53 protein-coding genes (1 of these 53 running past the window's edge) are annotated in these 57,671 nt (G+C 60.8%); 3 read left to right on the plus strand and 50 right to left on the minus strand.

The genetic code is table 11. From position 1 onward, the window contains the following. The 6 genes from ACL9RI_RS09815 to ACL9RI_RS09840 form a co-directional block, all read right to left on the minus strand. Positions 1-102, minus strand: the 5' portion of a protein-coding gene (locus tag ACL9RI_RS09815) for an ATP-binding protein (protein WP_422726380.1). Its footprint begins 1,206 nt before the window's first position; 102 of the gene's 1,308 nt are visible here — the first part of the coding sequence; the start codon lies at positions 100-102; its stop codon lies beyond the left edge, outside the window. Next, positions 99-1,973, minus strand: coding sequence for a TerB N-terminal domain-containing protein (locus ACL9RI_RS09820; RefSeq protein ID WP_422726381.1), 1,875 nt, complete (start codon positions 1,971-1,973; stop codon positions 99-101). Before ACL9RI_RS09820 ends, ACL9RI_RS09815 begins: the two co-directional genes overlap by 4 nt. A gap of 506 nt (positions 1,974-2,479) precedes the next feature. Further along, positions 2,480-2,785, minus strand: a complete 306-nt coding sequence (locus ACL9RI_RS09825; RefSeq protein WP_183675996.1) for an NIPSNAP family protein — start codon at positions 2,783-2,785, stop codon at positions 2,480-2,482. Continuing rightward, complete coding sequence (locus tag ACL9RI_RS09830; protein WP_422726382.1) at positions 2,782-3,708, minus strand: WD40 repeat domain-containing protein; 927 nt, start codon at positions 3,706-3,708, stop codon at positions 2,782-2,784. Before ACL9RI_RS09830 ends, ACL9RI_RS09825 begins: the two co-directional genes overlap by 4 nt. Further along, positions 3,705-4,214, minus strand: coding sequence for a GNAT family N-acetyltransferase (locus tag ACL9RI_RS09835; protein ID WP_422726383.1), 510 nt, complete (start codon positions 4,212-4,214; stop codon positions 3,705-3,707). The genes ACL9RI_RS09830 and ACL9RI_RS09835 overlap by 4 nt, the downstream gene beginning before the upstream one ends. 103 nt (positions 4,215-4,317) lie before the next feature. Beyond that, entirely contained in the window at positions 4,318-4,932 is a 615-nt protein-coding gene (locus ACL9RI_RS09840; RefSeq protein ID WP_422726384.1) for an NAD(P)H oxidoreductase, read from the minus strand. 121 nt (positions 4,933-5,053) lie between these two features. Here ACL9RI_RS09840 and ACL9RI_RS09845 point away from each other — a divergent pair, with 121 nt between their 5' ends. Further along, a complete protein-coding gene (locus ACL9RI_RS09845; protein WP_422726385.1) occupies positions 5,054-5,947 on the plus strand; it encodes a LysR family transcriptional regulator in 894 nt (297 codons plus the stop codon). Positions 5,948-5,997: 50 nt separating this feature from the next. Here ACL9RI_RS09845 and ACL9RI_RS09850 read toward each other — a convergent pair whose 3' ends face one another. From ACL9RI_RS09850 to ndk, 16 genes are all read right to left on the minus strand, one after another. Beyond that, on the minus strand, positions 5,998-6,543 hold the full coding sequence (locus tag ACL9RI_RS09850; RefSeq protein WP_183675991.1) for a phosphoribosyltransferase: 546 nt from the start codon (positions 6,541-6,543) through the stop codon (positions 5,998-6,000). A gap of 78 nt (positions 6,544-6,621) precedes the next feature. Next, positions 6,622-7,935, minus strand: coding sequence for an adenylosuccinate synthase (locus tag ACL9RI_RS09855; RefSeq protein WP_183675990.1), 1,314 nt, complete (start codon positions 7,933-7,935; stop codon positions 6,622-6,624). A gap of 3 nt (positions 7,936-7,938) precedes the next feature. Next, positions 7,939-9,099, minus strand: coding sequence for an ATP phosphoribosyltransferase regulatory subunit (locus ACL9RI_RS09860; RefSeq protein WP_422726386.1), 1,161 nt, complete (start codon positions 9,097-9,099; stop codon positions 7,939-7,941). 248 nt (positions 9,100-9,347) lie between these two features. Next, positions 9,348-10,235 (minus strand): protease modulator HflC, encoded by an 888-nt coding sequence (gene hflC, locus ACL9RI_RS09865; RefSeq protein WP_422726387.1) that lies wholly within the window; start codon positions 10,233-10,235, stop codon positions 9,348-9,350. Beyond that, a complete protein-coding gene (hflK, locus tag ACL9RI_RS09870) occupies positions 10,235-11,524 on the minus strand; it encodes an FtsH protease activity modulator HflK (protein ID WP_422726388.1) in 1,290 nt (429 codons plus the stop codon). The genes hflC and hflK overlap by 1 nt, the downstream gene beginning before the upstream one ends. A gap of 2 nt (positions 11,525-11,526) precedes the next feature. Further along, the gene (hflX, locus tag ACL9RI_RS09875) at positions 11,527-12,756 is read right to left on the minus strand and encodes a GTPase HflX (RefSeq protein WP_422726389.1); all 1,230 of its coding nucleotides are present in this window, start codon (positions 12,754-12,756) and stop codon (positions 11,527-11,529) included. A 144-nt stretch (positions 12,757-12,900) separates the two neighbouring features. Continuing rightward, positions 12,901-13,137, minus strand: a complete 237-nt coding sequence (gene hfq, locus ACL9RI_RS09880) for an RNA chaperone Hfq (protein ID WP_008450615.1) — start codon at positions 13,135-13,137, stop codon at positions 12,901-12,903. Between the two features lie 274 nt (positions 13,138-13,411). After that, positions 13,412-14,755: a ribosome biogenesis GTPase Der gene (gene der / locus ACL9RI_RS09885; protein ID WP_422726390.1), complete on the minus strand. Its 1,344-nt coding sequence runs from the start codon at positions 14,753-14,755 to the stop codon at positions 13,412-13,414. A 4-nt stretch (positions 14,756-14,759) separates the two neighbouring features. Then, positions 14,760-15,905, minus strand: coding sequence for an outer membrane protein assembly factor BamB (gene bamB, locus ACL9RI_RS09890; RefSeq protein WP_422726391.1), 1,146 nt, complete (start codon positions 15,903-15,905; stop codon positions 14,760-14,762). Between the two features lie 96 nt (positions 15,906-16,001). Continuing rightward, the gene (locus tag ACL9RI_RS09895) at positions 16,002-16,670 is read right to left on the minus strand and encodes a YfgM family protein (RefSeq protein ID WP_422726392.1); all 669 of its coding nucleotides are present in this window, start codon (positions 16,668-16,670) and stop codon (positions 16,002-16,004) included. Positions 16,671-16,739: 69 nt separating this feature from the next. Continuing rightward, a complete protein-coding gene (hisS, locus tag ACL9RI_RS09900; protein WP_422726393.1) occupies positions 16,740-18,101 on the minus strand; it encodes a histidine--tRNA ligase in 1,362 nt (453 codons plus the stop codon). 33 nt (positions 18,102-18,134) lie between these two features. Beyond that, positions 18,135-19,403 carry a flavodoxin-dependent (E)-4-hydroxy-3-methylbut-2-enyl-diphosphate synthase gene (gene ispG, locus ACL9RI_RS09905; RefSeq protein ID WP_422726394.1) on the minus strand — a complete coding sequence of 423 codons (1,269 nt, stop codon included), beginning with the start codon at positions 19,401-19,403 and terminating at the stop codon, positions 18,135-18,137. A gap of 40 nt (positions 19,404-19,443) precedes the next feature. After that, positions 19,444-20,421, minus strand: coding sequence for a helix-turn-helix domain-containing protein (locus ACL9RI_RS09910; protein WP_422726395.1), 978 nt, complete (start codon positions 20,419-20,421; stop codon positions 19,444-19,446). A 13-nt stretch (positions 20,422-20,434) separates the two neighbouring features. Beyond that, positions 20,435-21,229, minus strand: a complete 795-nt coding sequence (gene pilW / locus ACL9RI_RS09915; RefSeq protein ID WP_422726396.1) for a type IV pilus biogenesis/stability protein PilW — start codon at positions 21,227-21,229, stop codon at positions 20,435-20,437. Positions 21,230-21,240: 11 nt separating this feature from the next. Then, complete coding sequence (rlmN, locus tag ACL9RI_RS09920; RefSeq protein ID WP_422726397.1) at positions 21,241-22,416, minus strand: 23S rRNA (adenine(2503)-C(2))-methyltransferase RlmN; 1,176 nt, start codon at positions 22,414-22,416, stop codon at positions 21,241-21,243. Between the two features lie 119 nt (positions 22,417-22,535). After that, positions 22,536-22,952: a nucleoside-diphosphate kinase gene (gene ndk / locus ACL9RI_RS09925; protein ID WP_183675977.1), complete on the minus strand. Its 417-nt coding sequence runs from the start codon at positions 22,950-22,952 to the stop codon at positions 22,536-22,538. Between the two features lie 232 nt (positions 22,953-23,184). Here ndk and ACL9RI_RS09930 point away from each other — a divergent pair, with 232 nt between their 5' ends. Continuing rightward, on the plus strand, positions 23,185-23,859 hold the full coding sequence (locus tag ACL9RI_RS09930; RefSeq protein ID WP_422726398.1) for a Bax inhibitor-1/YccA family protein: 675 nt from the start codon (positions 23,185-23,187) through the stop codon (positions 23,857-23,859). Positions 23,860-24,004: 145 nt separating this feature from the next. On the opposite strand, the gene ACL9RI_RS09935 is transcribed toward ACL9RI_RS09930, so the two are convergent. The 20 genes from ACL9RI_RS09935 to ACL9RI_RS10030 all read right to left on the minus strand — a co-directional run bounded on the left by ACL9RI_RS09935 (position 24,005) and on the right by ACL9RI_RS10030 (position 49,807). Then, a complete protein-coding gene (locus tag ACL9RI_RS09935) occupies positions 24,005-24,856 on the minus strand; it encodes a LysR family transcriptional regulator (protein ID WP_422726399.1) in 852 nt (283 codons plus the stop codon). Between the two features lie 40 nt (positions 24,857-24,896). Further along, positions 24,897-26,057 carry a cyclopropane fatty acyl phospholipid synthase gene (gene cfa, locus ACL9RI_RS09940; protein ID WP_422726400.1) on the minus strand — a complete coding sequence of 387 codons (1,161 nt, stop codon included), beginning with the start codon at positions 26,055-26,057 and terminating at the stop codon, positions 24,897-24,899. Between the two features lie 264 nt (positions 26,058-26,321). Beyond that, positions 26,322-27,353, minus strand: coding sequence for a cupin-like domain-containing protein (locus tag ACL9RI_RS09945; protein ID WP_422726401.1), 1,032 nt, complete (start codon positions 27,351-27,353; stop codon positions 26,322-26,324). Positions 27,354-27,446: 93 nt separating this feature from the next. Next, a complete protein-coding gene (locus ACL9RI_RS09950; RefSeq protein ID WP_422726402.1) occupies positions 27,447-29,387 on the minus strand; it encodes a glycosyl hydrolase family 18 protein in 1,941 nt (646 codons plus the stop codon). A gap of 397 nt (positions 29,388-29,784) precedes the next feature. Further along, complete coding sequence (gene rlmD, locus ACL9RI_RS09955) at positions 29,785-31,128, minus strand: 23S rRNA (uracil(1939)-C(5))-methyltransferase RlmD (RefSeq protein WP_422726403.1); 1,344 nt, start codon at positions 31,126-31,128, stop codon at positions 29,785-29,787. 133 nt (positions 31,129-31,261) lie between these two features. Next, positions 31,262-32,293 carry an RNA polymerase sigma factor RpoS gene (rpoS, locus tag ACL9RI_RS09960; RefSeq protein ID WP_422726404.1) on the minus strand — a complete coding sequence of 344 codons (1,032 nt, stop codon included), beginning with the start codon at positions 32,291-32,293 and terminating at the stop codon, positions 31,262-31,264. A gap of 8 nt (positions 32,294-32,301) precedes the next feature. Next, entirely contained in the window at positions 32,302-33,237 is a 936-nt protein-coding gene (locus tag ACL9RI_RS09965; RefSeq protein ID WP_422726405.1) for a peptidoglycan DD-metalloendopeptidase family protein, read from the minus strand. Positions 33,238-33,279: 42 nt separating this feature from the next. Continuing rightward, complete coding sequence (locus ACL9RI_RS09970; RefSeq protein WP_422726406.1) at positions 33,280-34,125, minus strand: protein-L-isoaspartate(D-aspartate) O-methyltransferase; 846 nt, start codon at positions 34,123-34,125, stop codon at positions 33,280-33,282. Beyond that, positions 34,122-34,859, minus strand: coding sequence for a 5'/3'-nucleotidase SurE (surE, locus tag ACL9RI_RS09975; protein ID WP_422726407.1), 738 nt, complete (start codon positions 34,857-34,859; stop codon positions 34,122-34,124). The genes ACL9RI_RS09970 and surE overlap by 4 nt, the downstream gene beginning before the upstream one ends. Before the next feature lie 72 nt (positions 34,860-34,931). Continuing rightward, positions 34,932-37,373, minus strand: coding sequence for a tetratricopeptide repeat protein (locus tag ACL9RI_RS09980; RefSeq protein WP_422726408.1), 2,442 nt, complete (start codon positions 37,371-37,373; stop codon positions 34,932-34,934). Between the two features lie 21 nt (positions 37,374-37,394). Continuing rightward, the gene (locus ACL9RI_RS09985; RefSeq protein ID WP_422726409.1) at positions 37,395-38,000 is read right to left on the minus strand and encodes a toll/interleukin-1 receptor domain-containing protein; all 606 of its coding nucleotides are present in this window, start codon (positions 37,998-38,000) and stop codon (positions 37,395-37,397) included. A gap of 144 nt (positions 38,001-38,144) precedes the next feature. After that, positions 38,145-40,196, minus strand: coding sequence for an ATP-dependent DNA helicase (locus ACL9RI_RS09990; protein ID WP_422726410.1), 2,052 nt, complete (start codon positions 40,194-40,196; stop codon positions 38,145-38,147). 45 nt (positions 40,197-40,241) lie between these two features. Then, positions 40,242-40,442 (minus strand): YdcH family protein, encoded by a 201-nt coding sequence (locus ACL9RI_RS09995; RefSeq protein WP_183675966.1) that lies wholly within the window; start codon positions 40,440-40,442, stop codon positions 40,242-40,244. A gap of 122 nt (positions 40,443-40,564) precedes the next feature. Further along, positions 40,565-41,275 (minus strand): hypothetical protein, encoded by a 711-nt coding sequence (locus ACL9RI_RS10000; protein ID WP_422726411.1) that lies wholly within the window; start codon positions 41,273-41,275, stop codon positions 40,565-40,567. Between the two features lie 19 nt (positions 41,276-41,294). Then, complete coding sequence (gene zapE / locus ACL9RI_RS10005; protein WP_422726412.1) at positions 41,295-42,392, minus strand: cell division protein ZapE; 1,098 nt, start codon at positions 42,390-42,392, stop codon at positions 41,295-41,297. A gap of 69 nt (positions 42,393-42,461) precedes the next feature. After that, positions 42,462-43,892 carry a dihydrolipoyl dehydrogenase gene (gene lpdA / locus ACL9RI_RS10010; RefSeq protein WP_422726413.1) on the minus strand — a complete coding sequence of 477 codons (1,431 nt, stop codon included), beginning with the start codon at positions 43,890-43,892 and terminating at the stop codon, positions 42,462-42,464. Beyond that, positions 43,882-44,265 carry a PspC domain-containing protein gene (locus tag ACL9RI_RS10015; protein WP_422726414.1) on the minus strand — a complete coding sequence of 128 codons (384 nt, stop codon included), beginning with the start codon at positions 44,263-44,265 and terminating at the stop codon, positions 43,882-43,884. The genes lpdA and ACL9RI_RS10015 overlap by 11 nt, the downstream gene beginning before the upstream one ends. A gap of 102 nt (positions 44,266-44,367) precedes the next feature. Then, positions 44,368-45,624, minus strand: a complete 1,257-nt coding sequence (odhB, locus tag ACL9RI_RS10020) for a 2-oxoglutarate dehydrogenase complex dihydrolipoyllysine-residue succinyltransferase (RefSeq protein ID WP_422726415.1) — start codon at positions 45,622-45,624, stop codon at positions 44,368-44,370. Between the two features lie 111 nt (positions 45,625-45,735). After that, the gene (locus ACL9RI_RS10025; protein ID WP_422726416.1) at positions 45,736-48,591 is read right to left on the minus strand and encodes a 2-oxoglutarate dehydrogenase E1 component; all 2,856 of its coding nucleotides are present in this window, start codon (positions 48,589-48,591) and stop codon (positions 45,736-45,738) included. 223 nt (positions 48,592-48,814) lie between these two features. Next, a complete protein-coding gene (locus ACL9RI_RS10030; protein ID WP_422726417.1) occupies positions 48,815-49,807 on the minus strand; it encodes a LysR family transcriptional regulator in 993 nt (330 codons plus the stop codon). Positions 49,808-49,960: 153 nt separating this feature from the next. On the opposite strand from ACL9RI_RS10030, the gene ACL9RI_RS10035 reads away from it, so the two are divergent. After that, positions 49,961-50,968: a sensor domain-containing diguanylate cyclase gene (locus ACL9RI_RS10035; RefSeq protein ID WP_422726418.1), complete on the plus strand. Its 1,008-nt coding sequence runs from the start codon at positions 49,961-49,963 to the stop codon at positions 50,966-50,968. Between the two features lie 22 nt (positions 50,969-50,990). Here ACL9RI_RS10035 and ACL9RI_RS10040 read toward each other — a convergent pair whose 3' ends face one another. The 8 genes from ACL9RI_RS10040 to sdhC all read right to left on the minus strand — a co-directional run bounded on the left by ACL9RI_RS10040 (position 50,991) and on the right by sdhC (position 57,366). Next, positions 50,991-51,530: an NAD(P)H-dependent oxidoreductase gene (locus ACL9RI_RS10040; protein WP_422726419.1), complete on the minus strand. Its 540-nt coding sequence runs from the start codon at positions 51,528-51,530 to the stop codon at positions 50,991-50,993. A 218-nt stretch (positions 51,531-51,748) separates the two neighbouring features. Continuing rightward, positions 51,749-52,090, minus strand: coding sequence for a winged helix-turn-helix transcriptional regulator (locus tag ACL9RI_RS10045; protein ID WP_422726420.1), 342 nt, complete (start codon positions 52,088-52,090; stop codon positions 51,749-51,751). Between the two features lie 153 nt (positions 52,091-52,243). Then, positions 52,244-53,548: a citrate synthase gene (gene gltA / locus ACL9RI_RS10050; RefSeq protein ID WP_422726421.1), complete on the minus strand. Its 1,305-nt coding sequence runs from the start codon at positions 53,546-53,548 to the stop codon at positions 52,244-52,246. A 123-nt stretch (positions 53,549-53,671) separates the two neighbouring features. Then, positions 53,672-53,953, minus strand: coding sequence for a succinate dehydrogenase assembly factor 2 (locus ACL9RI_RS10055; protein ID WP_422726422.1), 282 nt, complete (start codon positions 53,951-53,953; stop codon positions 53,672-53,674). A 118-nt stretch (positions 53,954-54,071) separates the two neighbouring features. Further along, positions 54,072-54,782, minus strand: coding sequence for a succinate dehydrogenase iron-sulfur subunit (locus ACL9RI_RS10060; RefSeq protein WP_422726423.1), 711 nt, complete (start codon positions 54,780-54,782; stop codon positions 54,072-54,074). Positions 54,783-54,791: 9 nt separating this feature from the next. Then, complete coding sequence (sdhA, locus tag ACL9RI_RS10065) at positions 54,792-56,573, minus strand: succinate dehydrogenase flavoprotein subunit (RefSeq protein WP_422726424.1); 1,782 nt, start codon at positions 56,571-56,573, stop codon at positions 54,792-54,794. Between the two features lie 2 nt (positions 56,574-56,575). Further along, entirely contained in the window at positions 56,576-56,941 is a 366-nt protein-coding gene (sdhD, locus tag ACL9RI_RS10070) for a succinate dehydrogenase, hydrophobic membrane anchor protein (protein WP_183675952.1), read from the minus strand. Between the two features lie 2 nt (positions 56,942-56,943). Beyond that, positions 56,944-57,366, minus strand: a complete 423-nt coding sequence (sdhC, locus tag ACL9RI_RS10075; RefSeq protein WP_183675951.1) for a succinate dehydrogenase, cytochrome b556 subunit — start codon at positions 57,364-57,366, stop codon at positions 56,944-56,946. Positions 57,367-57,671: the final 305 nt, after the last annotated feature.

The following is a 57,671-nucleotide window of genomic DNA, read 5'->3' on the forward strand; positions in this document are numbered from 1 at the left end:
GCCGACCTGTATCAAATGCTGGCCAGCGCGGGGAACCACGCCGGCGCGCAAGGATTGGATCACCGCGTCACGGTCGCGGGGACGAATAGCAGGAGCATTCATGCGCTAATTCTTTCATGGATTTCAGGATTGATTTCAATCGGATCGTCGCCTTCGGTGCAAGGCATGTCAAACGCATCCAGGCTCGCTTCATTGATGCGTTCCAGCGCGCCATCGAGCATGATGTCCAGTTGCCCCGCCATCGCTACCAGTTCAGCACGCGACCAGGTCACACGCGCCAGCAGCTTGCGGACGAATTGCGAGTGGGCCGCATCGAGGCCGGGCAAGGCACTCTCCTCCACCACAGGGGTGGACACCGCAGGCGCAGGATGCGCCGCTTCGTCGCTAAAGATATCGCCCAGCAGGGCAGCCACCCTGGCGCTGTCTTGCTGGAGTTCAGCGATACGCGCCAGGTCGAGCTTGATGCCGCTGGAGGCTGGCCGGTCCATCGGCTCGATAACAGGCGCGCCGAACATGGCGTGGACTTGCTGCTCCAGTTGCGCCATGTCGCAGTCCAGCAGGGCAAACAGACGCGCCAGTATCGACACCTCTTCCGGCATCAGGCTGGCTCCGGCCTGCGCCATCGCCACAAGATTGCTTGCGACGCCGTCACGGCCAGCCTGGTCCAGCGCTGCGATCCTGGGCTGCAGCGACGCCATCGGTACCGGCTCGCAGGACAACAAGCGGCTACGCGCCTTCAGCCGCTGTTGGCGGGCTGGCGTCAATTGGCCCCACGAGCCGATATGCCGGTCAAGCAAGGCCAGTTTATCGTCGCGCCATACGCCTTCGGCCTGGGCCAGCACGATCAGCAATTCCAGGCTGAACGAGGCGGTATCGCAGGATGGCGCCGACGATTCATCGTCCGTATCCGGTGGCGATGCATACAGTGCAACCGTAGTACCGGCCAGCGCGCCGGACAACACATCGTGCTGCAGCCGGTGATGGGCATCAAGCTCAGGGGTGCAGGCATCGATGATTTTTTGCAACGCCATCGCCGGCTCACTTAATACCGTGACGTCGGGAATATCGCCGATATCGAGGGATATGCCGGCTTCATCGCGCAAGGCATGCGAGGCGGGAAAATACGTGTATCCCAGCCTGCGGCGTCCTGCCGTTATGGTGAGTCCATCGCCGAATACGTGGCGATACTGCGCCAGGAACAGGGGACGGAATACATCGGGATAGCGCAGTGCCGCAGCGCCCAATTTCACACCGGGATCGCACCGTGCCCAGGCCAGCGCCAATTCGGCGGGGATCGGACGGTTATCGGCTATCGCCTGGCCTATCGCTATCCGCAAATACAGGGCAAAACCGGCTTCCGGCGGAAACTCGGGAATCGCCCGTTCGTATAATCTGGCAGGGGCGGGAGAAAAATCCAGGAAATTGAGCAAGGCATAACACTGCCTGGTGAAATCGCTGGAGCCGGCGCCGTAATGTTTCAGCAGTCTGTGCAATTCCTTGGCAATCTGACCAAATTCGGCAGCAATGGAATGGTCTGCGACAGCATCGATAACAACCCGCCGTTCCAGTCCATAAAAAAACAGCCAGATATTGCTGATATGGGCTTCCGGGCTACTGCGCCCGTCGGCCAGCCAGCGCAAATAAGCACCGCGCGCACGCGGCGAGGCATCGGAATAATTGGGCCAGTCCGTATGGAAATGGTCTTGTGTGTAATCAGCCTTCCATTCCACTGTTTTCCGTGGATCGATCAGGCATGCATCGGGCGTGCCATATTTCCCTGGCAGGCGCTCCCCCACATACAGCATGCCGGCAGCGATGGACAAGCCGGCAATATGAACGGATTCATTGCGCGGGTACCAGCGCGCCATGGTGGGCGACGACGGCGGCGGCGGGATCAGGTAATCGGCAGGCGCTTCGCCTGCTTTGTCCGGGCCGTCAGAAATTAATAACTTGCTGTCGTCGTCTGCATTCATGGGAACTGGCTCTGCTACGATCAATGGAGAGGTCTGGGCATCACGCACCGAAAGCAATGCTGGCGGCACAAGATAATCCGGCTTGTCAGTACGGGATTTATCGAGTTGATGGTAATAATACCGGACACCCACATACGCACACCCCGCAAACAGCGATAAGGTGCCGGCAATTCCTGATTCAGGTGCAATCAGGAATAACACCAACACCGCACAGAGGATCAACGGCCAGAATAATGAAGCACCCGGACTCTTTTTGCCCACTACTCTCCCCTCTTTTGAGCTTCGGCTAATCCGTACACCATAGCTCAAAAAATAGATGGCATAAAAACACCCGTACCCATCATATCCACAATAACAATAAAAAGAAACGCTTTAGCCGCATGTTGCTGCTCTTTACAACGGGAATCAGGGAAGCAAAATAAAAAAGACGATCCGTGGATCGTCTTTTTATCGGCCAAAACCAGAACTATCTGAATGGCTTGTCACGCCTTCGATGATTCAGCGACTCAGGCAAATACCGGCCTGAAAAAACTGCGCTCATAACTGACGATGCAGCGCGTTTCTTCGGCGTAGCGGAAGGCGGCCTGGCAGTCGGCGTCCTGCAGCGAATCGATGCGGTATTGTTCGTACAGGGCCAGGCTGGGGAACGAGAACATGGCCAGCGCCACGTTGCTGGCGCCTTCCGATGGCAGGAAGTAGCCGTGGTGCTGGCCGCCGAAGCGTTCGACCAGCGGGATCCACAGCTTGCCGTAGGCTTCGAATTCCTTCAACTTGTACGGGTCGATGATGTAGCGCAGGTAGCAGGTGATCATAGTAACTCCGGATTCAGATTCAAATTCATCAGCATACCGGTTTCCCAGGAACCGATGGCGGCCAGCGGCGTACCAGGCAGGAAGGCCAGCGCGCAGGGATACGTAAAATCGAGCTGCTGACGCACGGCCAGTCCGGGCCAGCCGTAGAACAGCAGCTTGCCCTTGCCGATGCGCCCCAGCGCGCTGCCGTCGGGCAGCCAGGTCAGTTCATCGCCCGTGCCACCGCCCGCCTCGACCGCCACGCTGGCCAGCAAGCTGCCATCAGCCAGCGCATACACTGAAACATATTCCGAGCCGCTAGCGTAGTGCAGCACGGCCAGCAGGGCGCCGTCCGGCGAGACCGCGCAGGACTTCATCCCGGGCAGCGATAACACGATGCGACCGCCCCCAGCCTGCAAAGGCCAGTCCCATACGGTGCAGTAATCAGGCGGCTGGCTTTCGCCCTCTGCCACCGATTTCACGCCATGCAGCACAAGCAGGCGCTGCCCGCCATCGATGGCTTGTACGGCGCGCAGCATCTCGCGCGGATAGTCTTTCGTAAAGACGACTGCTGCCGTGTGCGCCTCGCGCACCTGCAGGCGGCCATCCCAGCCGCCATCGGCAAGATAACGTCCGCACGGCGACCATGCGGGGCAGCTGCCCTCGCCATCCTTCCTGTTGGCGAAATTAAAGGCCAGCTGGCCCGACGCCACATCGATCACGGCGATCTGCCCGCTGGTGCTCTTGATGGCCAATTGCGCCCCATCGGGCGAGAAAACCATGCTGGAAGTGTGGGCGATGAATTTGCCGCGCCATAGTTTCTGGCGCGCCGCCACTTCCCACAAGGTCAGGCTGTGACCAGCGACGGCCAGGCGCGTGCCATCCGGCGAAAACGCCACCTTGTAGCTGCAACCGAGCTTCAGAGGTTTAACTGCTGCCGTCATGGACGTGGCAGGCGGTACACCACGGACTCAAGGCCATAATGCACGCCGCGGCCCACGTACTGCATGCCCAGGCGCGTCATGACCTTGATCGAGGCAGCGTTGTCAGGATGGGCCACGGCGACCACTTCCGGCGCTTTGACAACCTCGAAGGCATGCGCCACGATAGCCTGGGCCGCCTCGCTGGCGTACCCTTGCCCCCAGCCTGCACGCGCCAGGCGCCAGCCGACTTCATGCGGCTGGCTCTTGTCGCCATCGAGATGCTGCAGGCAGGCCATGCCAATCAGTTCGCCATCATCGAGGCGTATCAGGGCCCACCACGAATACCCCCATTCGGCCCAGCGCAGCTTGGTACGCTCCACGGCCATGCGGGTTTTCTCCTCCGCCTCGGGCTGGCCCGCGTTCAGGTAAGTCATCACTTCGGGGTCGCTGTTAAGCACACGCATGCGCTCGTAGTGGGCGTCGGTAATCGGCTCCAGGCGCAGGCGCGCCGTATGCAATATCGTCATTGACTGGTCTCCTGGTGTCAGTGATCTGCGATCACTTTGACAAGATCCATTCTAACCGCATGCACCGTGGCGCGACAGCCGCGCACCACAGTGCGGAGCACCATCAAACCAGAGCAGATACCAGTGCAGTCGCCTGGCTGATCAGCACCGCATGGTGCTGTTCAATATCATCGGCCGCTTCTTCGAAGGCGATCGTATTGTAGAGGAAGGTGATCGTCGAATCCGGCACACCGCAATACGCGGCAATGCCGTCACTGAGCAGCGCTTCCATGTGCTTGTCCCATCCATGTGCCTCGAATTTTGCCTGCGCCCCACCGACCAGCGCCACCCAGCGAATGGAGGACACGGGAATGCGCTTGCCGCCGCCATACACCAGGCCGTAATTCCACACGCGGTCGATATACCCCTTGAGCATGGCTGGAACGGCATACCACCAGACGGGGAAGACCACCACGATGTGATCAAAGGCGTCCAGCGACTGCGCCAGCGCCGTCGCCTCCGCCGAATGGAATTGCTGCTCACTGGCCCAATCCGGTTCATCCTCTTCCCGCAAGACGGGATCGAAACCCAAGCGGTACAGGTCAAGTTCTTCCACCACCAGGCCTTGCGCCTCGGCTTCTTGCCTGACGCCGGCCACCACGCGCGCAGTCAGCGAATCGCTGCGCGGGTGCGCCCAGATCAGCTGGATTTTTTTGCGCGTATCGGCGCCTGTGTTCATTGCTACTGCTGTTACCATTTTTTTCTCCAATTCAGGAAGTCATCGAGGCGGCCAGCTTACGCTGCGCCGATTGTCCTGATAAGAGCTAAGATATGACATCAGAACTGAGAAAAATTCATCAATGAAAGCCAGCCTCTCCGACCTTGCCACCTTTGCCGCGGTGGCCAAACACCGCAGCTTCCGCGCTGCCAGCATCGAGCTGGGCGTGTCCTCGTCGGCTGTCAGCCATGCGCTGCGCCAACTGGAAGAACGGCTGGCGCTACGCCTGGTCAACCGCACTACACGCAACGTCTCGCTGACGGAAGCAGGACAAAAGCTATATGAGAACCTGGCGCCCGCCATGTTCGACATCCACCGCGCCGTCGAAATGCTGTCGCCCCTGCGCGATACGCCCACCGGTACCTTGCGCATCACGGCAGCACGCCAGGCAGCACGGCTGGTGCTGCTGCCGCTGGCCACGGCCTTCGTTCAGCAGTATCCGGGCATGAAGGTGGAGATCGTCGCGGAAGACAAATTGTCGGATGTGATCAAGGAAGGCTTAGACGCAGGCGTGCGCCTGGGCGAGATCGTGGCGCACAACATGATCGCCGTGCGGCTGGGGCCAGCCGTGCGTTTTGCCGTCGCCGCCACACCCGATTATTTCAAAAGTGCCGCACCACCGCACCACCCGAAAGATCTGCTGACCCATAAATGCGTGGTGTTCCGCTTTCCAACCAAAGAGAGCGCTTATCGCTGGGAGTTCGAACAGGGAAGCTCGCGGCTGGCGATAGACGTCAACGGCGATATCGCCGTCAACGACATGGACCTGGCGCTCGACGCTGTACTACGCGGCGCCGGCATCGGTATCTTTCATGTCGAGCAGGTGAGGGAACTGGTGGCCGCTGGCAAGCTCGTAACGGTGCTGGACGACTGGCTGGTCGACCGGCCAGCATTTCATTTGTACTACCCGAGCCGGCGTCAGATGCCGCATGGCTTCCGCCTGTTCCTGGCGTTTATCCGCGACTTCACATGGTAAAAAGCCGCACCTGATTTCTCGGGTGCGGCTTCTTGTCGGGAACAGCGTTATTACTTGGCCGTTTCGCCTTTTTTAATCCACGCTGCCAGCTGGTGCGGGCGGATGCCGTCGTAGTCTTCGAACGGCTGGTGGATCCACGGGTTGTGCGGCAGTTCATCCAGGAAGTAGTCAGGACGCACGACGGAGCAGCCTTTCAGCCAGATCACGGCCGATTTGACTTCGGTCACGCCAGGGAAGTTGTCCTTCAGGTGACGCGTGACTTTATCGAGCGTGACGCCGGAATCGGCCAGGTCGTCTACCAGCAGGATGCGGCCAGCCAGCGGGCCCTTGGTCATGGTCATGTACTTGGCGATATCGAGGTCGCCCTGGGTGGTGCCCTTGTCTTCGCGGTAGGAGCTGGTCGACAGGATGGCCAGTGGCAAATCAAAGATGCGCGAGAAAACGTCGCCAGGACGCACGCCGCCGCGCGCCAGGCACAGCACCTGGTCAAATTTCCAGCCCGATTCGTACACCTTGAGCGCCAGGCGCTCGATCAGGCGGTGGTACTCTTCCCAGTTGACCCAAAGGTGTTGATCGTTCGATTGTGGGGTAGTCATGATCTTAAAGTCTTGTTATGAATGTGCAAATGCAGGGTTAAAAAAATCCGCCTTGCGGCGGATTGTGTCAAACACAGTTTATTCGAATGGGTGGCGCAGGACGATGGTTTCTTCGCGGTCCGGGCCGGTCGACACCATGTCTACCGGTACGCCGACCAGCTCTTCGATGCGCTTGATGTAGGCGCGCGCCGTTGCTGGCAAGGCGGCCAGCGATTTCGCGCCGACGGTGCTTTCCGTCCAGCCTGGCATCTCTTCATACACGGGCACGCAGCGGGCAGCTTCTTCCGCGCCCGATGGGAAGATATCGACGTACTCGCCGTCGATGGTGTAGCCGGTGCACAGCTTCAGCGTTTCGATACCGTCCAGCACGTCCAGCTTGGTCAAACACATGCCGGTCACGCCATTGATCTGTACCGAGCGGCGCAGCAAGGCAGCGTCGAACCAGCCGCAGCGGCGGGCACGGCCCGTCACGGTGCCGAATTCATGGCCGACTTGCGCCAGGTGATGGCCAACGCCTGCATCGGTAGGCAGTTCCGACGGGAACGGGCCGGAGCCGACGCGCGTCGTGTAGGCCTTGGTGATGCCCATGATGTAGTGCAGCATGCCTGGGCCCACGCCCGAACCGGCGGCGGCATTGCCGGCCACGCAGTTCGACGAGGTGACGAACGGGTAGGTGCCGTGGTCGACGTCGAGCAGCGAACCTTGCGCGCCTTCGAACAGCAGGTTGGCGCCAGCCTTGTGGGCCTTGTACAGCGCGCTCGAGACGTCGGTGACCATCGGACGCAGACGCGGCACGTAGGCCAGCGCGTCATCCAGGGTTTTCTGGTAATCGATGCGCGGCGCCTTCAGGTAGTGCTCCAGCACGAAGTTGTGGTAATCCAGGTTTTCGGCCAGTTTTTCAGCGAAACGGGTTTCGTTGAGCAGGTCGGCAACGCGGATGGCGCGGCGCGCCACCTTGTCTTCGTAGGCTGGGCCGATGCCCTTGCCGGTGGTGCCGATCTTGGCTGCGCCACGCGCCGCTTCACGGGCCAGGTCGAGTGCCGAGTGGTAAGGCAGGATCACCGGTGCGGCGTCCGACACTTTCAGGCGCGAGGCGACTTCGACGCCAACGGCTTCGAGCTTGTCGATTTCACGCAGCACGTCCGGCACGGAAACGACCACGCCGTTACCGATGTAGCAGGCCACGCCTGGACGCATGATGCCCGAAGGGATCAGTTGCAGCGCGGTTTTCACGCCGCCGATGACCAGCGTGTGGCCTGCATTGTGGCCGCCCTGGAAGCGCACCACACCCTGGGCGTGATCGGTCAACCAATCGACGATCTTGCCTTTACCTTCATCGCCCCATTGGGTGCCGATGACAACGACGTTCTTTGCCATAATTTTCTTTGACATCACTTAACCTAAGTTTTTAAGAATCCAGCTACTACCATTATCGGCAAGTACCAGCGCGCGATCGCACTCGAACTCGTCTTGTTCATTACTGTGACCCGGCAAACTCTGGATCACGACCTCGCCCGCCTTGCGCAACTCGGCGATTTTTTCCTTCAATTCTGGTGCGCTGCCCCATGGCGCACGGATCGAATGCTTACGTTCCGCCGTTGGGAGCAGGCGCGCCAGTTCGCGCAAATCGAGCGAGAAGCCGGTCGCGGGACGTGCCCGGCCGAACGCTTCGCCGACGTGGTCATAACGGCCGCCGCGCGCCACTGCGTTCGGCAAGCCAGGTACATACAGCGCAAACATCGCGCCACTTTCATATTGGTAGCCGCGCAGGTCGGCCAGGTCGATCGCCACTTCGGCGCGGCCAATCGCCGAGCCCGCCAGCGCGGCCAGTTCGGCCAGCGCTTTTGTCACGCCCGGCAGCGGCGGCAATGCTTCGCGCGCACGCGCCAGCACGTCGATATCGCCATACAGGCCGGGCAAGGCCAGCAGCGCATCGCGCGTGACCGGATCATAGGCTGCGGTCAACGCACGCAAGCCCGGCGCATCCTTGGCGCGCAGCAGGGTGTACAGCATCGCTTCGTCGCGCACGGCCTGGACATCTTGCGCAATGATAGCGCGCAGCAAGCCCACGTGCGACAAATCGAGGCGCACCGCATCGAAGCCGGCCAGGGCCAGCGACGCGAGCGCCAGTTCCTGGATCTCGGCATCGGCTTCCAGGCCGGCATGGCCATAAATCTCGGCGCCGATCTGCAGCGGTTCGCGGGTGGCGTGCAAGCCCGACGGACGGGTATGCAGCACGCTGCCGGCGTAGCACAAACGCGTCACGCTGGCGCGGTTCAGCAAGTGGGCGTCGATGCGCGCCACCTGGGTGGTCATGTCGGCGCGCAGGCCCAGCATGCGGCCCGACAGCTGGTCCACCAGTTTAAAGGTGCGCAGGTCGGTATCCTTGCCGGCGCCGGTCATCAGCGACTCCAGATACTCGAGCAGCGGCGGCATCACCAGTTCATATCCGTACAGACGGAAATTATCCAGCATGAGGCGGCGCAGCTCTTCAATCTTGCGCGCTTCCGACGGCAAAACATCGGCAATATTTTCGGGCAAAAGCCAATTCGGCATGAGGGAGCGAGATACGGAAGAAAGTTGAAAAATGCACCATGCGAGGCAGCGGCGAGCGCGCCAGGCAAGAGGCCGAACCTGATATTTTACGCGAAAACAGCGCCGTTTAGGGATAAGTTCTCGTCTTGCGTGGCATATCCGGTGAAAAAAACACCATTTTACGCCTTCTTGCAACGCCCTGGCCCGCACAAAAAAACGGGGCCGGCATCGCTGCCGGCCCCGCTTGCACCATGACTGGCGAGTGACGCTTACTTCTTCGCTGCGCCCGCCGAAGCGCCGCCCTTGAAGTACTTGAAGAATTCCGAGCTCGGATCGACCACCATCACGTCGTTCGGTCCCTTGAACGTGGCGCGGTAGGCTTCCAGGCTGCGGTAGAACTTGTAGAACTCGGGGTTCTTGCCAAACGCTTCCGCATAGATCTGCGATGCCTTGGCGTCGCCTTCACCGCGGATATTCTCGGCCTTGCTATACGCTTCGGCCAGGATCACGGTGCGCTGCTTGTCGGCGTCGGCGCGAATTTTTTCCGAGTCGGCCGAACCGGTCGAACGCAGCTCATTGGCCACGCGCACACGCTCGGACTTCATGCGGTCGTACACCGAGTTGTTGATCTGCTCGACGTAATCGACACGCTTCAGGCGCACGTCGACGATTTCAATGCCGATCACCTTGGCTTCGGCCGTGACCTTGGCGCGGATCGCCTCCATCACCTTGCCGCGCTGGCCAGAGATCACTTCGCGCACGGTGCGCTTGGTGATTTCATCGTTCAGCGCCGCCTTGACGATTTGCGACATGCGGTTGCGCGTGCTGCTGTCATCGCCGCCAAAGCTGCGGAAATACAGCTTCGGATCAGCGATGCGCCATTTGACGAAGGCATCGACCAGGATGTTCTTCTTCTCGGCCGTGATGAAACGTTCCGGCTCCGGCGTATCGATGGTCTGGATCCGCTTGTCCAGGTACAGCACGTTCTGGAACGGCGGCGGCAGCTTGAAATACAAGCCTGGCTCGCCGATCACTTCCTTGACCTCACCGAGGGCGAAGACGACGGCATATTTACGCTGGTCGACGATGAACACGGTCGAGGACAACAGCATGATCGCGATAAAGCCCGCGATCAGGGCGGCTACGATACGGTTCATTAGCGGCTCTCCCGTTCACGCGAAGAACGGCCGTCACGGCGCGAATTGACTTCGACTGTCTGCATGGTTTCCTGTGGCAAAACGGTGGTGGTGGCAGGCGTAGCTGCGCGCGCCGCCGCAGCGGTAGCGTCGGATGCTGCCGTCTGGGCAATCAGCTTGTCCAGTGGCAGGTACAGCAGATTGCTGCCCGTCTTCGCATCGACCATGACCTTGCTGGTGCTGGAGAACACTTGCTGCATCGTTTCCAGGTACATGCGGTCACGCGTCACGGCAGGCGCCTTCTGGTACTCGACCAGCACCTGCTTGAAGCGCGAGGCATTACCGGTGGCGTTTTCCGTCACCATGGCGCGATAGGCTTCGGCTTCCTGGATCAGGCGGAAGGCCGCGCCGTGCGCTTTTGGAATCACGTCATTGGCGTACGCTTCACCTTCATTCTTCTGGCGTTCGCGGTCTTGCCCTGCCTTCACGGCATCGTCGAAAGCGGCTTGCACCTGCTCCGGCGGCTGCACGGTCTGCATCGTCACGTTGTTGATCAGTGCACCGACCTGGTAGCGGTCGAGGATCTGCTGCATCAGCTGCTGCGTTTCGTACGCGACCTTTTCACGACCTTCGTACAGCACGAAGTCCATCTTGCTGCGGCCGACCACTTCGCGGATCGCCGTTTCGGCGACCTGGCGCAAGGCGCCTTCCTGGTCACGGTTGTTGAACAGCCAGGCGACCGGGTCTTTCAAGGTGTACTGCACCGCGAACTGGATGTCGATGATGTTTTCATCGTCCGTCAGCATCAGCGATTCGCTGGCCTTCTTGTCGCTCAGCGACTGGCGATAACCCACTTCCACGGTGCGCACCTGCGACACATTGACGGTTTCATCGGTCTGGAACGGATACGGCAAGCGCCAGTTGAAACCGGCCGGGGTGGTGCGCGTATATTTACCGAACGTCAGCACGACGCCGCTCTGGCCCTCTTGCACGATGAAGGCGCCGCTGGCCAGCCAGATCAGCACCGCGATCACGCCGACCACGCCGGCAGTGATGCCCGCACCCTTCATGTCCGGGCGGGGACCATTGCCGCCGCCACCGTTGCCGCCATTATCGGGACGGTTATTCTTCTGTCCGAAAAAGGCGTTCAGGCGCTGATTGAAATCGCGCCACAATTGATCGAGGTCCGGCGGACCTTCACCGGGCTTTTTGCCTTCTTGGGCTTTCTTGCCGTCGTCCTTGCGATTGCCCCAGCGGGGATCATTCAGGGATAACTTCAAGCCTGTTTTTTTGAGTAGGGAGACAAGCATAACTATCGTGTTCCGACTTGAGAGTGGGTGGAAAACCTATCATCCTGGTCTAGCTCTGCGGCTTGATCCGGGGCGGCGCCATCGTGCTGCTGGTCGTGCTCGTGCTGACTGTATTCGTCCTGCTGTTCCGCTTCGCCATCCTGGTAAAGATGGGCCGAACCTGGCGCATTCTTCGCCATCTCGACGATCGCCTCGCGCAGCAGGTCAAGACCACTGCCTTTTTGCGCACTGACGAAGACGCGACTGATCGTAGCATATTCATCACGCTCTATCGACGGCTCCAGTCCGGCCGCATCGATCTTGTTCCACACCAGGATTTGCGGAATATGATCGGCGCCGATCTCTTTCAAGACCAGGTTGACCTGTTCGATCTGCTCCATGCGCACCGGCGACGACGCGTCGACGACGTGCAGCAGCAAATCGGCATGGATGGTTTCTTCGAGCGTGGCGCGGAAGGCGGCCACCAGCTGGTGCGGCAATTCGCGCACAAAGCCGACCGTGTCCGAGATCACCACATTGCCCACGTCCTGGCCCAGGTAAACCCGGCGCGAGGTGGTGTCCAGGGTGGCGAACAACTGGTCGGCGACATACACGCCGGCCTTGGTCACGGCGTTGAACAGGGTCGACTTGCCGGCATTGGTATAACCGACCAGCGACACGGAAAACGTGTGGTTGCGGCCGCGCGCACGGCGCTGGGTCTCGCGCTGCTTGTGCAGCTTTTCCAGGCGCGCGCGCAGGGCCTTGACGCGATCGCCGATCAGCCGGCGGTCGGTCTCGAGCTGCGTCTCGCCGGGACCGCGCAAGCCGATACCGCCCTTTTGCCGCTCAAGGTGGGTCCAGCCGCGGATCAGGCGCGTGGCCAGATGCTGCAACTGGGCCAGCTCGACCTGCAGCTTGCCCTCGTGGCTCTTGGCGCGCTGCGCGAAGATATCGAGGATCAGGCTGGTACGGTCGAGCACCCGCACATGCAGGCGCTTTTCCAGATTGCGCTGCTGTGCCGGCGAGAGGGCGTGATTGAAAATGACGATTTCCAACTGGTCATTGACGACCGCGTCGCCGATCTCGTCCGCCTTGCCGCTGCCGACAAAATAGGCGGAATCGGGACTGGAACGCTTGGCCGTAATGGTGGAAATCGGATCCGCGCCAGCCGAACGCGACAACAGCATCAATTCCTCCATGCTGGCGGCAAAGTCGCTGTGACCGAAGTCAACCCCGACTAGTGCCGCGCGCATGATGGAAACAGAATAGTTGAGGCGAACGCAAGCGTGAACGCCAGCGCCGATGCAACAGCATCAGCGCCGCTGGCGCGGACGCGCGCGCAATTGCGCGCACGGGCGATGGAGGGTGAAAGGCGCTGGGCCGTCAAGCTCAACGCTTTACTCCGCTTCAGATTCAATATTGAGATTGACGGCACGGGCCGGCACCACTGTCGAGATGGCATGCTTGTACACCATCTGCGTAACCGTATTACGCAGCAAGACGACATATTGATCAAACGATTCGATATGACCTTGCAATTTAATGCCATTGACCAGGTAAATCGAGACAGGAACATGCTCTTTGCGTAATGCATTGAGGAATGGGTCTTGTAACAGTTGCCCTTTGTTGCTCATAACAGCTCCGTTGTTTATGTTGTTGTGTAGAAATTGGAGGCGACTCGCTTGATTTCAAGTGCTCACTCAGCATTCTCTTGCAGAGAATGATGCATCGCAGCTACTGTAACCTGTTTTCGCGATCGCTGTCGCGCATGCACGTGGTCCAGGCAATCACCGTCACCACGTCCAGTTTATTTAAAATCGGCACCGCATTTTCCATGCGGCGCCTTAATGCAAACTTAATTACCAGCTATTCAGAAAAGCGGCCGTATTTTTACAATCCAATCCGGTTTTATTTCGGCGTTCTGGCAAACGGATTTTTACCGGTCCGCAATTCAATCCGCAATGGCGTACCCACCAGCGAGAAAGTATCGCGGAAATGTTTTTCCAAATAACGTTTATACGGATCGCCTACGGCATCGAGTGCATTACCGTGAATAACGATCACCGGCGGATTCATGCCACCCTGGTGAGCATAACGCAATTTCGGACGGATCGAACCCTTGCGGCGCGGTTCCTGCTTCTCTACCGCCTCGATCAGGGCGCGCGTCAGCTTCGGCGTCGACAGGTCGCACATGGCGGCCGCGTAGGCGGCGTTGAGCGACTTCATCAATGGACCAATGCCGGTGCCTTTCAGCGCCGAAATAAAGTGCATATTGGCAAAAGACAGGAAATCGAGCTTGCGGTCGAGATCAATCTTGATTTCATCGCGCTCGTGCGATTGCAGGCCATCCCATTTATTCACGGCCACCACCAGCGCGCGGCCCGATTCCAGGATAAAGCCGGCAATATGCGCGTCCTGTTCCGAAATGTCCTGCTGCGCGTCGAGCAGCAGCACCACCACGTTGGCTTCGGAAATCGATTGCAGCGTCTTGACGACCGAGAATTTCTCGATCGCCTCAAACACCTTGCCACGGCGGCGGATACCGGCCGTGTCGATCAGCGTATATTGCTGGCCATCGCGTTCGAACGGGATCTCGATCGAGTCGCGGGTGGTGCCCGGCATGTCGAAGGCGATCACGCGCTCTTCGCCCAGCAGGGTGTTGACCAGGGTGGACTTACCCACGTTCGGGCGGCCGACCAGGGCGATCTTGATGCCGCGGTCGGTCTTTTCCAGCTCCTCGGGCTCTTCCGGACGCTGCGCAAAGGCAGTGTCGAGCATGACTTCGACCAGGTCGGTCACGCCGTCGCCGTGCGCGGACGAGATCGCATACGGGTCGCCCATGCCCAACTCGTAAAAGTCGGACACGACGGCCGTATAGCGCATGCCTTCGCTCTTGTTGACCACCAGCATGACCGGGCGGCCGCTCTTGCGCAGGAAGTCGGTGATGGTCTTGTCATGCGGCGTCAGGCCCTGGCGGCCGTCCACGATGAACACCACCACGTCGGCTTCCGCCACGGCCTGCTTGGTCTGCAGCGCCATCTGGTGCATGATGCCTTCCTTGGCGACGGGTTCGAAACCACCCGTATCGATGACCAGGAAGGGACGTTCGCCGACACGGCCTTCGCCATAGTGACGATCGCGCGTCAACCCAGGCAAATCCGCCACCAGCGCATCGCGCGAGCGGGTCAGACGATTGAATAAAGTCGATTTCCCAACATTGGGTCGACCTACTAGTGCTATTACCGGCTTCATTGTATTACTCGACCGCGAGAGCGGTCACTGTCCCTGATTGGGTTTGAAAAATCAAATTCGAACCGGCGACGACGGGAACCGAAACAATCGGGCTGCCGTCGGTGCTGACCCGACCTATAAATGCGCCATCTTCCCGCGACAGGAAGTGGATGTAACCTTGATAATCGCCAACAGCAACGCTGCGGCCGAACGAGGCCGGCGTCGACACGCGGCGGCGTGCCAGCGCATCATTCTTCCAGGCGCTCTGCCCTGCTTCGCGGCTGAACGCCGTCACGGCGCCCTGCTCATCGACGGCAAACACGAAACGCTGGTCGACCGCCACGCCCACGTCGGACGAGTACGGCTTGGTCCAGCGCGGCACGCCGGTGGCTGCATCGAAGCAGCCGGCCTTGCCCTGGTAAGTGACGGTGCACACTTCGCTTTCAAACACCACCGGCGTGCCGGCGATGTCGGAGACACGTTCGAGTTCGGTGGCGCCGCGCGGTTCGCTGACCACGTTTTCCCAGCGTACCACGCCGGTCGCCGCCGTCAGCGCCATCAGTTTGCCGCCCGGCTGGGCCACGTAAATGTTGGCGCCGCCCAGTACCATGCCTGGCGCATTGCGCAGGGTCAATGCTGGCGTGGTGCGCTGCACTACCCACTTGCGCTCGCCCGTCTTGGCGTCGAGGCCGACGATGCGGTTATCCACGCTGCGTACCGCGACGATGCCCTGGCTGACGACAGGCGCCGTCAGCACTTCGCTCGACGCCTGGTAGGTCCACAATGGCTTGCCATCGGTATCGAAGGCCATCACGGTGCCCTTGGCGCCGCCCACCGCCACCACCGAGCCATCGGTGCCGGCGCTGGAGGTAATGTCGCTACCGGCCTTGACGCGCCAGGTTTCGCGGCCGGTGGCCGCATCGAGACGCGCCAGGGCGCCATCGGCATTGACCACATACAGGCTGTTGCCCGACAGCGCAGGGCTGAAGGCATACACGCCCGACTTGCCGATGGAGTATTTCCATGCATCGCGCACGGCGAGGCTGGATTTTAACTCGACCAGTGGAGCCGGCTCGACTTTCGGATCTTTCTTGGCAAACGGATTCAAGGACGAGCAACCCGCCACCAGCGCCAACAGGCTTGCAGCTACCAGCTTTTCAGTGACACGCATAAGTGTTATCCAACCTTCTTCTTGTACTTGTAAGGGTCGAGCCGCCGGCGGGAACGCCGCGCAGCTGAACCGGTAGTTTTCCGATCAAGCGGCAACTCAGGCAGCGGCTTGATCTGCCTTGGCCTTGTCTTCCGGCACGGTGCCGCCGATGGCTTCCAGTTTGACCTGGATCAATTGACGGCCTGGATTGTCCTTGGCAGTAGCGGCCAGCGCGGCCAGGTACGCGGTACGGGCATCGGCCAGCTTGTTTTGCGCCACCAGGATATCGCCCTTGCGGTCGGCCACGGCGCCGGCAAATTGCGGCACGTTGGCCGACGCCAGCACTTTCAGCGCTTCGTCATACGACTTTTCATCCATCAGCACGCCAGCCAGGCGCAATTGCGCGATGGCCTTGTATTCTTCGGCGCCATGATCGGCCACCCATTGCAACTGGGTCTTGGCCGCTTTCAGGTCATTCGCATCGAACGCCGTCTTGGCCGCTGCCAGCGAAGCCATCTGCGCGTAGGCGGTACGGCTGAAACGCGACTGCATGTCGGACGCCGCGCGCTGCACCTTGGCAGTGTCCTTGGCGACGATGGCGTTTTGCAATTCATCGTACAACTGGCCCGCTTGCGCCGCCTGGGTGCGCTGGTAGTACTGCCAGCCGGCCCAGCCACTGTAGGCGGCCAGCGCCACGATCAAGACCCAGGAGGTCACGTTGCCGTTGCGCTGCCACCAGGCTTTGAGGGTTGCCAGTTGTTCTTGTTCTTCGTGATCGTATGCCATGAGTCGTCAGTTTTAATGAATAGTTAATCGAAGTTAGCGCAGGGTAGAACGATATTGTAATAACGCAGATTAATGATGATGATGCACGTGGCCATCAGCACCATGGTCGTGGCCGCAATCGTGGCTGCCGATGATCTGGTCCACCAGGTAATCGACGACATCATCGAACGGCACCGTGTTTTGCTGCGATCCGGCTTCCGCTTCGCGCATGGCTTTCACCGTGGCAACGTGGTTGGCGATTTCATCGTCGCCCAGGATCACGGCAAACGCGGCGCCGCTGGCGTCGGCCTTTTTCATCTGGTTCTTGAAGGCGCCGCCGCCATTGCTCGCTGCGCAATGTAGCACAACGTCCAGGCCCGCATCGCGAATCCGCTCTGCCAGCACGAATGCCTGCAAGCCCGCCTGTTCGCCCTGGTGCACCAGGTAGACGTCGCACAGGGCCGGCTGTTCCGGCTCGGCAGCGTCTTTCATCAGCAACACCAGGCGCTCGACGCCCATGCCGAAACCGACCGCTGGGGTCGATTTGCCGCCAAACATTTCCACCATGCCGTCGTAGCGGCCACCGGCGCAGACCGTGCCTTGCGCGCCCAGCTTGTCGCTGACCCACTCGAACACGGTGCGGTTGTAATAGTCCAGGCCGCGCACCAGGCGTGGATTGATGGTGAATGGAATATTGTTGTGATTCAAAATCTTTTGCACGCCGGCAAAGTGCGCCAGCGATTCTTCGCCCAGGTAGTCCAGCAGCTTCGGCGCGCCATTGACCAGGTCCTGCATGGCCGGGTTCTTGGTGTCGAGGATGCGCAGCGGATTGCTGTGCAGGCGGCGCTTGGCTTCTTCGTCGAGCAGCTCGCTGTGGCTTTCCAGGTAGGCGATCAGGTCGGCGCGGTGGCGCAGGCGCTCGGCCGCATCGCCGATCGAATTGAGTTCCAGGCGGATGCCGTCCAGGCCCAGGTCATCCCACAGGCGGCGGGTCATCATGATCAGCTCGGCATCGATATCGGGCCCCGTAAAGCCGATCGCTTCCGCGCCGAACTGGTGGAACTGGCGATAACGGCCTTTTTGCGGACGCTCGTGGCGGAACATCTGGCCCTTGTACCACAGGCGTTTCGGGCCTTCGTAGACCAGGTTGTGCTCGACCACGGCGCGCACCACGCCCGCCGTGCCTTCAGGGCGCAGGGTCAAATTGTCGCCGTTCATCGAATCGGTGAACGAATACATTTCCTTTTCCACGATATCGGTCACGGCGCCAATCGCGCGCGCGAACAATTTCGTTTCTTCGACGATCGGCGTACGGATTTGCTGGAAACCATAGCTTTGCAGCACGGATTGCGCCGTATTTTCAAACAATTCCCACAGGGCCGCGTCGGCTGGCAGCACATCGTTCATGCCTTTGACTGCGGTGATTTTATCGAATTTCTTATTTTCTGACATAGTGTTCTTCTTTACTGTTTTTACCGGTTATGTTCAGGCCGCTACGGTCTTGCCATAGTGGCTCTTCACATAATTCAAGACGATGTCCTGGAATTCTTCCACGATGCGCTCGCCGCGCAGGGTGACGACTTTTTCGCCATCGACAAACACGGGCGCGGCCGGCGATTCGCCGGTGCCGGGCAAGCTGATGCCGATGTTGGCGTGTTTCGATTCGCCGGGGCCGTTGACGATGCAGCCCATCACGGCCACGTTCATCGCTTCCACGCCGGGATAGGCTTTTTTCCATTCCGGCATCTGCTCGCGCAGATAGGTCTGGATGTTGTCGGCCAGTTCCTGGAAGGTGGTCGAGGTGGTGCGGCCGCAACCTGGGCAGGCAATCACCATCGGCGCGAACTTGCGCAAGCCCATGGTTTGCAAAATTTCCTGGCCGACGATCACTTCACGCGTGCGGTCGCCGCCCGGTTCAGGCGTGAGCGATATGCGGATGGTGTCGCCGATGCCTTCTTGCAGCAGCACCGACAGCGCCGCCGTCGAGGCGACGATACCCTTGCTGCCCATGCCCGCTTCCGTCAGGCCCAGGTGCAGCGGATAGTCGCAGCGTTTGGACAATTCGCGGTAGACGGCGATCAAGTCTTGCACGCCCGAAACCTTGCACGACAGGATGATCTTGTCGCGGGCCAGGCCCAGCTCTTCGGCGCGCACGGCGTTTTCGATGGCCGAGGTCACCAGCGCTTCATACATGACCGCCTGCGCCGGCCATGGTTCGGCACGGCTGGCGTTTTCATCCATGATGCGGGCGAGCAAGGCTTGATCCAGGCTGCCCCAATTCACGCCGATGCGCACCGGCTTATCATACTTACAAGCCGCTTCGATCATTTGCGCAAACTGCGTATCGCGCTTGGCGCCCTTGCCCACGTTGCCGGGGTTGATGCGGTACTTCGACAGCGCGCGCGCGCAATCGGGATAATCGTTCAGCAAGGTATGGCCGTTGTAGTGGAAATCCCCCACCAGCGGCACATCGATGCCCATCTTGTCGAGCTGGTCGCGGATATACGGCACGGCCGCAGCCGATTCCGGGCGATCCACCGTCAGGCGCACCAGTTCGGAGCCGGCACGCGCCAGTTCCTTGATCTGGATCGCCGTGCCGATCGCATCGGCCGTATCCGTATTGGTCATCGACTGCACCACCACGGGGGCGTCGCCGCCCACCCAGATCTTGCGCTGGCCGTGCGCGATCAGTACTTTGCGGCTGTCGCGGCGGTCTGAAGGACCGGAACCGATCGCTGTATTCGAGGTAGCCATATGTTTCGTCTTGTGAGTTATTTATTGCAATTGTGACTATTTATTCGATGCTGACACGTGCAATCGTACCACCCTGCACGGTCGGCAAGTCCAACTTGGCGCCACGCAAGGTTGCCTGCACGGCGCCTGGCTTACCGACCACCAGAGTTGCCGGGCCGGTGATATTGAAGGTTTCCGTGCTGCCAGCGCGCATCATGCGCGAGACCAGCGGCGTAGCGCCACGGCGGCGTATCTCGACCCAGGAATCCTGCTCCAGCTTCAGCACCAGCGCATTTTCACCTGCGGCGGCAGCGGCGGGCGGCGTGACAGCGGCCGCTTCAGCGACGGCGGCTGGCGCGGGTGCGGCAGGCACGGCAGCAGTCGGCGCCGGGGCGGCAGCCGAGGCAGCCATTCCTGTCTGTGTATCATTGGCCGGCGGCGGCACGGAGATCAAGGGCACGGATGGCGTCTGCACGGGCGTCAAGTCCTGACCAGGCTTGATCAGGGTGGTTTCCACCGGGCCGGACATGGCGGGATGATCGGCTTCCTTGTCCTTGTTGTCCACATGGGCCAGCAAGGCAGCCGGAACATAGCCGAGCTTGTAAGCGCCAAAGGCGGCAACGGCCACCACGACCACGGCGCCGACGATCCACGCCACCGGGTAACCGGACGAGCGCTGCGTCATCGATGGGAAGCGCGACTCCGAAAACGTGGCGGAAATCTCACGCCGCACCGGCGTGGCCGGATCTTGCGTCGGCGCTGCCGCCACTTCGATCAGGGCCACCAGCGGCGCCGCATCGAGCCTGACCACCTTGGCATAGGCGCGCACGAAACCGCGCACCACGGCCACGTTCGGCAAAGCCGCCGTATCGCCCGCTTCCAGCGCGATCACCTGGCGTGGCGCCAGCTTGAGCTGGTCCGCCACCTGTTCCACCGGCCAGCCCAACGCCTCGCGCTGCGCCTTCAATTGCGCGCCTGCCGAGGCCAGACCGCCACCGCGGGGCTGCTGCTGCGGCGTTTCTGCCTGCTCTGAATTCATTGGTATCCCTGTCTCACTCATCAAACGCCCCATTTTGATAAGCAGCATATTCGGGGGAGGCGGAATGGTGGTGGCGCAATTGCGCCGCCAGGCCAGCCTCCGCGCCCACATCCCCGAGCTGATGCTGCACCTTGATCCCGAGCCACAGCACATCGGCTGTTTGACTCTCCATAGTCGCTACTGTACCGAGCCGCGCCAGATAATACGCGGCTTGCCGGTAATCTTGCTGTTCGTAATATACGCGCACCAGACCGGCGTTGGTCGCCGCCACGTCCGGCGCGATCTGCAGCGCCCGCAGCCAATACGCCCCGGCACGCTGATATTGTTTCAGGCTCGCACTGCACGCGCCCGCATTATGCAGCGCCTTGCCGGGCGAGACATAGCTGGCATCCTGCAGTGCGGCGTCAAAATAATCCAGCGATTGCGCCGCGCGCCCTGTCTGGCACAAAAACAGGCCGTAATTATTGCTCAACTCAGGATTGTGGGGCGCAAGGCGCAAGGCGTAAAGGAAATCTTTCTCAGCAGGCAAAATTTGCTGCCGGCCTGCCCGGATCAGGGCGCGCATGCCATAGGCCTGGGCGTCGTTCGGCGCCAGCAGCAACGCTTGCGTCACCTCATCGAACGCCACGTCCAGCTGGCCCTGGCCATAATAGGCGCTGGCCAGTTGCAAACGCAGGCTGGCGCGCTGCTGTGCCGTATCGGTGGCAGTGGCGGCGGTCGCCTTGTCATCGTGCACAGGGGAAGCACAGCCGACCAGCAGCACAGCCAGGCTGACAACGGCCACAGCAAGCGAGCGATGGTAAGCCATGCCTTCCCCCATCAGGAGCGGATCTCCACGATTTTTCCGAAATTGGCGCCAAACTTCTGCTGGTATTCCGTCATCTTTTCCATGCGCTCCTGCACCCGCGTGCGGTCCTTGACTTCACCGGCCAGCTGGCCGCAGGCGGCGTCGATATCGTCGCCGCGCGTCTTGCGCACGGTGGTGACGATGCCGCCATCCATCAGCACCTGGGCAAACGCCTTGATGCGCGGGTTTTTCGAGCGGAACAGGCCCGATTCCGGGAACGGGTTGAACGGGATCAGGTTGAACTTGCAGTTCACGCCAAACTCGCGGTCTTGCACCAGCGCCAGCAGTTCGCGCGCGTGCTCGTCGCTGTCGTTGACGCCATCGAGCATGCAGTATTCGAAGGTGATGAAATCGCGCGGCGCGAATTCCAGGTAGCGCTTGCAGGCCGCCATCAATTCCTTCAGCGGGTATTTCTTGTTGAGCGGAATCAAGCCATCGCGCAGCTTGTCGTTCGAGGCGTGCAGCGAGACGGCCAGGGCCACCGGCACTTCCTGCGACAGCTTGTCCATCATCGGCACCACGCCCGAGGTCGACAAGGTCACGCGGCGGCGCGACAGGCCGTAAGCGTTATCGTCGAGCATCAATTTCAGGGCGGTGACGGTCGGTTCAAAGTTCAGCAGGGGCTCGCCCATGCCCATCATCACCACGTTGGTGATCTGGCGCTCGCCTTTCGGGCCCGGTTCGATTCCCTTGGTGCGGCGCAATTCAAATTCTGCCATCCACAGCTGGCCGATGATTTCACCGACGGTCAGGTTGCGGTTGAAGCCTTGCTTGCCGGTCGAGCAGAAACGGCAATTGACGGCGCAGCCGGCCTGGGTCGAGATGCACAGGGTTCCGCGGTTGTCTTCCGGAATGAACACGGTTTCCACGGCATTGCCATTGCCCACGTCGACCAGCCACTTGCGCGTGCCATCCGTCGACGTATGGTCGCTGATGATGGCCGGGGCGCGCACTTCGGCGCGCGTGGCCAGCTTGTCGCGCAGCGACTTGGCCAGGTCCGTCATGGCGTCGAAATCGGAGGCGCCGAACTGGTGTATCCAGCGTTGCAATTGTTTCGCACGAAACGGCTTCTCTCCCAACTCGGCGCAGTAAGCGATGAGTTGCGCGGGATCCAGATCCAGCAAGTTGGTGAGTGTCGTCGTATTCATGATCATGTCTATTCTAAAAATCCGTCCCCGCGCGCGCAGAAAAAACCAGGCGCAGCGGGAACAGGGGGTGATAAAGTTATTTCACAGATAACGCCAGGAAATAACGTTATCTAAGGCAATTAAGCCTTCAGTTCTGGGAAGAAGTAAGCGATTTCTACTTTGCCAGCTTCGACAGCGTCGGAGCCGTGTACGGCGTTAGCGTCGATCGAATCGGCGAAATCGGCGCGGATGGTGCCTTTTTCTGCTTTCTTCGGATCGGTTGCGCCCATCAGGTCGCGGTGGGCCAGAACGGCGTTTTCGCCTTCCAGAGCCTGGATCATGACTGGGCCGGAAACCATGAAGTCCACCAGGTCTTTGAAGAAGCCGCGCTCTTTGTGCGCTGCGTAGAAGCCTTCAGCTTGTTCGCGCGACAGTTGGGTCATGCGGGCTGCAACGATTTTCAAGCCAGCGTTTTCGAAACGGCTGTAGATTTGGCCGATTACGTTTTTTGCAACTGCGTCTGGTTTGATGATCGACAGGGTGCGTTCGATTGCCATGTGTGAAAACTCCAATAAAAAGAAAGGTTTAAAACGTAAATTGAGAACTCAATCAACCTTTGATTTTACCATACTACGCCCCATATCTCCCAGACAAGCAGGCGACATCTTCCGCCCCCAGCTGACTTTAATGCAATCTTAAGCTGTTTTTTTTGCAAAAAGCAGGGTCCATGCTATCCTTGGCCGCAGTAGCAATTTGAATCGATCACACGGAGGCACTATGAATCAGAACATGAATCGCACTTTCGACCTGTCGGGAGGCATGCAGCAAGTACGCCACCAGGTCTTGCGCAACACTTACTGGCTGCTGGCGCTGTCCATGATACCGACCGTGATGGGCGCCTTCGTCGGCGTGCAGCTGCATCTGCCGATGCTGCATGGCGGCATGGGCTTCATCATCTTCATGGCGGTCGCCTTCGGCTTCATGTTTGCGATTGAAAAAACCAAGAATTCGGGCCTGGGCGTCGCCGTCCTGCTGGGCTTCACCTTCTTCATGGGCCTGATGCTCACGCCTATCCTGACGCGCACGCTCGGTTATTCGAACGGCGGCACCCTGATCATGACGGCGTTTGGCGGCACGGCCACCATCCTGGCCGTGATGGCCACCATCGCCACGGTCTCGAAACGCGACTTCTCGGCCATGGGCAAATGGCTGTTCGCCGGCGTCATCGTGCTGATCCTGGCATCGGTAGCGAACATCTTCCTGGGCCTGTCGGCACTGTCGATCGTGATCTCGATGGTCGCCATCGCAATCTTCTCGGCCTACATCCTGTATGACGTGCAGCAAATCATCAACGGCGGCGAGACCAACTACATCTCGGCCACCCTGCGCATCTACCTGGACGTGTACAACATCTTCACCAGCCTGCTGTCCCTGCTGGGCTTCGCCGGCGGCAGCCGCGACTAAAAACGTCCAGGGCAGCGTTGCAATGCCTGGCCGTGCCATTCGCACTGCCTTCGGCACCGCGCCTTGCCCTGAACGTTTTATGCAATGCATGTGAAAGTCAAAAGCCGACCCGTGGGTCGGCTTTTTTACGCCTGTACCACCAGCTTTACATCACTCGCCACCGTTCGGCCACTGCGCGCAGGCAGGCGCGGGCGCGGTCCAGCGTGGGATTGTCGCGCTGGGCCGCATACACGGCGTAGGCGGAATGCGAGAATTCGGGCGCGCCGTGCACGCGGAACAGCTGGCCCGCCTCGAGATACGGGCGCGCCATGCCGACGCGAAAATAACTGGCGCCGCCCACCTCGCGCAAGTACATCAGCGCCAGCGGCCCCAGCGAAATCGACACGGGCGGGCTGCTCAGCTCGGGAAACGCCGCCTGGTGGTTGGCCGCAAAGCTGGGCCCCCAGTCGACATATACATAGGCGTCGGCATGCATCTGCCCATCGGGGCGGGTGGTCAGCATCACCAGTTTTTCCTCGGCCAGCAACTCACTGACGAGGCCAGGACGCTGCGGCGGGTTGTACAGCACGGCCAGGTCCAGCGAACCGTCATGCACGGCGTCGAGCAGCCGCGCCGGGCTGTCGACTTCGGCGCGCAAGGCGATCTTCGGACAATCGCGGTTCATGCCGATCAGCCATTCGCCCAGCATCGGCTGCCACAAGCTCAGTTCGCAGCCGATGCTGATGCCATCCTCCCTCCCCGGCGGCAGGGCCACCTGGTGGCGCGCCCGCTCCCACACCTGCACCATGGTTGCCGCGTGGCGCATGAAACGCTCGCCGGCCGGCGTCAGGCGCGCGCCAGCCTTGTTGCGCACGAAAAGCTGGCGCCCCAGCTGCTGCTCCAGGGTGCGGATGCGGGCGCTGACCGCCGTTTGCGTCACGTGCATGCGTTCGGCCGCCATGATAAAGCTGCCGCAGGAAGCGACTTCCAGGAAGGTACGCGCTTGATTGATATCCATCAGGCGATGATAGCAGTTACACCCGGCTTGATTGCAGCCATCAGCTGATCCGCTCGTAGCCGCCCAGCACGCCCTGCTTGGACAGCACCCATTGCCACAGCTGCAGGTCGCGCGCGCGGAAGGCGCCGGCGCAGGACAGCAGATAGTAGGACCACATGCGACGGAAACGCTCGCCCAGCTGATCGGCAAAACGGGGCCAGGCCTGCTCGAAGTTGGCGTGCCAGGCCATCAGCGTCTTGTCGTAGTCGGCGCCGAAATTGTGCAGGTCTTCGGCCACGAACAAATCATCCATGGCGTCGCCGATCTGGCCGATCGACGGCAAGTCGCCATTCGGGAAGATGTATTTGTCGATCCACGGATCGCTGGTCGACTGGCGCTTGTTCTTGCCGATGGTATGCAGCAGGAACAGGCCATCATCGTCCAGGCAGCGGTGCGCCACTTCCATGTAGGTGCGGTGGTTTTTATGGCCCACATGCTCGAACATGCCGATGCTGACGATGCGGTCGAAACGTTCGTGCATGTCGCGATAGTCCTGCAGGCGGAAATCGAGGTTTTCGCCGCCCGGCAAGCCGCGCGCATACTCGGCCTGCTCTTTCGAGATGGTCACGCCCACGCAGTGCACGCCGTATTTTTCGGCCGCATAACGCATGAAACTGCCCCAGCCGCAGCCAATATCGAGCACGCGCATGCCCGGCTCCAGGCGCAGCTTGCGGCAAACCAGGTCCAGCTTGGCTTCCTGCGCCTCGGCCAGGCTGTTCGCCTCTTTCCAGTAGCCGCAGGTATAGGTCATGCGCGGATCGAGCATGGCGGCGTAAAACTCATTGCCCAGGTCGTAATGTTCCTTGCCCACCATCCAGGCGCGGCGTTCGCTTTGCAGATTGAACAGGCGCGCCGTCAGCGCATGGAAGGCCAGGCGCACGGGCTTGACTTCATCGCCCAGCCGCGCGCGCAGCAAGTGGGCAAAGAATTCGTCGAGCTGGCCCGCGTCCCAGTCGCCATCCATGTACGCTTCGCCCAGGCCCAGGTTGCCGCTGGCGAAAGCCCGCTCGGGCACGCCCGGTTTGCGCAGCTGCATGTCCCAGGCAGCGTCGCCATTCAGATGGATGTCGGCCCTGGCCAGCAAATCGGCCGCCGCGCGGTACAGCCGCGAATCCGTGTTGACTGCCGGTTGTAACTGTTGTGTCGTGTGATGCATATTCATGCCCTGCTGCCTCCACTAGTCATGCCTGCGCCCGCCGGCAAGTTGGGACAAGGTGCCTGGCAGCGCAAGAGCAACAAAATTATCCGCCCGCCATCGCCATCTGGATAATGAAAGATGATGGCAATTCACAGCAAAATAATTGCACTGAAATGACTTGAATTCATCATTTAAAACTGACAGTAGCGGCATGAAGCGTGCTGAAGAATAAAAAAGCCGCCTGTTCGGCGGCTGTTGTCAGCGTGTTCGCGTCATGCACAATAACGCTTAAAAGTCGTGATTCTTGGGATACTTGCTGTAAAAATCGTTTTCCCATTTGAAGTTGGTGAAGGCCACCGTCAGCGAGATGTCCAGCGCTTCGACAAAATGCCAGCAGCCGACCGGCAAAAACAGGATCTCGCCGGGCGCCAGGATGCAGTCGCGCACCTGCACGTCGCCCATCAGCGGGTGGCGCTGCAGGTCGATGTCGCGCCCGTCGACCGGCGTAAAACAGTGGCGCTGGTTGTACACGCGCGCCACTTCGCAGGCGGCCATGATGCGCACGCGCTTGCGCCCTGCCACCTGGGCCATGAAATTATTCGTCAGGTCGTGATGAAAGGGCGTGACGGTGCCGGCCGGGCCAAACCACAGGAAACCCGTGCGCTCGCCCTGCCGCAGGTATTCGGGCAGCTGGCCGATATCGTCCCACAGCTCGCGCAGGGCTTGCCGGTTTTGCGAACTGTTATTGGCGGTCATGTAGAAATCGTTGGTCTGGCCGCTGTTTTCCACCAGGCTGGCGTACTCGCCAAAAGGCATCTTGCGCTTGTGCGCCAGGCTGTTCATTTCATACTGCGCGTCGGCTTCGCGGCCGAACTGCACTTCCACGATGCGCTCGGCATAACGCTCGCGGAAATAGGCGGGACTCCATTTGCTGCAGGCCGGCCAGCCTTCCATCATGCCGGTGATGATCACGGGCTGGTTCAGGCTATAGAATTCATCGAGGAAGGCTTGCGCCGGCAGCTGGTGGCGGCGCGGAATTTCGGGCGAGCGCAGCTGGTTCAGCCGGCGCTGGATATCGATCACCCAGTCGCGCTTGGCCAGCCGGTTCGACAGCCGCACGGCGCCCGCCAGATACGGGCTTTGCAGCGCCAGCTCCACTTCGCGGCGCGCCAGCTTTTCAGCGATGCCCGCCTGCTGCAGCACCGGCATCAGGCTGGAAGGATGGCTGCCCAGCATGAGGTTTTCCGCGATCCAGCTGCGCCACTCGCGGCTCAGTTCCTGGCTCCCCTGCTGCCCTGTCAATGTCGCTACCGCTGCCATCCCCGCCTCCTGTCTTGTGTTGTCTGGTACCAGCGTGAACGGCCGGGCAGCATGCTGCTCCCCGGCCGCGTTTCACTCTACACTAGCAGCGTTTCACCGCACTTTCCACACTTCATTGGCCAGCACGCCATTCGCGTCGCCATCGAGCGACCACGAGAAGGCGCCGCGCAGGTTCTGGTCCTTGACATACTGCATCTTGGTGGCGATCACGGTCGGATCGTCATAGCTCCACCACTGGCCGCCTGCACCCGTGTACAGGTACAGCTGCTTGGTGATCGGATGGTAGTAGCGGGTACCGGACTTGGCGACCAGCAGCTTGTAGTCCTCGATCCCTGCCTCATACGAACCAGGCGCCGCGCCCGTGGCCGTCTGATACAGGCCATTGCCATTCGGCCCAGGCGCCACGCCGGTCCAGCCACGGCCATAGAACGGGATACCCAGCAACAGTTTGCTGCGCGGTACGCCGGCATTGATCATGTACTGGATCGCCTTGTCTGCCGTGTATTCACGGATGACACCGGTCGATGGATCGGCCGGATCGGCATACAGATGCGCATTGAAGTTGGTATTATTTTCCCAACCGCCATGAAAGTCGTAGGTCATCAGGTTGATCCAGTCCAGCGACTGCGCATACTGGGCCGGTTCCGTATTGTCGATCTTGTCCTTGCCGGCGCCAACTGCCGCCGTCAGCAGGTAACGCTTGCCCGTGGTGGCGCCCAGCGCATCGAGCTGGCGGCGGAATTCCGCCAGCAGCAAGGTGAAGTTCTGCTTGTCGGCCGGGCTGGCCGTGTTGTATGGCTGGCCGCCACCCATCGGGTATTCCCAATCGATGTCGATGCCGTCAAACACGTTGACTGCCGCTGCTGGCCCACCGCGGCCGCCCTGCACCGGCAGGTTGCCCTTGATGTAGATGTCGATGCAGGAGCTGACCATCTGCTTGCGCAGCGCATCGGTGGCCGAACCGGCCGAGAAGAACTTCGACCAGCTCCAGCCGCCCAGCGAAATGAAGACCTTCAGGTTGGGATTGGCCGCCTTCAGTTTTTTCAGCTGCAGGAAGTTGCCCGACAGCGGAGCATCCCAGGGAATCGCCTGGCCATCGACGGTGCGCGCCGGCGTGCGGATGTAGTCGGCCTCGGCATCGCCGCCCGTGCCGGCGTCCGGCGCATTCGGATTCGTCGCGCCCGGCTCGGCCTTGGTGATCATGTCGCACACATAGCCGCCGTTCTTGGCGTAGATATTACCGAAAGCGTAGTTGATGAAGGTCAGCTTGCTGGCCGTGCCGCTGCTCTGGATATTGGCCACTTCATAACCGCGCTGGTACACGCCCCACTGCGCAAAGTAGGCGCCGACTTCGCGGCCATTCGGCGTTGGAGTTGGAGTTGGAGTTGGTGTCGGCGTTGGCGTTGGGGTAGGAGTCGGGGTTGGTGTCGGCGTCGGGGTTGGTGTCGGCGTCGGGGTTGGCGTCGGAGTCGGCGTTGGGGTCGGGGTCGGCGTGGTGCTGCAGTTGTCGACGATGGTCCATGGCTTGCCGGTGCCGGGGCCGCCATTGTTGGTGGCCGGGTTGTCGCCCTGGGTCCAGTAATTGGCGCGGTAATTGACGCCGTTATAGCTGACGGTGGCGCCACTCGTGTAAGCCGTGCTGGCCACCCAGGCCAGGGCGCAGGCGCTGGCTGCCGCCGGGTCTGCCGTTGGGCCAGGCGCCGCCACTGGTGCCGGTGCTGGAGTCGGCGTTGGCGTCGGAGCAGGCGTCGGCGTTGGCGTGGATTCTGCGCCGCAAATGCCGCCTGCGCTCCACAGGCTGGGCGAGGCAACCGGATTCCAGCCGGAACCGGCGTAATCGGTCTGCGTCACCAGCGCGGTGTAGGTGCCGCCCTGGTAGGTGACCACCGTACCGGCCGCGTAGGTGCCGCCCTCTTGCCAGGCGGTGCACGCCACCGTGCTGGCCGCCAGCATCTTCGAGGCGGCCGGCGAACCGGAGTCGCTGCTACCGCCGCACGCCGCCAGCACACCGCCGCTGGCCACGCATAACATCATGTTCCTGATCGTTTTTCTGAGGATTAAATTTTCCACGCTATCTCCTGTCTGGGTTTGCGGAAGACGACTCTTTGTTGTAAGGATGAATAATGACCCTGTGGATTGTTACAGTTGCATGACGAGCATGCTGGTGAAGAAATGGGTAGTCAAGTGGTTTTGTAGTGGCATCAAACAGGTCAATACCACTTGGCTCAAAATTCAACTGAGCTTAGTCGGACGGCGTGTTGTCCTACTGGAGGAAACACAAAATGCAGGGGGAAGGAAGAAAAATGCGATATTACCCGGAGGCAACATACCAATTTCACAAATAATGAAAGTGGTATTACACCAGCTGTGCCATTACAGGGCGGGCGCCTGCCAGGCCGCCCGCCGGTGATACATGGATTACTCTGCCAGATTACTGCGCCAGATCAAACACCGCCATCGACTCCACGTGCGAAGTGTGCGGGAACATGTTCACCACGCCCGCCTTGCTCAAGGTGTAGCCCGCTTCCAGGGCCAGGATGCCCGCATCGCGCGCCAGGGTCGATGGGCTGCACGAGACGTAGACGATGCGCTTGGGCAGCATGTCCGGACGCGTTTGCGCCAGGCCCACCAAGGCCTGGCACAGGGCCATGGCGCCATCGCGCGGCGGGTCGATCAGGATGCGGTCGAACTTGCCCAGGGCAATCAGGTCGTCCGTCGTCACTTCAAACAGGTTGCGCGTCGAGAACGAAGTCTTGGCCGACAAGCCATTGGCCAAGGCGTTTTCCAGTGCGCGCTCGGTCAAAGTGGTACTACCCTCGATGCCAACCACTTCACTGCCTTGCGTCGCCAGCGGCAGGGTGAAGTTACCGAGGCCGCAGAACAGGTCGGCCACGCGGTCTTGCGGCTGCACGTCCAGCAGGCGCAGGGCTTTCGATACCAGCACGCGGTTGATGTGGTGGTTCACCTGGGTGAAGTCGACCGGCTTGAACGGCATCCTGACGCCAAATTCCGGCAGCAGATAATGCAGCTGCTTGTCCAGCGGATAGAACGGCACGGCCGTTTCCGGGCCCTTCACCTGCAACCACCATTGCACGCCATGGCTGTCGGCAAACGCCTTGAGCTTGTTTTCATCTTCGCCCGTCAATGGCGCCATGATGCGCAATACCATGGCCGTCACGTCTTCGCCCACGGCCAGCTCGATCTGCGGCACCTGGTCGAAGATCGACAGCGAGGCGATCAGCGCGCGCAGCGGCAGCAGCATGTTCGACACGTGCGGCGGCAGGATCTCGCAGCTATCCATGTCGGCCACGAACGCCGATTTCTTTTCATGGAAACCCACCAGTACGGCGTCTTTTTTCTTGACGTGGCGCACCGACAGGCGCGCGCGGTAGCGGTAGCCCCAGGTCGGGCCATACATCGGACGCATGATGTTGAGCGGACGCACCTTGCCGATATGCCACAGATTATCTTCCAGCACGCGCTGCTTGATGGCAACCTGGGCCGATGGCTCCAGGTGCTGCATCGAGCAGCCGCCGCAGTTATCGAAATGCTTGCACTTGGGCGCGATGCGCATGGCCGACTCGCGGTGCAGCGCCGTCATGCGGGCCATTTCCCAGTTCTTCTTTTTCTTGAAGGTAACAAAGCTGACCTTCTCGCCCGGCAAGGCGCCTTCGACAAACACGACTTTGCCCGGCGTGCCGTCTTCGTTTTCAATATGGCCGACGCCGCGGGCGTCCATGTCGAGCGATTTGATTTCGATGATATTTTCTTGCATAGCGATCAATAGATAAGAGTGGGCCGGGACGCAGGGCCGCGCTGGAACTTGTAAGAAGGGGGAAAAGGTCAGGCGCCGCGAGCGGGGCGTATGATAGCAGATGCAGACCCCGCGTAGCCGGGGCCTGTCATAGTTACAATAATGAATCGCGCACGACGCCGCGTGCGGCCATCGCTCGCTTGAGCTTGATCAAGGCTTCCTGCTGGATCTGGCGCACGCGCTCGCGCGTCACGCCCATTTCTTCGGCCAGGGTTTCCAGCGTGGCTGGATCGTCGTTATCGAGCCCGAAGCGGCGCATGATGACCACGCGCTGCTTGTCGGGCAGCTTGGTCAGCCAGTCGCGCACCAGCACCGTCATTTCATGGTGTTCGGCACGCGCATCGGGACTGTCTTCGGCGGCGCCGGGCAGCATGTCCATCAACGATGATTGCGGATCGTTGTCCAGCGGCGCGTCGAGCGAGGTGGCGTGTTCGGACAGGGCCAGGATATCCTGCACTTCTTCCACCGGGCGGCCGACCAGGTGCGCGATGTCTTCGGCGGTGGCGTCCTTGCCGTCGTGGTGCTGCGCTTCGAGGTGGTATTTGCCGCGCAGTATCTGGTTCAGTTCGCGCACCATGTGCACCGGCAGGCGCACCGTGCGCGCCTGGTTCATGATGGCGCGCTCGATGCTCTGGCGTATCCACCAGGTGGCGTAGGTGGAAAAACGGAAACCGCGCTCGGGCTCGAACTTGTCGATCGCCCGCATCAGGCCGATATTGCCCTCTTCTATCATGTCGAGCAAGACCACGCCGCGGTTGATGTAATGCTTGGCGATCGACACGACCAGGCGCAGGTTGTGCTCGATCATGGTTTGCCGGGCTTCGAAATTGCCCTGCTTGGCGAGGGTGGCGTAATGCACCTCTTGCGGCGCCGTCAGCAGGGGCCGGGTGCCGATCTGGTTCAGATAGTGCTGGGTGGTATCGGTCGACAGCTCGGCCGCCAGCACTTTTTTCAATTCATCGACACTTTCGACCAGCACGCTGACGCTGGCCGGCTCTGCGCCCTCGCCTGCCTCGACGGCATCGATGCCGTCGAGTTCGCCGACATCTTCCGTCACGATGTCGTCCGCGCCCTCTTCCGGCGGATCCAGGTCATCGTCCAGCTGGTCATGCGGCGCGTGTGTCATTGCTTTACCTAACGGTTAGGCAGGAATTTCGAAGGATCGACAGGCTTGCCTTGTTGTCGGATTTCAAAGTGCAGTTTCACGCGGTCCGCATCGGAATCACCCATTTCGGCGATCGTCTGGCCCTTGGTGACGTTCTGCCCTTCCTTCACCAGGATGCTGCGGTTATGCGCATAAGCCGACAATAAACTATTACTGTGCTTTACGATAACAAGATTACCATAACCACGGATTCCGCTCCCGGCATACATGACTTTTCCTGCGCCGGCGGCCACCACCGGCTGCCCGGCCTTGCCGGCGATATCGACGCCCTTGTTCTTGCCTTCGTCGAAAGTAGCGATGACCTTGCCTTCGGTCGGCCAGATCCAGCTGATCTTGTCGTCGCCAGCGGGCTGCGCCGCAGACGCGGCTGCGGATGCCGCTGGCGCGGCGGCGACGGCCGGTGCTGGCGTGGTAGCCGGCGCCGGGGCCGGCTTGGCGGCCGGTGCGTCGCCATCGGCGCGCAGCTCAGCCAGGGTAGCATCGGAATAGGGACGCTTCTCGCCGCGTGGTCCGGTTTTCTTTTGCACGGCCGGCGTCGCCGGACGCGTTTCAATCGGTGGCGCCATCACGACAGCCGAAGTCTGGGCGCCGCCCGTGTCGCCATTGGGCGGCAGCACGCGCAGCACCTGGTCCACCTTGATATCGTTCGGATTGCTCAAATCATTCCACGTCACCAGATCGCGGTAATTCTGGCCGTGTTCGAGGGCGATGCGCAGCAGCGTATCGCCGCGCTTGACCGTGTACAGGGCCGGGTCACGATCCCGGGCATCGTTTGCCGGCGTACTGCTGGTGGCCGTGGTCGGCTGGCGCTCCACGACCGGCGCCTGGACACCGGTCGTGCCGCAGCCGCTGAGGATAGCGGCCAAGGTGACGCCGCCGATGAGTAGCTTACTTTTCTTAATCATTCGCATGTAATTGTATGTCCTGCTTGCTATCCGATCCGGGGATCATATGGTGCCCGGGCACAAAGGCACGAAATGGCAATCTTCCAGGGTCTGGCTGGTCCATTCCATCTTCGCCACCCGGGTAATCAATTGTAAATGCTGCAATTTGGCGCCCACCGGCGCAACCAGACGCCCGCCTATCGTCAGTTGCTCCAACAAGGCGTGCGGGACTTCCAGGCCGGCTGCGGCAAGGATGATCCCGTCAAAGGGCGCCGCCTGCGGCAGGCCAAGCATACCATCTCCGTACTGCAAACGCAGATTCGACACGCGCAAGGGCCGCAGATTGGCCTTCGCCAGCTCATGCAAGGGTTTGATGCGCTCGATCGAAAACACTTCCTTCGCCACCAGCGACAGCACGGCCGCCTGGTAGCCGCAACCGGTGCCGATCTCCAGCACCCGCTGCAGCGGATTTCCCTGGCGCATGGCTTCGATCATGCGCGCCACGATGTACGGCTGGGAAATCGTCTGGTGATGGCCGATCGGCAGCGAGGCGTCGATATACGCCTGCGAGGCCAGCGCCTCGTCCATGAACAGATGGCGCGGCACGGCCAGCATGGCGTCCAGCACCACATTGTCCTGCACCCCCTGTTTGGCGATGCGGGCCACCATGGCGCGCCGCACGGCTTCCGACACCAGCGGATGCTGCCGCGACGGCGCCGCCGCAGTGGCCGGCGCCCGTTCATACCCCGCTCCCTGCACACTGCGGCCGGCGCTTTGCGCCGCATTCTGCGTCGCCGTCTGCGGCGTGGCCACGCGCGACTGCGCCAGCGACTGCGCCCCGCCCTGGCGGGCAGGCTTGCCAGCCAGCGAGTCCAGGGTCAGGGGGAAGTTGCGCGGCTTGTCGCTCATGCCAGCCCTTTTGCCAATGCATCGAGTTCGCCGCGGTGGGTCAGGTCGATCTGCAGCGGCGTGATCGATACCTGTCCTTGCGACACGGCGTGAAAATCCGTGCCGGGTCCGCCTTCCCTGGCCACGCCGACGGGGCCGATCCAGAAGATTTCGCGGCCGCGCGGGTCGAGTGCGCGGATCACCGGTTCGGACGAATGGCGCCGGCCCAGGCGCGTGGCGACCGTGCCGCGCAATTGTTCGTAGGGGATGGCGGGAATGTTGACGTTGAGCAAATACGGCTTCTGCAAGTCGTCAAAGCGGCGCTCGACGATGTCGCGGGCCACGCGCGCGGCGGCGTCCAGGTTGGCCCAGCCATACTCGGCCTGCGAAAAGGCGATCGCGGGAATGCCGAACAGATAGCCTTCCGTGGCAGCCGCCACGGTGCCCGAGTACAGGGTGTCGTCGCCCATATTGGGGCCGTTGTTGATGCCGGATACCACCAGGTCGGGCCGCTCCTGCATCAAGCCCGTCAGCGCCACGTGCACGCAGTCGGTGGGCGTGCCATTGACAAAATAAAAACCATTGGCGGCCTTGTGCAGGGACAGCGGCCGGTCCAGCGACAGTGAATTGGAGGCCCCGGAGCGGTTGCTGTCGGGCGCGACCACCACCACTTCGGCGATAGCCGCCAGCGCATCGGCCAGGGCTTGCAAGCCGGGCGCGAGGTAACCATCGTCGTTACTGATAAGAATTCTCATAACGAGATTTTACCTGAAGCAATGCCTACGCTGCGCGTACGGAACGGCCTTATTTGATATTGCCGGCACCGCTTAGCGCTGTTCGATGCGCGCTTCCGACAGCGCGCCCTCCAGCGCCAGCACCTCGTCTTCCTGCAAGGCCAGCAAGGCCGGCAGGTCGCCCTGCAGCTTGTACATTCTTTTCAGCTGGGCCATGCCGCGCTTGCGCAGCTTGCCCGGCACGCCGGGGCGCAGCAGGCAAGGCTTCAAATGCTCGACCAGCTCACCCGCCTGATGGTATTGCTCGCGCTCTATCATGCTTTGCAACATGCCTATCATGCCTTCGAGCGTACCGGGTTCCGTGGCGCGTGCGGCCAGGATGGTTTCCTGCAGGCGGCGCGCGCCATTGAGCATGCTTTCTTCCTGCGCGCGGGGCGCGCCGCCCGTGCGGCCGTTCAGCAGCCGGTCACTTCCGCTGAGCACGGCGTCTTCCAGCAGGCGCGCCGCCTCGTTTTCGCCCTGCTGCTGCAAGGTGCCGGCCAACTGCTTTTTACTGTGCAAGGTATCCAGATGGTCCTCGCCCAGCAGGCGCGCATGCACTTCCAGCACTTGCTCCTGCACGCTGCGGGCCGCCGTGAGGTCGCCACGGCGCAGCAGGGCCTCGGCCAGCTTGCGCTGGCTCATCAGGGTTTCCGGATGATCGAGGCCCAGGGTGCGTTCGCGCGCCGCCACCTGGTTTTCATGCAGCAGGCGCGCGCCGGCCCAGTCGCCCTGGCCTGCCAGCACTTCGGCCAGGCGGTCGCGGGTGGCCAGGGTGGCCGCATGGTCCGGCCCCAGGCGCCGCTCCTGCACCTGCAAGACCGCGTCCAGCAATTGCCGCGCACCCTCGAAGTCGCCCTGGCGCACCACGATCTGCGCCAGCGCCAGCTTGCTGTGCAGGGTATCGCCATGTTCGGCGCCGAACAGCCGCGTACGCGCCGTCACCACCGTATCGAGCAGGGCCTGCGCTTGCGGCAGGCGGTCCATCTGCAGCAGGGTCAGTGCGCGGCTATCCATTGCGGCCAGGGTCAGGGGATGCTCGCTCCCCAGCAACTGGGTATAGCTGGCCAGCACCGCATCCTGCAAATGCAGGGCCCCGACATGATCGTGCTGCAACACCAGCGTTTGCGCCAGGCAAGCCTTGGCCGCCAGGGTATCGGGATGCTCGCTGCCCTGCAGGCGGGCGCGCGTGCTGACCACGTCTTCATCGAGGAAGCGCGCCTCGTCGAGCTTGCCCAGCTGGCGCAGCAGGCGCGCCATGCCGCTCTTGGCGGCCAGGGTGTCGACATGCTCCTCGCCCAGCATGCGCACGCGGATCTCGACGCTTTGCCGCAGGGCGTCCAGCGCCTGCGCCGTACGGCCATCTTTCCGGTACAGTTCCCCCAGCCGCCCCAGGTCGCGCGCCAGCGGCAAGGCCACGGCCCGGCCAGGTTCGAGCAACAACGCATTGCGGGCTTCATTGATGGCGGCCAGCAAATGGATTTCACGGCTCGATTGCCAGGGGAAGTACCCGCCCGTCAGCCAGTGCAGAAACGCTTCGAAGGTGCGGGTCAGGGAAAAACGGTCTCCGCCCTGGTCTATGCGCACGGCCAACTGCTCGCCATAGGCAAAAGTCTTGGTCTGCTGCAATTGCACTTCGTCAAAATAACTGTCGAGCGAAATCTGCGGCAAGCCATAGGAAACGCGCAGCAGTCGTTCGAACATGGGCTGGAAGCCGGCAATGCTCTTTTGCGCATCGCCACGGCGCCATTCGGCCCGTTGCGCGCCGTCGCCCATTTCGATGCGCGACGGCAGCGGGTACACCAGCAGCGGCCGCTGCTCGTCTTCATGGCTGCGGCGGTATTCGATGGCCCGCGTGACCAGCGCATCGACACCTTCCAGGCTTTGCCGGTTGGGCGTGAACACCACCACCAGTTTTTTTGGCAGCAAGGTGGTGCAGATGCCGGCGCTTTCCGTGCGCCCCGTGCGCGAATCGACCAGCACATAGCGGAAATGCGCGGCCAGGGTATCGGCAAAGCAGCGGAACAGCGCCGGGCAGGCGTCAAACAGCTGATCCCAGCGCATCTGCGCCAGGCGCTCGCTATAACTGGCGTCGAAGCGCCCTGCCCGCATCAGGTACAAGGGACTGCCTTCGTCCACCCGCACCACGTATTGCTGCCAATCAATAGCGTCGAGCACGCGCCGGGCCAGGGCCTGGTCGTCGGCATGCCGGCTGGCCGGTTCAAGGCGGAAACGTTCCAGCTGCTGGCGGCAGGCTTCGAAAAATTCCAGCACGCCGGGGCGTTCTTCGTGCTGCTCGAAATAATGGTGCAGGCCGGGCGCTTCCATGTCCCAGTCCAGCATCAGCACCGGCACGCTGGCGTTTTCACGGCGCGCCAGCAGCACGGCGATATTCGACAGCGCCATGGTGCGGCCGGTGCCCCCTTTGTAGGAATAGAAGGTGACCACTTCGCCAGGCGCGGTCAGTGGCGGCAGAGAAAGACGTTGGCATTCCATGACAGTTCCCTTTTGCGTAAATTAACGTGGAAAGTGCGGCGGCGGAACGGTGCGCCATACCGGCGGAATATCGGGCAACACGAAGCGGCTGCAATCGTGGCCGGGAGGAGTCGAACGCTTGAGCAAGTGGTAGTGCGTGGCAATACGCTGCACGATCCGTTCGATATCGGGCAGGTATTGGAGATTCGACTTCAGGTCGCCGCTGGCCAGGGTGTAGCCGGAGAAATCGACGTACAGGCCGGGACCGGTGATTTGCGCAGGCAAACCGTCGGGGTGGCGCGTCATGATGATGGGAATGATCAGGTGGCTGGGCAAGTCATACCAGGCGCGGCGTTCCTGTTCGATCAGCTGCATGGCGGCGAACTCGCGCCGCGTGTAGCCATGCGCCTCGTATTTGGGCGTGTACAGCACGATCATGCACACGCTTTCGCACATGGCGCGCGCCACGCGCCGGTCCAGGTCGTCACCGCCGCCCAGTTGTTCGCTATCGATAAACAGGGCGTCTTCGCGGTCCAGGTGCGGTTCCAGATAGCAAGCCAGCGCCTCGATCAAGTCATTCTTGAACTTGTTCATGTAGGCATACTGTCCGTGCGCATAGCTCAAGAAACAGCCGTAGCGGATATCCATGGCATCCCCTCCTGTTTCCCGTGCCACGCTTGCCATTGCCACATGTTGATATGGCAAGACATGAATCCACTCTAAACCGCTGAGCACGCGCCCGTTTGCGCTGGCGCAAAGATGTCTCTGGCGCGCAGGCGCCAGAAGACAGGATCAGGCCGCTTTGGGAGACTTGGGCGGCAGATTGCGGAAGAACTCCACCACTTCGGCCGTGTCGCGCGTGCGCTTGAACGGTGGCAGGCTTTGCCAGATGCGTTTGCCGTACGGCTTGGAAATAATACGCGGATCGCAAATCATCAGCACGCCGCGATCGCCCTCGTCGCGGATCAGCCGGCCGGCGCCCTGCTTCAGGTTAATGATCGCTTCCGGCAAGGAATGATGCATGAAGCCATTCTTGCCCTGCTTTTCCATCACTTCGATGCGGGCCGCCAGCACCGGATCATCGGGCGGCGCGAACGGCAACTTGTCGATGATCACCAGCGACAAGGCATCGCCGCGCACGTCGACGCCTTCCCAGAAACTCTGGCTGCCGATCAGCACGCCATTGCCGGCCGCGCGGAACTGGTCCAGCAATTCCGTGCGGCCCCGGTCGCCCTGCACGAACAGGGGGAAGTTCAGGCCGCGCTGCTTGAATTCGTCGGCCAGGCGCTCGGCCGCCCGCTTCACGGCGCGCAAGGTGGTGCACAGGAAGAAGGTACGTCCGCCGGCCGCCTCGATAATCGGCAAGGCGCAATCGATGACGGCGTCCGTGTAGCCCATGGAATTGGGCTGCGGCAGGTTTTGCGGCACGAACAGCAAGCCCTGCTCGCCATAGTCGAACGGCGACGGCCAGGTGTGCGACGGTTCGCCCTCCAGCCCCATCTGTTCCGAAAAATGCTTGAAGTCGTTTTTCACGGCCAGCGTGGCGGAGGTGAAAATCCAGCTGCGCGGCGAGCCTTCGCGCTGGTTGTTGAAGATGGGAGCGATCGACAGCGGCGTCTTGTGCAGCTGCAGCGAACTGGAAAACGCTTCCACCCAGAACACGGCTTCTTCGCCGGCCGTGACCTTGGCCTTCGGGTCGAACTTCCAGCTGCTCAGCTGCTGCGCCAGTTCCACGCCGCGCACGCGGCACTGTTCCAGCGTTTCGGCCCGTTCGGCCTGGCTTTCCAGCACGGCCACCATGCCGTCCAGTTCATCCTTGAGCGTTTCCAGCGCAGGAAAAAAGTCGCTCGAGGCAGCGATTTGCGGCAGGGACAGGCGCACGATATCTTGCGGGAACGTCAGGCGCAGGTCGCGCGCGGCTTTTTCCACCACCGTGACCGTCTTGGCCCAGTCGACGCCGCGCGCATGCGCCAGCCCTTCGGCCAGCACATCGCGGCACAATTCCAGGATTTGCGAGGTGGACACCGTATTGCCGAAGAACAGGGTCGCCGTATCGGGCAGCTGGTGCGCCTCGTCGAAGATGATGGTGTTGGCCGATGGCAGCAACTCGGCCACGCCCGTGTCTTTCAGGGCCACGTCGGCAAAGAACAGATGGTGGTTGACCACCACCACGTCTGCCTGCTGGGCTTCCTTGCGCGCCTTCATGACGAAGCAATCCTGGTAATACTGGCATTCGGCGCCCATGCAGGTGTCGCGCGTGGACGTCACCAGGTTCCAGATCATGGCGTTCTCGGGCACCTTGGCCAGCTCGGCCTTGTCGCCCGTGCTGGTCATTTTCAGGAAGCGCGAAATCTCGCGCAGATGGCCCACGTCGTCGCGCGAGGTCATGCGGCCATTTTGCAGGGTGCGTTCCAGGTGGTAATGGCACAGATAATTCGAGCGGCCCTTCAGCAAGGCCACCGAGACGGGCGCCTGCAAGGCGGCGCGCACGGTCGGGATATCGCGCAGGAACAATTGATCCTGCAAGTTCTTGGTCCCCGTCGAGACGATGGTCTTGCCGCCCCACATCAGGGCCGGCACCAGGTAAGCGAAGGTCTTGCCCGTGCCGGTGCCTGCCTCGGCCATCAGGGTGGTCTGGCTATCGATGGCGTTGGCAATCGCCTTGGCCATTTCGGTCTGCGAACGGCGCGGCTTGTAGCTGCCCACGGCAGGGCCCAGCGGACCACCCGCGCCGAACAGGCGCTCGATATCGGCATCGTGCTTGCCCGGTACCGCGATGGCCTCGGCGGGTACGTCGGCAGCGATGCTGTCTTGGCTAGCAGGCAATAAATTGTGATCGGTCAAAATATACTTTACTCAGTGTCTCAAGCGGGGCGCTGCTGGCGCCCTTCAGGCGGGAACATCGGGCACCAATTGCATCTTGAGCAAGGTGATATGGTCTTTCAATTGCAATTTGCGCTTTTTCAGGCGCCGCAACTGCAGCTCGTCATGATGGCCATCGAGTATCAGCAGCTCGATCACGGCATCGAGGTCACGGTGTTCGACGTCGAGTTCAATCAGGCGCCGCTGTATATGCTGTGCATCACTCATGTAGTGCGTTCCAGGCAGTGTTGGGGGAAACCGGCGCGCACCCGGATACAAGTGCGGATGCGCGCGCAGTCATGGCATAGTTTAACCTGCCACGAGGAGGAAGGCAGGATTACTGCGTATGATTACTGGCCAGAACGATCAAAAGGTATCGGTGCGGCCGGAGGCGCGCTGCTGCTGGCGGCCGCAGCTGCCGCCGCCTTGGCCGCTTCGGCCTGGCGTTCTGCCAGGCGCTGGGCCACGCGCTTCTGGCGCTCGATCGCTTCAGCTTGCTTGCGGGCAAAATCCGCCTCGCGCGCCGCGCGCCGCGGCGCCTCTGCCGCTTCCTGGGCCGCCTGCTTTTTCACTTTCGCATCATGCTCGGCCTGGCGCTGCTCCAGGCTCGGACCAGCCGGCTTGGGCGGCGCCGGTTCGGGCGCCACCACTTTGACGGGCTTGGGGGTGGCGGCGTTGCGCTTCTCTGCGTCGATCCGCGCATCTTCCTGATTTTTGGCCAGTTCCACGTCGCGCAGGCGCACGGACTCGGCGCGCTTGAAATGGTTGGCTTCCGCTTCGACGGCGCGCAGGCGCACCAGGATCAAGCGGCGCTTTTCCTTGGCCTTGTCGAGGCAGTCGGTAACGAAAAAGCGGGCGTAGCAGACTTGCTCGCGGTCGGCGAATTCCTGCTCTGCCGCAGCACGCTCGCTGGCCGCCTGCTGCAGCTTGGCGTCCGCCTCGGCCACGCTGTGCGTGGCGGCCACCTGCGGTGCACCGACCACATCGAGGGCGGCTTCGCCCTGGTGCGCGCAGGCGGACAACAACAGGACCAGTCCCAGCTTGGATATCGACTTTGCCATGATCTTCATTGTGTCTGCCTCAAACGATCGCATCGGCCGCGCCGCGCTGTTCTTTTTCCATGTATTCGCGCGATTGCATTTCCACGATGCGCGATACGGTACGGTGAAACTCATTGGCCAGCATGCCATTGGTGTACAGTTCTTCCGGCGCCACTTCGGCCGACATGATCAGCTTAACCTTTTGATCATAGAATACATCGATCAGCCAGGTAAAGCGGCGCGCCTCGGAAGATTGTGCCGCCGACATCGCCGGTATTCCGGACAATATCACTGTATGGAAGCGGCTGGCGATTTCCAGGTAATCATTTTGCGAACGGGGACCGCCGCACAGGGTGGCGAAATCAAACCAGATGATACCGCCGGCGCGGCGCAGGCAGTGGATTTCACGCGCTTCGATGCGGATGCGCGCCTCTTCGTCGGCCGTTTCGGCAATCCGCGCATAGGCGTCGCGCAAGGCCTTGTCGGTGGCGGCGCCCAGCGGGGTATAGTAACTGTCGACCTGCTCCAGCGCGCGGCCACGGTAATCGACGCCGGCGTCGACATTCATCACGTCAAGCTTTTCTTTCAGCAAGGCAATGGTCGGCAGCATGCGGTCACGGTGCAAGCCGTCCGGATACAGCAGGTCGGGGTCATAATTGGAGGTCATGATGAAGGACACGCCATTGTCGAACAGGGCCGACAACAGGTTGTACAGGATCATCGCATCGGCGATGTCCGAGACGTGGAATTCATCGAAACAAATCAAACGGTATTTCTTGGCGATGCGCTTGGCCACTTCATCGAGCGGATTGGCCACGCCCTTCAATTCATCGAGCTGCTGGTGCACGCCACGCATGAATTCATGGAAGTGCAGGCGCGTCTTGCGCACCACGGGCACCACGGAATAAAAGCTGTCCATCAGGAACGACTTGCCGCGCCCTACCCCACCCCACATATACACGCCCTTGGGCACGGCGGGACGGCTGAGCAGGCGGCGCAGGGTGCTCGAACGCTGGCTTTTATAGGCCACCCATTCGTCATAGCACAGTTGCAGGCGGTCGACGGCGCGGCGCTGCGCGGCATCGGCCTTGAAATCGCGCTGCTGCAACGCGTTCTGGTAAAACTCTTCTACATTCATGGGCTTCGCTTCAACGCACAGGGGCGCTGGCGGCAAAAACCGCGAGCGCCCCTGCAGGACTAACTACAATTAAAAGTTCAAGGTACGCTTGTCAACGGCCAGTGCCGCTTCCTTGGTCGCTTCCGACAGGGATGGGTGAGCATGGCAGATGCGCGCGATGTCTTCGGCCGAGGCCTTGAATTCCATCGCCACGACGGCTTCGGAAATCAGCTCGGACGCCATCGGGCCCACGATATGCACGCCCAGGATTTCATCGGTAGTCGCATCGGCCAGGAATTTCACCATGCCCGAGGTATCGCCCAGTGCGCGCGCGCGGCCGTTGGCCAGGAACGGGAACGAACCTGCCTTGTAAGCGATGCCTTCCGCTTTCAGGGTTTGCTCGGTCTTGCCGACCCACGCGATTTCCGGCGAGGTGTAGATCACCCAGGGAATCGTGTTGAAGTTGGTGTGACCATGCTGGCCAGCGATACGCTCGGCCACGGCAACGCCTTCTTCTTCCGCTTTGTGCGCCAGCATCGGGCCGCGCACCACGTCGCCCACTGCCCAGACGTTTGGCAGGTTGGTCTTGCAATCGCCGTCGACGGCGATGAAGCCGCGCTCGTCCAGTTGCAGGCCGACTTTGTCCGCGCCCAGGCCATTCGTGTTCGGCGTACGGCCGATCGAGATGATCAGTTTGTCGAACACGGCTTTTTGCGCTTCGCCCTTGGCATCAACGAATTCCACGCTGACGTCGTTCTTGCCCGGGGTGATGGCGCCGATCTTGCAACCGAGGTTGATCTTCAAGCCTTGCTTGGTAAACAGTTTCGAGGCTTCCTTGGCGATCTGCTCATCGACCGCGCCCAGGAAGACCGGCAGGCCTTCCAGCACGGTGACGTCGGCACCCAGGCGGCGCCATACGCTGCCCATTTCCAGGCCGATCACGCCAGCACCGATCACGCCCAGCTTGGCTGGCACTTCATCGATGGCCAAAGCACCGGTGTTCGACAGGATCAGTTTCTCGTCGAATGGTGCGCCAGGCAATTCACGTGCGTTCGAACCGGTGGCGATGATGACGTGCTTGGACGTCAGGGTTTCGTTGGCGGCGCCCGTCACGCTGATTTCGTAGGTGCCGGCAGCGGCAGCAGCGAAAGCGGCGCGGCCGTGGAAGAAGGCGATCTTGTTTTTCTTGAACAGGTACAGGATGCCGTCGTTGTTTTGCTTGACGACCGTATCTTTACGCTTGAGCATCTGGCCCAGGTTCAGTTTCAGGCCGGCGACATCGATGCCGTGCTCGGCGAAGCTGTGGCCTGCGTGCTCGAAGTGTTCCGACGATTGCAGCAGCGCTTTCGATGGGATGCAACCCACGTTGGTGCAGGTACCGCCAGGCGCGGCGCCGCCCTTGGCGTTCGACCATTCGTCGACGCAAGCGACGGAAAAGCCCAGCTGTGCTGCGCGGATGGCGGCGATGTAGCCGCCAGGGCCCGCACCGATGACGACAACGTCAAATTGTTTAGTACTCATTTTTTGTTATTCCAATCTCTTCGTCCGGGACGAAAATCCACAATAGAAGGTAAATCACCACGCCGAAGCCGAAGGTCAGTGTAAACAGGACGAAGACCAGGCGCCAGATCCACGCCTCCATGCCGGAAGCACGGCCCAGGCCACCGCACACGCCGCCTAGCCAGCGGTCGTTGCGCGAGCGGCGCAGGCGGTTGAATTCCTGCACCAGGTCATTCGTCGGGCTGGACGCCGGATCGGCGCCGGAACTGGTATCCGGCTTGTCCAGGTTGATGCCGCCCAGGAGCTTGGCCTTGGCTTGCGCAAATTCAGCATCGCTTAATGCGCCAGCCAGGTGCAAGTCGTGCAGTCGCTTGATTTCTTCAGAGACGTTCATGGGAATCCTCTTTTATGATGAGATCAGCCAGCTGCGTCTTCTGGCACGGGGTACAACGGTACTGCCTACACTGCCCCGGCGGCTACGCCGGGGCGTTCGCTATTACAGGTCCAGCAGCAGGCGTGCTGGATCTTCCAGCGCTTCTTTCATCGCTACCAGGCCCAGTACGGCTTCGCGGCCGTCGATGATGCGGTGGTCGTACGACATTGCCAGGTAGTTCATTGGACGCACCACGATCTGGCCGTTTTCCACGACTGCGCGGTCCTTGGTCGCATGCACGCCCAGGATCGCCGATTGTGGCGGGTTGATGATCGGGGTCGACAGCATGGAGCCGAAGGTGCCGCCGTTCGAGATCGAGAAGGTGCCGCCGGTCAGGTCGTCCAGGGTCAGCTTGCCGTCCTTGGCTTTGGCGCCGAATTCGCCGATTTTTTTCTCGATGTCGGCGATCGACAGCTGGTCGGCGTTGCGGATGATAGGCACGACCAGGCCGCGTGGCGAACCAACCGCGATACCGATGTCGAAGTAGCCATGGTACACGATGTCGTTGCCGTCAACGGAAGCGTTGATGATCGGGTATTTTTTCAGTGCAGCGACAGCAGCCTTGACGAAGAAGGACATGAAGCCCAGCTTGACGCCGTGCTCTTTTTCGAACTTGTCCTTGTATTTGTTACGCAGATCGATGACCGGCTGCATGTTCACTTCATTGAACGTGGTCAGGATGGCGTTGGTCGATTGCGATTGCAGCAGGCGCTCGGCGATACGTGCGCGCAGGCGGCTCATCGGCACGCGCTCTTCCGGACGGTCGCCCAGGTTGGCAGCGGCTGGCGTAGCAACTTGTTGCAGTGCTGGTTTGGCAGCCGCTGGCGCCAGAGGCGCAACGGCAGGCTTGGCGGAAGCGGCCAGGGCGTCGCCCTTGGTCACGCGGCCATCTTTGCCCGAACCGGCGACGTCGCCAGCGGACAGGCCTTTTTCGGACAGGATCTTGGCAGCAGCAGGCATCGCCACGTCGCCTTTGGTTGCAGCAGCTGGGGCCGATGCGGTAGCGGTGTCTTGTGCAGCGGCAGCCAGGGCTGGTGCAGGAACAGCCGATACTTCCATCGGGCTGACTTTGGCCGAACCGTCGGTATCGATGATGGCGATGACTTCGCCGGCCACCACGGTGGCGCCGTTGTCCTTGATGATCTGCACGATCACGCCAGCGCCTGGTGCTGGCAGTTCCAGGACCACTTTGTCGGTTTCGATATCGATCAGGTTTTCGTCGCGCGCCACTGGCTCGCCGACTTTTTTATGCCATGCCAGCAGGGTTGCTTCTGCAACCGATTCCGACAACTGGGGAACTTTGACTTCGATTTGTGCCATGTAAAACTCCGTTTATTTTGTTATTGCGGCGCCGCCCCTGCGTAGCAATGGCGGCGCTCCGTGCATAGTGGTCAACCGCCGCGCATGGTGCGCGGCGTCTTCGCTGCTTACTTATTTCGTAAGAATAAAGCCTTTCAGCTTCGAGAATGCCGTTTCCAGCAGATCTTTTTGCTGAGCGTAGTGCTTGTCATAGTAACCGACAGCAGGCGACGCCGAAGCAGGACGGCCGGCGTACGCCAGGCGTTGACCCGCTTCCAGGCCTTCAAAGATGTTGTGCTGGATCTGGAACCATGCGCCCTGGTTTTGCGGCTCATCCTGGGTCCATACCACTTCCACCAGGTTCGGGAACTTCTTCAGTTCCGCAGCGAACGATTTATGCGGGAACGGATACAGCTGTTCCAGGCGCACGATGGCCGTGTCGGTCTGGCCGCGGGTCTTGCGTGCGTTGACCAGGTCGTAATAGACCTTGCCCGAGCAGGCGATCACGCGTTTGACTTTCTTGGCGTCGATTTTCTCGTCGACTTCGCCGATCACGGTCTGGAAACCACCCTTGGCCAGGTCGGTCAGCGGCGAACCGGCATCCTTGTTGCGCAACAGCGATTTCGGCGTCAGGATCACCAGTGGCTTGCGGAACTGGCGCACCATTTGACGGCGCAGCAAATGGAAGATCTGCGAAGCCGTGGTCGGCTGCACCACTTGCATGTTGTTGTCTGCGCACAGCTGCAGGAAACGCTCAGGACGTGCGGACGAGTGCTCAGGACCCTGGCCTTCGTAACCGTGCGGCAGCATCATGACCAGGCCCGAAGCGCGGCCCCATTTCACTTCGCCGGAGCTGATGAACTGGTCGATCACCACTTGCGCGCCGTTGGCGAAATCGCCGAACTGGGCTTCCCAGATCGTCAGGGTGTTCGGTTCAGCGGTCGAGTAGCCGTATTCGAAGGCCAGTACAGCTTCTTCGGACAGCACCGAGTCGATCACCGTGAACGGCGCCTGGTTGTCGGACACGTTTTGCAGCGGGATGTAGGTACCTGCATCCCAACGCTCGCGGTTTTGATCGTGCAGCACGGCGTGGCGGTGCACGAAGGTGCCGCGGCCTGCATCCTGGCCCGTCAGGCGGATGGCGTAACCGGACGATACCAGCGATGCGTAGGCCAGGTGTTCGCCCATGCCCCAGTCCAGGTTCATTTCGCCGCGGCCCATGGTGGCGCGGTCGCCCAGGACTTTTTCTACCAGCGAGTGGACCTTGAACTGTTCCGGCACGGTGGTGATGCGCGACGCCAGGCGTTTCAGTTCGGTCATCGGCACGGCCGTATCAGCCGAGTCGGTCCATTTCTTGTTCAGGAACGGCAGCCAGTCGACGGCGTACTTGTTCTTGAAGTTCGAGATGACTGGATCGACCGTGTGCTTGCCGGCGTCCATCGCGTCGCGGAAGGCCGCGACCATTTTGTCGCCGCCATCGGCAGGGATCACGCCTTGCGCTACCAGCTTGTCCGCATACAGCTTGCGGGTGCCTGGATGCTGGCCGATTTTCTTGTACATCAACGGCTGCGTCAGTGCAGGCGTATCTTGCTCGTTGTGACCCAGTTTGCGGTAGCAAATGATGTCGAGCACGATATCCTTCTTGAATTCCATGCGGTAGTCGAGCGCGATTTGCGTCGCCAGCACCACGGCTTCAGGATCATCGGCATTGATGTGCAGTACCGGTGCTTCGATCATCTTGACGACGTCCGAGCAGTACAAGGTCGAACGGGCGTCGCGCGGGTCCGAGGTGGTGAAACCGATCTGGTTGTTGATCACGATGTGGACCGTGCCGCCCGTGCCGTAGCCGCGGGTTTGCGCCAGGTTCAGGGTTTCCATGACCACGCCCTGGCCGGCGAAAGCGGCATCGCCGTGTACCAGGATCGGCAGCACTTGCGCGCCGTGCACGTCGTCGCGGCGGTCCATGCGGGCCTTGACCGAACCTTCGACTACCGGGTTGACGATTTCCAGGTGCGACGGGTTGAACGCCAGCGACAGGTGGACCGGGCCGCCTGCGGTGGAGATGTCCGACGAGAAGCCTTGATGGTACTTCACGTCGCCGGCCGGCAGGTCGTCGCCATGCTTGCCTTCGAATTCTTCGAACAGTTCCTGTGGCGCCTTGCCCAGGGTGTTCACCAGTACGTTCAGGCGGCCGCGGTGGGCCATGCCGATGACGATTTCCTGCACGCCTTTTTCGCCGGCGCGCTGGATGGTTTCATCCATCGAGGCGATGAAGGTTTCGCCGCCTTCCAGGGAGAAGCGCTTCTGGCCCACGTAACGGGTGTGCAGATAGCGTTCCAGGCCTTCAGCCGCGGTCAGGCGGTCGAGGATGTGGATTTTTTTCTCTGGGGTGAAATTCGGAGTGGAGCGGATCGCTTCCAGTTTCTCTTGCAGCCAGCGCTTTTCGGCCGGGTCGGAGATGTACATGAATTCGGCGCCGATCGAACGCGTATAGGTATCGCGCAGATAGTTCAGCAGATCGCGCAGGGTGGCGGTCTCGGGGCCAAAATAGGTATTGCTGATGTTGAACACGGTGTCCATGTCCGCGTCGGTGAAACCGTAGAAGCTCGGTTCCAGTTCCGGCAGCGAAGGACGTTCCTGGCGTTGCAGCGGGTCCAGGTTGGCCCAGTGCGAACCGAGGTAGCGGTAAGCGGCGATCAGCTGGGTAGCGGCGACGCGCTTGCGGCCCATTTCAGCATCGAAGGAAGCGGTCACTGTGCGGATCGGACCTGCTTTTGCGCGCTCGGCGAACGAGGCGATGACCGAGGCGTGCGCCACGTCAGGCTTGTTGGTGCCATCGACTGCAGGCACGTGCTGCATCGCGTCGAAATAGGCGCGCCAGTTGTCCGGTACCGAACCTGGATTATTGAGATACGCTTCGTACAGATCTTCTACGTACGGAGCATTCCCACCAAACAGGTAGGAGTTGGACGTATATTGTTGCATCATATTGCTCACCTTTCTTCGCGCTTCGCGAGATTAGCGGGTTAATCTAACCTTCCGCGACACGGCCTGACCGGTTAGCGGATTGCACATCAAGTTGTGGGGGAAGGGCTTTTGTTGCGCCAGCATTCTTCATACCGTGATTTAGAATAGCACGCGGTATTGTAACGCAACAACGACTCCTTGAATTTTATTTGGCAAGCAAATGTAAGCTTTGCGGGGCATGTTCTCACGCTTGTGTTGTTCCACTGCCAAGCTTGCCTGTCCGCTTGCGCGAAAGTGGTCTGCCCGACAACGCAATATCACTGGCCAGCTGACCTGTCAGCGCCTGCCAGCGGGGGTCATGGGCAAACCAGTCGACGAGAAAATCGAGCATGGTGCGCAGCAAGGGCGACATGTGCTGGCGTGACGTATAGATACCGTAAATGCCCATCGACTGCGGCCGCCACGCGGGCAGCAATTCCACCAGTTGCCCACTGGCGATCAGCGGCGCCGCCGAAAAACGCGGCTGCAGCGAAATGCCCGCCCCTTCCACCGTGGCCACCAGCAAGACCAGCGACTCGTTGGCCGACAAGCGCCCGCTCACCGGGACAGTGAGCGCTTCCCCCTGATGCGTGAACTGCCACAGGCTCTTGCCGAAATAGGTATAGGTCAGGCAATTGTGCAGGGCCAGGTCTTCCGCCCGGCGCGGCGTGCCGTGCGCCGCCAGGTAGACGGGCGAGGCGACCACCACCGAGTCGCAACTGGCCAGCTGGCGCGCGATCAGGTTCGGCTCCAGCGCATTGGTGATGCGGATCGCCAGGTCGATGCGCTGCTCGACCAGGTTGACGGCGCGGTTTTCCATCTGCAGGTCGACGGCGGCGCGCGGGTAACGCTGCAGGTAAGTGGCCACTGCGCCAGCCAGCGCCGTTTGCGCCAGCGACTGCGAGCAGGTAATGCGCAGCAAGCCATGCGGCGTGTCCGCGCCGTCCAGCGAAGTGACGGCCATGGCGCCCGCCACTTCCAGCATCTGGCGGCAGCGCGCCAGCGTGGCGTCACCGGCATCCGTCAAGCTCAGGCGGCGCGTGGTGCGATGCAAGAGCCGCGCCCCGGCCCACTGCTCCATCTCGGCCAGGTAGCGCGTGACCATGGCGCGCGACATGTCGAGCGCCTCGCTGGCGGCCACCATGCTGCCCCGTTCGGCGATGGCGACAAATACTTGCGCCGCGGTTATGCGGTCCATGATGCTGCTGGCATGGTTGATCCGATGTGATGAATGAAGTTGCTAATTTACCGTGTTTTGACGAAATGCCCCACTGCATGATCTGCGTCTATTGCCGAAGCCCCCTGATACAGGGGCCAGCGGAGGTAAAATATGGCATTGAAGGAGAGCATCATGAATGATATTTCAGGCAATACATTAAGAGCAATTATTGCCGCCCAGGTCAGGCTGGTCAGTCTCGGCAACGACCTGAGCGCGGTGATGGATGCAGCCTCGGCCACGGCAGCCGAACTGACGGGCGCCGATGGCGCGGTGGTCGAACTGCTGGAAGGCGAGGACATCGTCTACCGCTCCGCCTGCGGCCTGGCGGAACCCCAGCTGGGGCTACATATGCCGGTGGCGAACAGCCTGTCCGGTTTTTGCCTGAGCCATCAAACGGCGGCCATCTGCAACGATAGCGAAACCGATACGCGGGTCAACCGCGAAGCGTGCCGCAAGGTGGGCCTGCGGGCGATGATCATCGTGCCCTTGATTGCGGACAAGCAAGCCATCGCCGTCATGAAACTGGTCTGGACCACCCCACGCGACTTTCAAGACGGTGAAGCGGAAATCGCACAATTGCTGGCCAACATGGCCGCCGTGCTGATGCACCGGGCGGCGCAGGAAGGCCCGGCGATCCTGCGGCAACGATTGACCCTCGATGAAGAGACCGGCACGCCGAACCGCTCCTTCTTCCACGAACAGCTGCAGGTAAAAGTGGCTGCGGCCGGCAAGAATGCGGGCCAGATGGCGATCGCCATGTTCCGCATCGAAGGCCTGGACAGCTTGCGCGAGGCGGCAGGCAAGCAGATGCCGGCCATCCTGCTGGAAATCTCGCGCCGGATAGAACGCGAATGCCGGGTGGGAGACATCGTGGCGCGCACCGGCGCCAATGAATTTTCCGTCATGCTGGGCATGGCGGGACGGCGCTCGATCGTCACCAGCCAGGCCCACCGCATCAGCCAGGCCATCATTGCCGAACCCTTGATACTGGACCAGGAAAGCAAAAGCCGGCTGCTGCTGCGCGCCGGCAGCGCCCTCTTCCCTGAAGATGGCAGTTCGGTGTCGGCGCTGGTGCAGTCGGCCAGGGTGGTGCTGGGCAGGGATACGCCCACCATGGAGCTGCGCATCCGCCCCCACTAAGCCGCTGCGCCGTAGTCAGTCCTTACAGCGCGGTTAAAAAGCGCGCGTATTCCACCGCGCTTTGTTGCACGCGCTCCGCATACGCCGGCTCTGCATCGCCATATTCGGCGCCATAGAAGGCAAACAGCTGGCGGCCTTCGGCCTGGATGTAATTGAACGTCACCTCGAATGGCGCCAGCAGCTGCGCCAGTGTGTGCCCCCACTTGCCTTCCGGGCTAAAGTCTGCCTGGTTGATGCCGGCCGTCACGCCCAGCGCCACCTTGCGCCCCTTGAAGGCATCGCCGCCCGTGCCATAGGCCCAGCCATAGGCCAGCACGTCATCGAGCCACTTCTTCATCAGTGGCGGGCAATTGAACCAGTACATGGGGAATTGCAGCACCACATTGCCATGCGCCTCCACCAGCGCCTGCTCTTTCGCCACATCGATATGGCCATCAGGATAAGCCTGGTGCAGATGGTGGATGGTGAACTGCTCGGGATACAGGCTCAGTTCCTGCAGCCAGCGCTGGTTGACGACCGAGTTTTCAATCTTGGGATGAACAACGATAACGAGTGTTTTCATGCTGCTTCTTTCACGAGGATGGGATCGATGGAAGGCGCCCTGCATGTGAAAAACAGGCAAGCGGGCGCCCTCCCTGCAAGTAGGTACTCGCATTGATCAGGTAGAAACAGCATAGCTTTAGTGAGTATCTTTAACAAGTACGCACATTTTCTATGCATACAGTAACAAAAGTAAGTAATAGGATAGAATGCGGCCTGAGACAGTACTCATTGACAGCATCAGGACGGCTGGTGCGCCTCGCCCCACTCGCACAGGGTGTTGAGGACGGGGATCAGCGATGCGCCCTTGTCAGAGAGAAAATATTCGACCTTGGGCGGCACTTGCGGGTATTCCTTGCGGACGATCAAGCCATCGGCTTCCAGCTCTTTCAGCACCACGCTGAGGGTTTTGAAGGCGATGCCGCCCAGATAGCGCTTGAGCTCATTGTGGCGCAGCAGCTTGTGTTCGGCCAGCACATACAGGATCAGCATCTTGTACTTGCCACCGATCAGCGACAAGGTATAGCCGAAGCCGGTATCGATGAGGGCCACGCCGCTGGGGACGCAGAGATCGTCATTCATGACTATGTTTCTTTACTCGCGAAGGTTGAAAATGGCAGCGTAGCAGCTTTGCGCCCTGTCGGCCATGGAAAGTAGCGCGCATAAAAAAAGCGAGCCATCAGGCTCGCTTTTTTGCGCCAGGCCGCAAGGCCCGGCAAGATCAACACGCTGAAATTAAGCGCGCTTATCCAGTGGCAACACTTCGCGCGTGGTCGAACCGACGAACAGCTGGCGTGGACGGCCGATTTTTTGCTCTGGGTCGGCGATCATTTCGTTCCATTGGGCGATCCAGCCGATGGTGCGGGCCATGGCGAAGATACCGGTGAACAGCGATACCGGGATGCCCAGTGCCGATTGCACGATGCCCGAGTAGAAGTCGACGTTTGGATACAGTTTGCGCGAAACGAAGTAGTCGTCGTTCAGTGCAATTTTTTCCAGTTCCATCGCCAGTTTGAACAGTGGGTCGTCTTGCAGGCCCAGTTCGTTCAGCACTTCGTAGCAGGTTTCACGCATCAGTTTGGCGCGTGGGTCGAAGTTTTTGTACACGCGGTGGCCAAAGCCCATCAGCTTGACGCCGGAGTTCTTGTCCTTGACTTGCTCGATGAACGCTGGGATGTTGTCGACGGTGCCGATTTCTTTCAGCATGTTCAGTGCAGCTTCGTTCGCGCCGCCGTGGGCAGGGCCCCACAGGCAGGCGATACCGGCAGCGATACACGCGAACGGGTTGGCGCCCGACGAACCGGCCAGGCGGACGGTCGAGGTCGATGCGTTTTGCTCGTGGTCTGCGTGCAGGATCAGGATACGGTCCAGGGCGCGCACCAGCACGTCGTTGACTTTGTATTCTTCGCATGGATTGCCGAACATCATGCGCATGAAGTTGGCGCTGTACGACAGGTCGTTGCGTGGGTACACGAACGGCTGGCCGATCGAGTATTTATAGGCCATCGCCACCAGGGTAGGCATCTTGGCGATCAGGCGGATCGCCGACACTTCACGGTGCGTGGCGTTGTTGATGTCCAGCGAATCATGGTAGAACGACGCCAGCGCGCCGACGGTGCCCACCAGGACCGACATCGGATGCGCATCGCGGCGGAAGCCACGGAAGAAGAATTGCATTTGCTCGTGCACCATGGTGTGCTTGGTCACGGTTTCAACGAATTCAGCTTTTTGCGCTGCGTTAGGCAGTTCGCCGTTCAGCAACAGGTAGCACGATTCCATGAAGTCGGCGTTCACGGCCAACTGTTCGATCGGGTAACCGCGGTACAGCAGCTCGCCCTTGTCACCGTCGATGTAGGTGATCGACGAATTGCACGAGGCGGTCGACATAAAGCCTGGGTCGTAGGTGAACTTGCCACTACCGGCGTACAGTTTGCGGATGTCGATGACGTCCGGACCTACCGTGCCTTTGTAGATAGGAAATTCAAGCGATGGGCTGCCATCGGAGAACGACAGGGTAGCTTTTGTGTCAGAGGTATTCATGGGCTCTTCCTTCTCGGGAGTGAGTCGAAATTAAAATCAAAAAATTCTGGCTGCAATTCGCACCGCACTTCGGCAGTGCTACAGCGCGCCACTCGCACCGTTTGCAATATATCGCCCAGGCGTCTAGGCAATGCGCAGTCGTTGCAGCAGTGCGTGCACGTGCAGCAGATCGACTTCGCCTTCCGGCTCTTTACGAGCCAGTACCAGATCCATCAACGCATTGTCCGACAAATCGAGCAAACGCGTCAGCGCGTCAACTTCCTCGTCGGTCAATTCGGTTTCATACGCATCGAGAAAACGAGTGAGAATGATATCGTTTTCCAGCAGGCCACGCCGTGAGCGCCAGCGCAGGCGGGCGCGGTTGGCCGGGTCGGCCTGATGCGAGGACAAAATTGGGTCTGTCATTTTGTTCAACACTTTCGGTGTGCCTTGACGGCACGGTACTACTTTGCAGGCGCCGCCTGCCCGGAAAGGCGGTTGCCCTCCCCTGCTGGCGGCGCCCGGCGGACGCAATACTGAAAAATCAGATCGCGCGGCGAACCATCAATTCCTTGATCTTGCCGATCGCCTTGTTCGGGTTCAAACCTTTAGGGCAGACATCGACGCAGTTCATGATCGAATGGCAGCGGAACAGACGGTACGGATCTTCCAGGTTGTCCAGACGCGCGCCGGTGGCTTCATCGCGCGAATCGGCGATGAAGCGGTAAGCTTGCAGCAGGCCAGCCGGGCCGACGAACTTGTCCGGGTTCCACCAGAACGACGGGCACGAGGTGGAGCAGCAGGCGCACAGGATGCATTCGTACAGGCCATCGAGTTCTTCGCGCTGTTCCGGCGATTGCAGGCGTTCTTTTTCAGGCGGGATCGAATCGTTGATCAGGAACGGCTTGATCGAATCGTACTGCTTGAAGAACTGCGTCATGTCGACGATCAGGTCGCGGATCACTGGCAAGCCTGGCAACGGACGCAGCACGATAGGCTCGGTCAGTTCGTTCAGGTTGGTGGTGCAGGCCAGGCCGTTCTTGCCGTTGATGTTCATCGCGTCCGAACCGCACACGCCTTCGCGGCACGAGCGGCGCAGGGCCAGCGAGTCATCGACGTCCGCCTTGATGCGCTGCAGTGCGTCGAGCAGCATCTTGTCGGTGTCTTTCAGTTCGACCGTCAGGTCTTGCATGTACGGCTTGGCATCCTGGTCAGGATCGTAGCGGTAGATTTTGAATTTAAGAGTGCGTGCCATGGTATAGCCTTAGAAAGTGCGTGGTTTCGGTTTGAAGGTATCTACCGTCAGCGGCTTGGTCACGACTGGCTTGTATTCCAGTCGGTTGCCTTCCGAGTACCACAGCGTGTGCTTCATCCAGTTGTCGTCGTCGCGGTGCGGGTAATCGTCCTGGGCATGGGCGCCGCGCGATTCCTTGCGGGCTGCTGCCGAGACGATGGTCGCTTTTGCCGTTTCGATCAGGTTGTCCAGTTCCAGCGCTTCCACGCGGGCCGTGTTGAAGACCTTCGATTTATCCTTGAACGAGACGTGCTTGCGGCGCTCGTCGAGCTTCATGATTTCTTCGACGCCCTTGTTCAGCATCGCATCGGTACGGAACACGCCACAGTATTTCTGCATGGTGGCGCGGATATCGTTCGCCACGCCCTGCACGGTTTCCGTGCCGGTCGAGTTTTCCAGGCGCTGCAGGCGGCCCATGGCGAAATCGGCAGCGTCGGCTGGCAAAGGCTTGTTTTCCTTGGCTTTCAGGCCGCTGTTGACGATATGGTTACCGGCCGCGCGGCCGAAGACCACCAGGTCCAGCAGCGAGTTGGTGCCCAGGCGGTTGGCGCCGTGTACCGAGACGCAGGCACATTCGCCGATTGCGTACAGGCCGTTGACGACCTTGGCCGAACCTTCCGGACCGGTTGGCGTGACCACCTGGCCGTGGATGTTGGTCGGAATGCCGCCCATCTGGTAGTGAATCGTCGGGACGACAGGAATCGGTTCCTTGGTCGCATCGACGTTGGCAAACTTGTGGCCGATTTCCAGGATCGAAGGCAGACGCTTGGCGATGGTGTCGGCGCCGATATGACGCAGGTCCAGCATCACGTGATCCTTGTTCGGACCGCAGCCGCGGCCTTCCTTGATTTCCTGGTCCATCGAACGCGACACGAAATCGCGCGGCGCCAGATCCTTCAGGGTCGGCGCATAGCGCTCCATGAAGCGTTCGCCTTCGCTGTTGATCAGGATACCGCCTTCGCCGCGCACGCCTTCGGTGATCAGCACGCCCGCGCCGGCCACGCCGGTCGGGTGGAATTGCCAGAATTCCATGTCTTGCAGTGGCAGGCCGGCACGTGCCGCCATGCCCATGCCGTCGCCGGTGTTAATGAAGGCATTGGTCGAGGCAGCGAAGATGCGGCCTGCGCCACCGGTGGCCATGATCGTGGTCTTGGCTTCCAGGATCATGCATTCGCCGGTTTCCATTTCCAGTGCAACAACACCGATCACGTCGCCGTCGGCGTCGCGGATCAGGTCCAGCGCCATCCATTCCACGAAGAAGTGGGTACGCGCGCGCACGTTGCGCTGATACAAGGTATGCAGCAGGGCGTGACCGGTACGGTCAGCGGCCGCGCAAGCGCGCTGCACCGGCTTTTCGCCGAAATGGGCCGTGTGGCCGCCGAATGGACGCTGATAAATGGTGCCGTCCGGGTTGCGGTCGAATGGCATGCCGAAGTGTTCCAGTTCGTACACGACCTTCGGTGCTTCACGGCACATGAATTCGATGGCGTCCTGGTCGCCCAGATAGTCGCCACCCTTGACGGTGTCGAACATATGCCAGAACCAGTTGTCTTCGGCCATGTTGCCGAGCGACGCGCCGATACCGCCCTGCGCCGCAACAGTGTGCGAGCGGGTCGGGAAAACCTTGGACAAGACAGCGACGTTCAGACCGGCTTCAGCCAGTTGCAACGACGCGCGCATGCCGGAACCGCCGGCGCCAACGATCACCGCATCAAAGCGGCGGGTAGGGATTGCAGATTTATATGCTGCCACGATTACACACTCCAGAGTATCTGTACCGTCCAGCCGGCACAAGCGATCAACCACAGCATGGTGGCAATTTGCAGGGTCAGACGGAGGCCAGCGCTTTTCACGTAGTCCATCCAGATGTCGCGTACGCCGACCCATGCGTGGTAAAACAGCGCCAGGAACGTCACCAGGCTGATCAATTTAAACCATTGCTGTGCGAACAAACCAGCCCAGCCTTCATAGGTGAAGTTGCTGCCAGTCAAGAAAGCGATGAGCAGGATGGCAACGTATGCCACCATGACGATGGCGGTGACGCGTTGCGCCAGCCAGTCGCGCAAGCCGTAGTGGGCACCGACGACGAGGCGTTTCGGTCCGATGTTATTGTCTGCCATGTTTAAAATACTCCAAACAGTTTCAAAGCGACCAGGGCGGTCAGCACCAGGCTCACGACCAGCACCGAGGAAGCGGTCTTGCGTGCCGACTGCTTTTCGATGGCGACGTGCACATCCATGAACAGGTGGCGGATACCGGCGCAGAAGTGGTGCAGGAAGGCCCATACCAGGCCCAGCGTGATCAATTTGACCAGCCAGTGCGAGGCGATGCCGTGGAAGTAGGCGTAGGACATTTCGGAACGCAAGCTCAGTTCCAGCATGTACAGGATGCAAGGCAGCAGGGCGAACATGATGAAGCCACTGATACGGTGCAGGATCGAGACGATGGCGCCAACGGCCATGCGGTAGTTAGACAATTCAGTAACATGAATGTTACGGAATTGCGGCCGTTCTTTTTTTGGTACTTCTCTTACGGCTTCAGACATAACAAAAACCTCCCCTTTGAATTTCAACTAAATATTGAAGCCGCGATTTTCGCCGATTTTCGCAACCCACACCAATATCTATTGTTACATATAACCAAAATGGTTTTTTACTACACAACTTCGCGCTACTTTCCGTAGTTCACGTAATTTAATTACAGAAACACCTGCACTGCTGTCGCCCGCCGGGGCTGGCAACGCCTTGCCTGCGTCCTGTCGTCTCCCATGCCCGCCTCGCGACCGGCACGTCACAAGCGATGAGCTTCAGCCTTGCCACTTGTTCGGGCGTCCAGGGACGCCCCGCGGCT

The sequence above is a fragment of the Janthinobacterium sp. Mn2066 genome (assembly GCF_049319705.1).
Classification (GTDB): domain Bacteria; phylum Pseudomonadota; class Gammaproteobacteria; order Burkholderiales; family Burkholderiaceae_D; genus Janthinobacterium.

Coding starts and splice junctions, on each gene's coding strand:
- ACL9RI_RS10040 (WP_422726419.1), bottom strand. CDS start 51,530: ATGAAAACACTCGTTATCGTTGTTCATCCCAAGATTGAAAACTCGGTC.
- ACL9RI_RS09965 (WP_422726405.1), bottom strand. CDS start 33,237: ATGATTAAGAAAAGTAAGCTACTCATCGGCGGCGTCACCTTGGCCGCT.
- der (WP_422726390.1), bottom strand. CDS start 14,755: ATGAAGCCGGTAATAGCACTAGTAGGTCGACCCAATGTTGGGAAATCG.
- ACL9RI_RS09825 (WP_183675996.1), bottom strand. CDS start 2,785: ATGATCACCTGCTACCTGCGCTACATCATCGACCCGTACAAGTTGAAG.
- rpoS (WP_422726404.1), bottom strand. CDS start 32,293: ATGACACACGCGCCGCATGACCAGCTGGACGATGACCTGGATCCGCCG.
- ACL9RI_RS09895 (WP_422726392.1), bottom strand. CDS start 16,670: ATGGCATACGATCACGAAGAACAAGAACAACTGGCAACCCTCAAAGCC.
- ACL9RI_RS09945 (WP_422726401.1), bottom strand. CDS start 27,353: ATGGCAGCGGTAGCGACATTGACAGGGCAGCAGGGGAGCCAGGAACTG.
- ACL9RI_RS09980 (WP_422726408.1), bottom strand. CDS start 37,373: ATGGAATGCCAACGTCTTTCTCTGCCGCCACTGACCGCGCCTGGCGAA.
- ACL9RI_RS09910 (WP_422726395.1), bottom strand. CDS start 20,421: ATGAATTCAGAGCAGGCAGAAACGCCGCAGCAGCAGCCCCGCGGTGGC.
- sdhC (WP_183675951.1), bottom strand. CDS start 57,366: ATGTCTGAAGCCGTAAGAGAAGTACCAAAAAAAGAACGGCCGCAATTC.
- ACL9RI_RS09935 (WP_422726399.1), bottom strand. CDS start 24,856: ATGGATATCAATCAAGCGCGTACCTTCCTGGAAGTCGCTTCCTGCGGC.
- ACL9RI_RS10035 (WP_422726418.1), top strand. CDS start 49,961: ATGAATGATATTTCAGGCAATACATTAAGAGCAATTATTGCCGCCCAG.
- ACL9RI_RS09845 (WP_422726385.1), top strand. CDS start 5,054: ATGAAAGCCAGCCTCTCCGACCTTGCCACCTTTGCCGCGGTGGCCAAA.
- bamB (WP_422726391.1), bottom strand. CDS start 15,905: ATGCGTGTCACTGAAAAGCTGGTAGCTGCAAGCCTGTTGGCGCTGGTG.
- sdhD (WP_183675952.1), bottom strand. CDS start 56,941: ATGGCAGACAATAACATCGGACCGAAACGCCTCGTCGTCGGTGCCCAC.
- ACL9RI_RS10060 (WP_422726423.1), bottom strand. CDS start 54,782: ATGGCACGCACTCTTAAATTCAAAATCTACCGCTACGATCCTGACCAG.
- ACL9RI_RS09820 (WP_422726381.1), bottom strand. CDS start 1,973: ATGAATGCAGACGACGACAGCAAGTTATTAATTTCTGACGGCCCGGAC.
- ACL9RI_RS10015 (WP_422726414.1), bottom strand. CDS start 44,265: ATGAACGTCTCTGAAGAAATCAAGCGACTGCACGACTTGCACCTGGCT.
- ACL9RI_RS10000 (WP_422726411.1), bottom strand. CDS start 41,275: ATGGCAAAGTCGATATCCAAGCTGGGACTGGTCCTGTTGTTGTCCGCC.
- ACL9RI_RS09850 (WP_183675991.1), bottom strand. CDS start 6,543: ATGACTACCCCACAATCGAACGATCAACACCTTTGGGTCAACTGGGAA.
- cfa (WP_422726400.1), bottom strand. CDS start 26,057: ATGAATATGCATCACACGACACAACAGTTACAACCGGCAGTCAACACG.
- ACL9RI_RS09995 (WP_183675966.1), bottom strand. CDS start 40,442: ATGAGTGATGCACAGCATATACAGCGGCGCCTGATTGAACTCGACGTC.
- ACL9RI_RS09985 (WP_422726409.1), bottom strand. CDS start 38,000: ATGGATATCCGCTACGGCTGTTTCTTGAGCTATGCGCACGGACAGTAT.
- ACL9RI_RS09830 (WP_422726382.1), bottom strand. CDS start 3,708: ATGACGGCAGCAGTTAAACCTCTGAAGCTCGGTTGCAGCTACAAGGTG.
- ACL9RI_RS10055 (WP_422726422.1), bottom strand. CDS start 53,953: ATGACAGACCCAATTTTGTCCTCGCATCAGGCCGACCCGGCCAACCGC.
- ACL9RI_RS10045 (WP_422726420.1), bottom strand. CDS start 52,090: ATGAATGACGATCTCTGCGTCCCCAGCGGCGTGGCCCTCATCGATACC.
- rlmN (WP_422726397.1), bottom strand. CDS start 22,416: ATGAATACGACGACACTCACCAACTTGCTGGATCTGGATCCCGCGCAA.
- ACL9RI_RS09840 (WP_422726384.1), bottom strand. CDS start 4,932: ATGAACACAGGCGCCGATACGCGCAAAAAAATCCAGCTGATCTGGGCG.
- ndk (WP_183675977.1), bottom strand. CDS start 22,952: ATGGCAATCGAACGCACCCTGTCGATCATCAAACCAGACGCAGTTGCA.
- hfq (WP_008450615.1), bottom strand. CDS start 13,137: ATGAGCAACAAAGGGCAACTGTTACAAGACCCATTCCTCAATGCATTA.
- pilW (WP_422726396.1), bottom strand. CDS start 21,229: ATGGCTTACCATCGCTCGCTTGCTGTGGCCGTTGTCAGCCTGGCTGTG.
- rlmD (WP_422726403.1), bottom strand. CDS start 31,128: ATGCAAGAAAATATCATCGAAATCAAATCGCTCGACATGGACGCCCGC.
- hflK (WP_422726388.1), bottom strand. CDS start 11,524: ATGCTTGTCTCCCTACTCAAAAAAACAGGCTTGAAGTTATCCCTGAAT.
- ACL9RI_RS09855 (WP_183675990.1), bottom strand. CDS start 7,935: ATGTCAAAGAAAATTATGGCAAAGAACGTCGTTGTCATCGGCACCCAA.
- hflX (WP_422726389.1), bottom strand. CDS start 12,756: ATGCGCGCGGCACTAGTCGGGGTTGACTTCGGTCACAGCGACTTTGCC.
- ACL9RI_RS10030 (WP_422726417.1), bottom strand. CDS start 49,807: ATGGACCGCATAACCGCGGCGCAAGTATTTGTCGCCATCGCCGAACGG.
- ACL9RI_RS09835 (WP_422726383.1), bottom strand. CDS start 4,214: ATGACGATATTGCATACGGCGCGCCTGCGCCTGGAGCCGATTACCGAC.
- lpdA (WP_422726413.1), bottom strand. CDS start 43,892: ATGAGTACTAAACAATTTGACGTTGTCGTCATCGGTGCGGGCCCTGGC.
- zapE (WP_422726412.1), bottom strand. CDS start 42,392: ATGAATGTAGAAGAGTTTTACCAGAACGCGTTGCAGCAGCGCGATTTC.
- ACL9RI_RS09970 (WP_422726406.1), bottom strand. CDS start 34,125: ATGAGCGACAAGCCGCGCAACTTCCCCCTGACCCTGGACTCGCTGGCT.
- ACL9RI_RS10025 (WP_422726416.1), bottom strand. CDS start 48,591: ATGATGCAACAATATACGTCCAACTCCTACCTGTTTGGTGGGAATGCT.
- gltA (WP_422726421.1), bottom strand. CDS start 53,548: ATGAATACCTCTGACACAAAAGCTACCCTGTCGTTCTCCGATGGCAGC.
- ACL9RI_RS09860 (WP_422726386.1), bottom strand. CDS start 9,099: ATGCCGAATTGGCTTTTGCCCGAAAATATTGCCGATGTTTTGCCGTCG.
- odhB (WP_422726415.1), bottom strand. CDS start 45,624: ATGGCACAAATCGAAGTCAAAGTTCCCCAGTTGTCGGAATCGGTTGCA.
- ACL9RI_RS09930 (WP_422726398.1), top strand. CDS start 23,185: ATGAATCGCACTTTCGACCTGTCGGGAGGCATGCAGCAAGTACGCCAC.
- ispG (WP_422726394.1), bottom strand. CDS start 19,403: ATGGCTACCTCGAATACAGCGATCGGTTCCGGTCCTTCAGACCGCCGC.
- ACL9RI_RS09950 (WP_422726402.1), bottom strand. CDS start 29,387: ATGATGTTATGCGTGGCCAGCGGCGGTGTGCTGGCGGCGTGCGGCGGT.
- hisS (WP_422726393.1), bottom strand. CDS start 18,101: ATGTCAGAAAATAAGAAATTCGATAAAATCACCGCAGTCAAAGGCATG.
- surE (WP_422726407.1), bottom strand. CDS start 34,859: ATGAGAATTCTTATCAGTAACGACGATGGTTACCTCGCGCCCGGCTTG.
- hflC (WP_422726387.1), bottom strand. CDS start 10,235: ATGAACCGTATCGTAGCCGCCCTGATCGCGGGCTTTATCGCGATCATG.